Origin of the sequence: Tsukamurella conjunctivitidis, from assembly GCF_007858475.1 — a bacterium.
Taxonomy (GTDB): domain Bacteria; phylum Actinomycetota; class Actinomycetes; order Mycobacteriales; family Mycobacteriaceae; genus Tsukamurella; species Tsukamurella conjunctivitidis.
On sequence record NZ_VIGX01000003.1, the window covers coordinates 1 to 57,302 of the forward strand.

Genomic DNA, 57,302 nt, shown 5'->3' on the forward strand with positions numbered 1-57,302 from the left:
TCCCGGGCAACCCGGACCACATCATCACGGAACTCTTTCGGATAAGGCTTAGGCACAGTAGTCATCCTTCCAGGCCGCCCTCCCGGGGCAAGCCAGATCAGATGTCACCTAACCGTGCACCAGTCCCCACCTGAAAAATAGCCACTGGACTGCACTTATTGCGGCTACTACGGATCCTCTGAGGAGCTAGACGGTGAAGCCCAGGGCGCGCAGCTGCTCGCGACCGTCGTCGGTGATCTTGTCCGGGCCCCACGGCGGCAGCCAGACCCAATTGATCTTGGCGTCGGTCGCCAGGCCCGACGAGACCAGCGCGGCGCGGGTCTGATCCTCGATGACGTCCTGCAGCGGGCAGGCCGCCGAGGTGAGGGTCATGTCGATGAGGACCGAGGCGTCGTCCTCGACCTTGAGGTCGTAGACCAACCCGAGATCGACCACGTTGATGCCCAGCTCGGGGTCGACGACGTCGCGCATGGCCTCTTCGACGTCGAAGAGGGTGGGCAGGTTCAGCGGGTTGTCCGCCGCGCCGGCCGCGGCGCTCCGGTCGGTCTCAGCAGCGTTCTCGCTCATGCCGTCTTCTCCTCCGAGTCGATGATCTGGGACAGGGCGTCCTTGAACGCCATCCAGCCGAGCAGCGCGCACTTCACGCGCGCGGGGTATTTGGAGACGCCGACGAACGCGATGCCGTCGCCGATGAGGTCCTCGTCGCCCTCGACCTGCCCCCGCGACTGCAGCATCTCGGTGTAGGCCTGCAGCATCTTCAGTGCCTCGCCGACGGGCTCGCCGATCACCTGGTCGGTGAGGACCGAGGTCGAGGCCTGCGAGATGGAGCAGCCCTGACCGTCGTACGAGACGTCGACGACGGTCTCGCGATCGTCGGAAAGGCGGACGCGCAGTGTGACCTCGTCGCCGCACGTGGGATTGACATGGTGCACCTCGGCCCCGAAGGGCTCACGCAGGCCGCGGTTGTGCGGGTGCTTGTAGTGATCCAGGATCACGTCCTGGTACATCTGCTCCATGCGCATCAGATCACCCCGAAGAACTTCTGGGCCTTGACGATCGCGTCCGCGAGGACGTCCACCTCGGCGGGCGTGTTGTAGACGCCGAACGACGCGCGCGCCGTCGCCGCGACGCCGAACCGGCGGTGCAGCGGCCACGCGCAGTGGTGGCCGACGCGGATGGCGACGCCCTCATCGTCGAGCACCTGTCCGAGGTCGTGGGCATGGATCCCGTCGACAACGAAGGACACGGCACTCCCCCGATCCCGGTTCTCGGTCGGGCCCACGATGCGCAGGCCGTCGATGGCGTCGAGCCGGTCCAGCGCCGCACCGACGAGCGCGTGCTCGTGCGCCGCGACGTCGGCCATGCCGAGGCCGCCCAGGTACTTCACGGCGGCGCCGAGTCCGACGACCTGGGAGGTCATCGGGACGCCCGCTTCGAAGCGCTGCGGCGGCGCGGCGTAGGTCGAGCCCTCCATGGTGACCGTCTCGATCATCGAGCCGCCGGTGATGAACGGCGGGAGCTGCGCGAGCAGCTCGCGCTTGCCGTAGAGCACACCGACGCCGGACGGGCCGTACATCTTGTGGCCCGAGAAGGCGGCGAAGTCCACATCGAGGTCCGCGAGGTCGACCGGGCTGTGCGGCACGGACTGGCACGCGTCGAGCACGACCAGGGCGCCGACCGCACGGGCGCGCGCGACCAGCTCCGGCACCGGCGCGATCGCACCGGTCACGTTGGAGGCGTGCGTGAAGGCGACGATCTTCACCGAGTCGTCGAGCTCGAGCGAGTCGAGGTCGATGCGGCCCTCGTCGGTGACGCCGTACCACTTGAGCGTTGCGCCGGTGCGCCGGCAGAGCTCCTGCCAGGGCACGAGGTTCGCGTGATGCTCGAGCTCGGTGACGACGACGGTGTCGCCCTCGCGCAGACGGTGCCCTCCGAGGACTCCGGCCGAGCGGTCGTCGCCGAGGGTGTATGCCACGAGGTTCAGCGACTCGGTCGCGTTCTTGGTGAACACCAGCTCGTCGGGCGAGACCCGCACGAACTCGGCGATCGCCGCGCGCGCGTCCTCGTAGGCGTCGGTCGCCTCCTCCGCCAACTGGTGCGCGCCGCGGTGCACGGCGGCGTTGTGCGTGGTGAGGAACTCCCACTCGGCGTCGAGCACCGGGCGCGGGCGCTGCGAGGTCGCGCCGGAGTCCAGGTAGACCAGCGGCTTCTCGTCACGGACCGTGCGGGACAGGATCGGGAAGTCGGCGCGGATCGCGTCGATGTCCAGGGCGGACTTCACCGAGGCGGTCATGCTCCGACGGCCTCGGTGAACTTCACGTAGCCGTTCTCCTCCAGCTCGTCCGCCAGCTCGGAGCCGCCCGACTCCACGATGCGGCCGTTCACGAAGACGTGGACGAACTCGGGGTGGATGTAGCGCAGGATGCGGGTGTAGTGCGTGATGAGCAGGACTCCGCCGTTCTCGCGCTCGGCGTAGCGGTTCACGCCCTCGGAGACGACGCGCAGGGCGTCGACATCGAGGCCGGAGTCGGTCTCGTCGAGGATGGCGAACTTCGGCTTGAGCAGACCCAGCTGGAGGATCTCGTGGCGCTTCTTCTCGCCGCCCGAGAAGCCCTCGTTGACCGAGCGCTCGCCGAACTGCGCGTCGATGGACAGCTCGCCCATCGCCTCCTTGACCTCCTTGACCCAGTGCCGCAGCTTGGGCGCCTCGCCGCGGACCGCGGTGGCGGCCGAGCGGAGGAAGTTCGACATCGAGACGCCGGGCACCTCGACGGGGTACTGCATGGCCAGGAACAGGCCGGCGCGAGCGCGCTCATCGACGGTCATCGCGAGAACGTCCTCGCCGTCGAGGGTGATCGAGCCCTGGGTCACCTCGTACTTGGGGTGGCCGGCGATGGCGTAGCTCAGCGTGGACTTGCCGGAACCGTTGGGGCCCATGATCGCGTGGGTCTCGCCCGACTTGATCGTCAGGTCGACGCCCTTGAGGATCTGGATCGGCTCGGCGTTCTCGTCCGCCTGCACGACGTTGACGTGCAGGTCACGGATTTCCAGAGTGGACAAAATGATTCCCTATCAGTCTTAGACGCCGGCGGTGGCGAGTTCGTTCTCGATGGCTGCGGAGAGCCGCTCACGCAGCTCGGGGACGGAGATCCGGTCGATCAGCTCCTGGAAGAAGCCACGCACGACCAAGCGGCGGGCCTCGTCCTCGGGGATGCCGCGCGAGCGCAGGTAGAACAGCTGCTCGTCGTCGAACCGCCCGGTGGCGCTGGCGTGACCCGCGCCCTCGATCTCGCCGGTCTCGATCTCCAGGTTCGGCACCGAGTCGGCGCGGGCACCGTCGGTCAGGACCAGGTTGCGGTTGAGCTCGAAGGTGTCGGTGCCCTCGGCCTCGGCGCGGATCAGCACGTCGCCGACCCACACGGTGTGCGCGTCGGGGAGCTTCGAGGACGGATCGCCCTGCAGGGCGCCCTTGTAGATCACGTTGGACTTGCAGTTGGGCACGGAGTGGTCGACCAACAGGCGCTGCTCGAGGTGCTGTCCGGCGTCGGCGAAGTACAGGCCGAAGAGCTCGGCGTTGCCTCCGGGCGCGTCGAACTGCACGCGCGGGGTCATGCGGACCAGCTCGCCGCCCAGCTGCACCGCGAAGTGCCGGACGTGCGCGTCGCGCCCGACCCGCACGTGGTGCTGGGTGACCCAGACGGCGTCGTCGGCGAAGTCCTGCGCGTCAATGATCTGCAGCGACGCACCATCGCCCAGGATGACTTCGACGTTCTCGGCGACCGTGCCCGAGCCGGTGTGGTCGAGCACGACGACGGCGCGGGCGTGCCGCTCGAGCCGCACCTGGATGTGCGTGAACGCGGTCTTCCCCTCGCCGGGGCCGGCGATGCGGACGAAGACGGGCTCCGCTACCTCGGCCTCCTTGGCGACGGTGAGCACGAACGCCTCCGTCATGGACGTGAAGGCCTGCGCCGCGACGCGGTCGAACGGCGTGCCGCCCTGACCGAGACGCTCGTCGCCCTTGGCGACGGTCTCGAAGGCCACGCCCTCGGGCGCCGCGTCGACGGTCGCGGTCACGGCACCGTCGGCCTGGGCCGACCCGTCGTGCAGGCCCCGCAGGCGGCGCAGCGGGGTGAACCGCCACGCCTCGTCGCGGTGACTAGGGACCTCGAAGGCCGCGGCGTCGAACGAGGTGAACAGCTCACCCTTGTTCGCGACGGGGTGGGCCTCGACGGCCTCGTTGAGAGTGTTCGTCATCAGCCCACGGACCCTTCCATCTGCAGCTCGATCAGGCGGTTCAGCTCGAGCGCGTACTCCATCGGCAGCTCCTTGGCGATGGGCTCGACGAAGCCGCGCACCACCATCGCCATGGCCTCGTCCTCGGTGAGGCCGCGGCTCATCAGGTAGAAGAGCTGGTCGTCGGAGACCTTCGAGACGGTGGCCTCGTGGCCCATCGTCACGTCGTCCTCGCGGATGTCGACGTACGGGTACGTGTCCGAGCGGGAGATCGTGTCGACCAGCAGCGCGTCGCACTTCACGGTGGAGCGGCTGCCGTGCGCGCCCTTGTTGATCTGGATCAGGCCGCGGTAGCTGGCCCGGCCGCCGCCGCGGGCCACCGACTTGCTGACGATGTTGCTCGACGTGTTCGGCGCGAAGTGCACCATCTTCGAGCCCGTGTCCTGGTGCTGGCCCTCGCCGGCGAACGCCACGGAGAGCACCTCACCCTTGGCGTGCTCGCCCATCATCCACACGGCCGGGTACTTCATGGTGACCTTGGAGCCGATATTGCCGTCGATCCACTCCATGGTGGCGCCGGCCTCGGCCTTAGCGCGCTTGGTGACCAGGTTGTAGACGTTGTTCGACCAGTTCTGGATGGTCGTGTAGCGGCAGCGGCCGCCCTTCTTGACGACGATCTCGACGACAGCGGAATGCAGCGAGTCCGACTTGTAGATCGGCGCGGTGCAGCCCTCGACGTAGTGCACGTAGGCGTCCTCGTCGACGATGATCAGCGTGCGCTCGAACTGGCCCATGTTCTCGGTGTTGATCCGGAAGTAGGCCTGCAGCGGGATGTCCACGTGGACGCCCTTGGGCACGTAGATGAACGAGCCGCCCGACCACACCGCGGTGTTCAGCGCGGAGAACTTATTGTCGCCCGCGGGGATCACCGAGCCGAAGTACTCCTCGAAGAGCTCCGGGTGCTCACGCAGACCGGTGTCGGTGTCCATGAAGATGACACCCTTCTCCTCCAGGTCCTCACGGATCGAGTGGTAGACGACCTCGGACTCGTACTGCGCGGCGACGCCGGCGACGAGGCGCTGCTTCTCCGCCTCGGGGATGCCGAGCTTGTCGTAGGTGTTCTTGATGTCCTCGGGCAGGTCCTCCCAGGACTCGGCCTGCTTCTCCGAGGAGCGCACGAAGTACTTGATGTTGTCGAAGTCGATGCCGTCGAGGTCACTGCCCCACGTGGGCATCGGCTTCTTCTCGAAGATGCTCAGGGCCTTGAGGCGCTGCTGCAGCATCCACTCCGACTCGTTCTTCTTCGCGGAGATGTCGGCGACCACGGCCTCGGAGAGGCCGCGCTGCGCCGAGGCGCCGGCGGCGTCGGAATCGTGCCAGCCGTAGCCGTAGGTTCCCAGGGACGCAATGGTCTCCTCCTGGGACAGCGGGCCGTTCTCGACCGTTGTCATCGAAGCTCCTTAGCGGGTTGCTCGCGGACCACGCGCTCGAGGGGCACGTGGGTGGTGCATGCGCGGTCACCATTGGCGATGGTGGCCAAACGCTGTACATGAGTTCCCAACGCCTGCTCGATCGCCGAAATTTCGGCCTCGCACAGTTCGGGGAACTCGGCTGCGACCTCCGACACCGGGCAGTGGTGCTGGCAGATCTGGACGCCGTTGCCCACTTCTCGGGCATCGGCGGAGAATCCGGCGTCCGAAAGCGACGCCGCGATCCTACGGGCACCGTCCGCCGGGTCCGCGGACTCGGTGGGGCTGATGGTGCCGATGGCCTGCTCGGCCCGGCGGCGCGCGAAGGTGCGCACCGCCTCCTCGCCGCCGACCTCGCGCAGAGCGCGGAGGGCGTCGACCGCCAGGGCGTCGTAGCCCTGGCCGAGGCGCCGCCGCCCGGAGGGCGTGAGCAGGAACTCCTTCGCGGGACGTCCCCGCCCCCGGCCGCCCAGGCCCGACGGTGGCGCCACCGTCACGTCGCCCGCCTCGAGCAGATTGTCGAGGTGACGGCGCACGGCGGTGGTCGTGATCCCCAGGGCCTCGCCGATATCGGCCGCGGTGGCCTGGCCCCGGTTCATGAGCAGCCCGACCACGGCGTCGCGGGTGTCCCCGTCACGCTGCGCCTCGTGCTGCTCGTTTTTCACAACACGATTGTTTCTTAATTCGCCCGGCACTTCCAGCAAGGTCAGGCTAAGCTCAGCGCCGTCCTGCGTCGGAACGCACCGGCCACCGTCTACTCTTGCGGACGTGCGCGCTACCCCCTCCGTCCCCGCTCCCGTGCGCACGTTCGCGGATTACCTGGGCCTGACCAGGCCCGGCGGGGCCCCGTCGAGTATCGCGGCCGAGGGCCCGGGCGGCACCGTGAACCGCCTGCACACCGACGAGCAGCAGTACCCGGACCTGAATCCGCAGGAGAAGCGGACCGTCCGGAGGATCGCGACCTTCGGCGGCGTCGGCGCCGTGCTCATCGCCTTCGGTGCGCTGGGCGTGGGCTCGTTCCCTGTGGTGCAGAACCCCATCGCCGGACGCCGGCTGATCGGCCTGATGTTCCGGATGCAGTCCACGGCGCTCACGGTGACCATGGTCGGCACCGCGATGCTGATGATCGCGTGGGTGCTGCTGCGCCGGTACACCATCGGCTACCTCAACCCGAACGCGCACGCCGAGCCCGCGCCGCCGCGCCGGCTCACCCGCCGCGGCTTCGACCGGATCCTCGCACTGTGGGTGCTGCCCTTCCTGTTCGCGCCGCCGATGTTCAGCAAGGACGTCTACTCGTACCTGGCGCAGTCGGAGATCACCGCCCGCGGCCTGGACCCGTACAGGATCGGGCCCGCCGCGGCGCTCGGCATCGACCACGTCTTCACCCGGTCGGTGCCCAACATCTGGCGCGACACCCCTGCCCCGTACGGGCCGCTGTTCCTCTACCTGGGCCGCGGCATCACCTGGCTGACCGGCGAGAACGTCGTCGCCGGGGTGGTCCTGCACCGGGTCCTCGCCCTCGTCGGCGTGGCGATGATCGTGTGGGCACTCCCCCGCCTCGCCCGCCGCTGCGGCGTCAACGAGGTGGCCGCGCTGTGGCTCGGCGCCGCGAACCCGCTGGTGATCTTCCATCTCATCGCGGGCATCCACAACGAGGCCCTGATGCTCGGCATGATGCTCGTCGGGATGGAGTGGGCGCTCCGCGCGATCGACTCCGGCCTCCCGTTCCTGCACGGCCTCGCCCCGACTCGGGCCGGCGGACTCCTCACCGCGGGCGCCGCGATGATCGCACTGTCGGGACTGATCAAGATCACGTCCGTGCTGGCCCTGGGCTTCATCGGCATGGCCCTCGCGCGGCGGCTGGGCGGCGGCTTCCCCAACATCGGCGGGCGCCTGAAGGACTGGCGGACCGCGCTCTCCGAATGGAGACCGAACGCCGGCCGTACCATGCTCGCGCTCGCGACGTCCGCCGGATTCCTCGTGGTCGTCCTCGTGGTCGTCGTGGTCGCCGTCTGCCAGACGACGGGGCTCGGCTACGGCTGGCTCGACGCCGGCACCCTGGGCACGGCCAACAAGGTCCGCTCGTGGCTGTCCATCCCGACGGTGCTGGGCCTGGGCACGGGCCAGGTGGGCGTGCTGCTCGGACTCGGCGACCACACGACCGCGATCCTCGCGATCACCCGTCCGATCGCCGCCGCACTCGCCGCCGTGATCGTGCTGCGCATGCTCATCGCGACCCTCTCCGGCCGGATCCACCCCGTGGGCTCGCTCGGCATCTCGATGGCGGCCCTGGTTCTGCTCTTCCCGGTCGTCCAGCCCTGGTACCTGCTCTGGGCCATCGTCCCGCTCGCGGCGTGGGCCACCGCCCCCGGATTCCGCCTGGCAGCCGTGATCGTCTCGAGCGTGATCTCCGTGATGCTCATGCCCAACGGCGGCGAGATCGAGCCCTACGTGATCGCCAAGGCGGGGATGTCGACGGTGGTCATCGTCGCGCTGGCCGTCTACCTGGCCTTCGAACTCCCCCGCCACCGCGAACGGCGCCGTCGCAGCGGCCGAGTAGTCTGACTTCCCGTGCCCGCACTGTCCGCGACCTCCGTCACCAAGCGATTCGGCGACGTCGTCGCCGTCGACGGGCTCGATCTCACCGTGGAGCGCGGCAGCGTTCTCGCCCTGCTCGGCCCCAACGGCGCCGGCAAAACGACCACCGTCGAGCTGTGCGAGGGCTTCGACTCCCCCGACTCCGGGACCATCGAGGTGCTGGGACTCGACCCGGTCGCCGACGCGGCGCGGCTCAAGCCGCGTATCGGCGTCATGCTCCAGGGCGGCGGCGCCTACCCGGGCGCGAAGACCGGCGAGATGCTGCGGCTCGTGGCGGCCTACGCCGCGAACCCCCTCGACCCCGACTGGCTGCTCTCCACGCTCGGCCTCACCGACGTCGTGAACGTCGGCTACCGCCGCCTCTCGGGCGGCCAGCAGCAGCGCCTCTCGCTGGCGTGCGCGCTGGTCGGACGCCCGGAACTCGTCTTCCTCGACGAGCCGACCGCGGGCCTCGACGCCCAGGCGCGCCTGCTGGTCTGGGACCTCATCGCCGCGCTGCGCCGCGACGGCGTCACGGTCCTGCTGACCACGCACCTGCTCGACGAGGCCGAGGCGCTCGCCGACCGGGTGGTCATCGTCGACCGCGGCCGCGCGGTGGCGGCGGGCACGCCGGAGGAGCTCACGCGCCACGGCGCCGAGCACGAGCTGCGGCTGACGGCACCGTCGGGACTGGACACCGCGGCGCTCGCCGCGCGACTGGGGACCGGCTTCACGGCGACCGTGGACGCGACGGACGCGCACGGCACGGTCTACGTGATCCGCGGCGGCGCGGTGACGCCGACGGTCATCGCCGACGCGACCACGCACCTCGCCGCGCAGGGCGTACTGCTGACGGACCTGCGAGTGGGCACGCGGACCCTGCAGGACGTCTTCCTGGACCTGACCGGCCGCGACCTGAGGGGATGACGTGACCCGATCCGAGCCCCGATTCGCCCCCGGCACCTTCCTGCCGAACCCCGAGGCGGCCCGCCCCTCGGCGATGCTGGCGGCGCAGACCCGGATGGAGCTCACGCTCCTGCTGCGCAACGGCGAGCAGTTGCTGCTCACCATGTTCATCCCGATCGCCCTGCTCATCGGCTTCGCCGTGCTGCCGATCGGCGGCGACGCGACGCGCATCGAGGCGCTCGTCCCCGCGGTCATGGCGGTGGCGGTGATGTCGACGGCGTTCACCGGCCAGGCGATCGCCGTCGGCTTCGACCGGCGGTACGGCGCGCTCAAGCGGCTCGGCGCGACACCGCTGCCCCGCTGGGGCGTCATCGGCGGCAAGACGCTGGCCGTGGTGATCGTGGTGATCCTGCAGGCCGTGATCCTCGGCGGCATCGGGCTCGCGCTGGGCTGGCGACCGGAACCCGTCGGGCTGCTGCTGTGGGTGCCGATCCTCGCGCTCGGCGTCTTCGCCTTCGCCTCGCTCGGGCTGCTGCTCGGCGGGACGCTCAAGGCCGAGATCGTGCTCGCGCTCGCGAACCTGCTGTGGTTCGTGATGGGCGCGATCGCCTCCCTCGTCGTGGTCCGCGAGCACGTGCCGGACGCGGTGCTGGTGCTCGCGCGACTGTCCCCGTCGGGCTCGCTGACCGAGGCGCTGACCCTCGCGTCGACCACGGGCGGCGTCGACTGGCTCGGCCTGACGGTGCTCGCCGCGTGGGGCGTCATCGGGTCCGCCGCGGCCGTGCGGCTGTTCCGCTTCACCGGTTAGCCACTACAGGTCGTAGTAGCTCCGAGCGGCCCACGTACGATGATCGGCGTGTACCAGCTCTTCCTGCGCCTCGTCGACCGCCTGCCGCTCCCCAGCGTGAAGGCGCAGCAGCGATTCGCGCTGGCCGCGCTGCTCTCCCAGGCGCTGATCGCCGTCACCGGTTCGGTGGTGCGCGTGACCGGATCCGGGCTCGGGTGTCCCACCTGGCCCAAGTGCTTCGACGATTCGCTGCTGCCGATCCCGCAGGACGAGGTCCCGTGGTGGCATCAGGCCATCGAGTTCGGCAACCGGCAGATCGCGGTGTGGATCGTGGTCACCACGTCGATCGCCATCGTGCTGGCCGTGACGCGGGCCCGTCGTCGCCGCGAGATCCTGGTCTACGCCTGGATCCTGCCCTTCTCGACCTTCGCCCAGGGCATCCTCGGCGGCGTCACCGTGCTCACCGGCCTGCGCTGGTGGGTCGTCGGCGCGCACATGCTGGTCTCCTGCGCCATGGTGTGGATCGCCGCCACGCTGTACGCGAAGGTCGGTGAGCCCGACGACGGCGTCGAGATCGAAGCGGCGCCCGCCGGCGCGCGGCGGCTCGTCGCCGCCTCCGCGGTGGTCATGTCCCTCGTGCTCGCCGCCGGCGTCGTCGTGACCGCCGCGGGGCCGCACGCGGGCGACCGCACCAACCCGAAGGCCATCGACCGCCTCGACGTGTCGATCCCCTTCCTCTCGCTCACTCACGGCCTGCTGGTGGCGGTGTACGTCGCGATCCTCGTCGGGGCGGCCGTGCTCATCATGCGGGGGCCGTCGAGCGAGGCCGTGCGCCGCCGCCTCAAGATCCTGTTCGTCGTGGTCGCGGCGCAGTCGCTCATCGGCGTGGTCCAGTACTTCACCGGAGTCCCGGCGTTGCTGGTGGTGCTGCACGTCGCGGGCGCGATGTCGGTGATCGCCGAGACCGCGATCCTCTACCGGCTGATGTCGGCGCGGGTGCTGCGCGGCTCGGACGTCACGCCGGATAAGCTGGCGGCATGACTGATCAGGCACCCGGCAACGTCGTCTCCCGCCTGAAGGGCTTCGCCGCCAAGCACGACGGTGCGACCGCCGTGCTGCAGAACATGGGCGAGGAGGGCGTGCGCATCACCCTCGTCGGCGGCGACGGAGTGATGGGCGATCAGATCGTCGCGAACCCGGCGCAGGCGAAGGACGCGGCCGAGAAGGCCGGACTGGACACCTCCGAGTGGGACCGCGACCTGGTCAGCAAGGCCACCACGGAGCCCGGCCACCACGAGCGGATGGCGGGCTACCGGGCGTCGTCGCGCTAGCGGGCCGGCTCAGGCGCGCTCGTACTGCGCCAGGATCACGCCGATGTCGAACGCGCGGTGCGAGACCAGCTTCCACTGCTGCGGCGCGAAGCCGCCCGCGAACAGCGGCACACCGTCGCCCGCGGTCACCGGGTAGATCTTCAGCGCCAGCTTGTCGACCTCGGGCGCGAGCGTCGCGGCGAGCGCTCCCCCGCCGCACAGCCAGATGTCGCCGCCCTCCTCCTGCTTGAGGGCCCGCACGTGCTCGACGGGATCCTGGGCGACCACCTCGACCTCCGGGAAGTCCGCGGGGTCCAGCGACCGCGAGTAGACGACCGTGCGCAGGTGCGAGTAGGGATCCTTCACCCCCATGTCCGCGCCGATCCGGTAGGTGGCGGTGCCCATGACGACGGTGTCCCACTTGGTGAGCAGCGGTGTGATGCCGAGAGCCTCGTGCAGGCCGGTGGGCAGGCCGTCGCCCCACTCCTCGTTCATCTGCCGCGAGTACTCCTCGTCGACGGGGTAGAAGTCGTACTGGCCCTCGGGGCCGGCGATCCGACCGTCCAGCGAGACGGCGACGTAGTACACGAGAGAACGCACGGAGGGACTCCTCGGTCGTGGGGACTGACGGCCGGATTCTGCAGCCGACGTCGACCCTGCCACACCGCGTGGGGTAGAGATGAGTCATGCGCGCGATCACGGTGATAGAACACGGCGGCCCCGACGTCCTCGTCTACGGCGAGGCGCCGGATCCGGTGCCGGGCCCCGGCCAGGTGCTGGTCCGCACCGGCGCCATCGGCGTGAACTTCATCGACACGTACCTCCGCGAGGGCATGTATCCCACTGCGCTGCCGTACATCCCGGGCAGCGAGGGCTCCGGCACCGTCGTCGCTCTCGGCGAGGGCGTGCCCAACCGAACGGTGGGCGACGTGGTCGCCTGGTGCGACGGCCCGGGCTCGTACGCCGAGCTCGTCGCGGTCCCGGCGGACCGCACCGTCGTCGTGCCCGACGGTGTCGCGCCCGAGGTCGCGGCGTCCGTCCTGCTGCAGGGCATGACCGCCCACTACCTGACCCACGACTCGCACCCTGTGCGCCCGGGCGACACCGTGCTCGTCCACGCCGGCGCCGGCGGCACGGGCCTGCTGATCACGCAGATGGCGACGGCGTTGGGGGCGCGCGTCGTCACGACGGTCTCGACGGACGAAAAGGAGCGGCTCTCCCGGGAGGCGGGCGCCTGGCAGGTCCTGCGCTACGACGAGGACGTCGCCGCCCGCGTGCGGGAGCTGACCGACGGGGGCGGCGTGGCCGCCGTGTACGACGGCGTCGGTAAGGACACCTTCGAGGCCTCGCTGCTCGCGACCCGGCACAAGGGCATCGTCGTGCTCTTCGGCGCAGCGTCGGGCCCGGTGCCGCCCTTCGACCTGCAGCGACTCAACCCGCTCGGCTCGCTGTTCGTTCAGCGTCCCACGCTGGCGCACCACGTCGCGACGCCCGAGGACTTCGCGCGGCGCAGCACCGCGGTGCTCGACGGCCTGCGGGACGGCTCGCTGCGATTCACCGTCGGCGCGACCTACCCGCTGGCCGAGGCCGGGCGCGCCCACACGGACCTGCAGGCTCGCCGCACCGCGGGTTCGGTGGCGCTACTCCCCTGACGCGACGCCGGCCGCCGTGAGTGCGGCCCCGTCGGCCGGGCGGTCCGCGAGCCAGCGGCGGTAGCGGCCCAGGGCGCGGCGCACGACGACCAGGTCGCGCACCAGTGCGAGCGCGGGAAGCACGCCGGGGCGCGGCTCCTTCCCCACGGCCATGCGCCGCAACTGGTAGCGCACCTGCGCCATGGAGGTCATCGACGCGAGGGGCTTGTTCTTCCAGGTCACGGGCCGCAATGCCGCGACGGTGCCGTTCCCCGCCCGCCAGCGGGCCGGCAGGTCGGGGGTGACGGAGAGCGCGGTGCCGATGCCCACGACGGCGACGTTCTCCGCGAGCACCGCCTCGGCGGTCTCGCGCCGGGTGATGCCGCCCGTCAGCATGAGCGGGATCTCGCTGGAAACGGCGAGGTCGGCGGCGAGCTCGAGGAAGTAGGCCTCGCGGGCCACGCTGCGGGCGTCGCCCGGGCGGCCATCGGCCGCGGGCCGCGTGGCGCCCGTGTCGGCCTGACCCGTGGCGCGGCCGGTCATCGCCGGGCTCTCGTAGCTGCCGCCGGAGACCTCCACGAGGTCGACACCGAGCGGGGCCAGCATCGCGATCACGGCCTGGGCGTCGGTGGCGTCGAAGCCACCGCGCTGGAAGTCGGCGGAGTTGAGCTTGACCGCCACTGCGAAATCGGGCGCGACCTCGGCGCGGATCGCGCGGACGATCTCGAGGAGCAGGCGCGCGCGGTTCTCGAGGCTGCCGCCCCACTCGTCGGTGCGGGTGTTGACCAGCGGCGAGAGGAACTGGGAGAGCAGGTAGCCGTGGGCGGCGTGCACCTCGACACCGTCGAATCCGGCTTCCTCGGCGCGGCGGGCGGTGGTCGCGAAGCGGGCGATGGTGGCGCGGATCTGCGGGACGGTCATGGCGACGGGGGTCGCGAACCGGTTCGACAGGGCACTGCCCAGGTCGACGGGCTTGGCGGACGGCGCCCACACGACACCGGGCATGTCCTTCTGGATCTGCCGGCCCGGGTGGCTGATCTGCATCCAGATGCTCGCGCCGTTCTCCTTGGCGGCGTCGGCCCACGCCCGGAAGGGCTGCAGCGGCGAGCGCGCGTCGAAGACGATCGCGCCGGGGCCGGTGAGTGCCTCGGCGTGCACCATCACGTTGCCGGTGATGAGCAGGCCCGTTCCGCCCGCGCCCCAACGCCGGTACAGCTCGACGGTGCGAACGTCCGGTGCCTGCTCGGCGCCGGCGATCCCCTCCTCCATCGCCGCCTTGGCGACGCGGTTGGGCAGTACCGCCCCGGAGCGGAGCGTGAGCGGCGAGAACAGGTCGGGCATGGCGTGGCCTTCCGAAGACGCGATGTGAGCAGCGCTCACATGATGTGAACGGCGCTCACACTAGCAGATATGTAAGCGGTGTCAACACGATGTTGTAGAGTGAACCCATGACCACGACCTACCACCACGGCGACCTGCCCGGCGCCCTGGTCAGCGCGGCCGTCGAGATCCTCGACGAGGAGGGCGGCGCGAACGATCTGTCGCTGCGCGCCGTGGCCCGGCGGGCGGGCGTCTCCACCGCCGCGCCCTACCGGCATTTCCCGGACCGGGGCGCGCTGATCTCCGCCGTCGCCGCCGTCGGGTACCGCGAACTCGCCACCGCACTGACGAAGGCGAGCCCGGCACCGTCGGGCCCCGAGGACCTCGCCGACATCGCGATCGCCTACGTCGACTTCGCACTGCAGCGGACCGGAATGTTCCGGGCCATGTTCGCCGAGCCCTGCGGCACCGAACCGGATCGCGTCGAGGCGGTCGAGGCGATCAAGGCGTATCTCACCGCACTGGTCCGCAGCACCCTGCCCGCGTCCGAATCCGAGGACACCGCCACGGCCGTGTGGGCGCTGGTCCACGGGCTGGCCTTCCTGCACCTCGACGGGAAGTTCGACGCCACCTCGCCCGACGAGGTCCATCGGCGCGTCCGCGCGACCGTGAACGCCGCGCTGCACATCGCCTGACGGCCGGACGGTCAGCGCGCGGCGAACTCCGCGAGGCCGTCGCCGGACAGTTCCGGCAGATACGCATCCCGCCCGGTCAGCGCCATGACCAGCGCCAGCGTGGTCCCCGCCACCTCGGGCCCGGAGCCCGCGGTGAAGTCACCGTCGGTCGCGCGCAGCCGCACCCCGCGAGCGCGCGATGCGGAGGGCACCATGAGGTCGGACCCGGAGTAGAGCTGCGCGAGCCGCGTCAGCGCTTCCATCGGGTACTCCCGCTGCAGGCCCGACGGTCGGCGGATGTCCTCGGCGTGGACGACGGCTTCGCCGAGCATCGCCACGACGGGGATCGGCGCCTTCGTCCTACTGGTCTCGATCGCGCGGAAGCGCCGCAAGGTGTCGGCGGAGTCGCCCCCGAGGCGCTTGGCCAGCCGCTGGGCGACATTGGCATCGAAGTCGAACCGGTTGCGGAGCACGCCCGCGAACCAGACGACGGGGTTGTCGGAGGCGCCCGCGGTCAGGTGTGCGAGCACCTCGCGCACCGTGAGTCCCGCACAGAGCGACGGCGTACGCCACTGCTCCTCGGTGAGATCGGCCAGATCGTCGGCGAGTGCGGCGCGTTCCGCGAAGATCAGACTCCAGAGGCGCGCGTCCATGCCGATCAGACTAATGCCCGAGCAACTGCCAGACCGTGCTGTAGTTGAGGATCGAGTCGACGGAGAGCGCGCAGAACAGCAGCGCGAGGTAGTTGTTCGACTGCAGGAAGACCTTGAGCGGCTTGATCTCCTGACCGGCCTTGGTCTGCGCGTACAGCTTGTGCACCGCGTACAGGAACCAGCCACCGCACAGTGCGGCCGCGATGGCGTACACCAGGCCCGCGGCGGGGATCAACACGAGCGTGGTGATCACGGTGGCCCACGTGTACCAGACCATCTGCCGCGCGACGACGGTCTCCGGCGCCACGACGGGCAGCATCGGCACACCGGCGGCCTTGTAGTCCTCGCGGTAGCGCATGGCGAGCGCCCAGGTGTGCGGTGGCGTCCAGAAGAAGATCACCAGGAACAACACGATCGCCGGCCACTCGATGGTGCCGGTGGCGGCCGCCCAGCCCACCAGGGTGGGCATGCAACCGGCCGCGCCGCCCCACACGACGTTCTGCGAGGTACGCCGCTTGAGCAGCATCGTGTACACGAACAGGTAGAACGCGATCGTGACCAGCACCAGCACCGCGGCCAGCAGGTTCGCCATCACCGAGAGCCACGCGAAGGACGCCGCTGCGAGCACGAGCCCGAAGATCAGGGCGTGCCGGACCGGCACGGCGTGCCGGGCGAGCGGGCGCCGCTCGGTGCGCTTCATCTTCTGGTCGATGTCGGCGTCCGCGACCATGTTCAGCGTGTTCGCCGACGCGGCGCCCAGCCAGCCGCCGAACAGCGTCGACAGGATGAGCGGCAGGTTCACGTGGCCGCGGTCCGCGAGCAGCATCACGGGGATGGTCGCGACGAGCAGCAGCTCGATCACCTTGGGCTTGGTGAGGGCGATGTACGCGAGCACGGTCTGCAGGACGCGGCCGGCGAAGGTGCCGGGCACCGGCGCGGCCGCCGAGCGAGCGTCTGGGGTGTTCGTCCCGTGCCCGCCCTTGAAAACCATCTGTGCCGCACTCTCTTCTTCACGGGTCCGGGCGCAGCCGGACTCATTTCCTCCGCGGCCGGGGCTGACCGACCGCGGGCGCCGGGACTCGCGCCCCGCCGCGGGCCCGCGACCGGCGCCGACCCCATCTACTACGAGCCATGGTAGTCCTCCGTCCCCGCGGCGCCGAATCGGGTTCGTCACTGCGAAGAGTGATGCCGACCGCCTCGGAGACCTACCCGGTAGTTTCCGCAGACCGTGCATCGGCGCCGAGTAGGGTTCACACTTGAGCACGCACGCCCCCACGACCAGGAGAGTCCGCCAGCCGTGACCAGCACCGCCGAGATCCACGCCCTCACCACGCCGCACCATCCCGCAGACTGGACCGATCTCGACACGCGCGCGGTGGACACCGCCCGAGTGCTGGCGGCCGACGCGGTGCAGAAGGTCGGCAACGGCCACCCCGGCACCGCCATGAGCCTCGCTCCCCTGGCCTACACGCTGTTCCAGAAGGTGATGGTCCACGACCCCTCGGACACGCACTGGATCGGCCGCGACCGGTTCGTGCTGTCCTGCGGCCACTCCAGCCTCACCCTCTACCTGCAGCTGTACCTGGGCGGCTTCGGTCTCGAGCTCAGTGACATCGAGGCCCTGCGCACCGAGGGCTCGCTGACCCCGGGCCACCCGGAGTACGGCCATACCCGGGGCGTCGAGATCACCACCGGACCGCTGGGCCAGGGCCTCGCCTCGGCCGTGGGCATGGCGATGGCCTCGCGCTACGAGCGCGGCCTGTTCGATCCCGAGGCCCCGCAGGGCACCAGCCCGTTCGATCACTTCGTCTACGTCATCGCCTCCGACGGCGACATCGAGGAGGGCGTCACCTCCGAGGCGTCCTCGCTGGCCGGCACGCAGCAGCTGGGCAACCTGATCCTGTTCTACGACGACAACAAGATCTCGATCGAGCACAACACCGACATCGCGCTGTCCGAGGACGTGGCGAAGCGCTACGAGGCCTACGGCTGGCACGTGCAGTACGTCGAGGGCGGCGAGAACGTCACCGCCATCGAAGAGGCAGTCGCGGCCGCCAAGGCGGTGACCGACAAGCCGTCGATCATCATCCTGCGCACCGTCATCGGCTTCCCCGCCCCGAACAAGATGAACACGGGCGGCGTGCACGGCTCCGCGCTGGGCGCCGACGAGGTGGCCGCCGTCAAGGAGATCCTCGGCTTCGACCCCGCGAAGAACTTCGACGTGGCCCCCGAGGTGATCGCCCACTCCCGCGAACTGATCAAGCGCGGACAGACCGAGCACGAGGCGTGGAACGTGCGCTTCGACGCGTGGGCCGCCGCCAACCCGGAGCGCAAGGCGCTGCTGGACCGCCTCGAGGCGGGCGCCCTGCCCGAGGGCTGGGACGCCGAGCTGCCCACCTGGAGCGTCGACGACAAGGCGATCGCGACTCGCGCCGCGTCGGGCGCCTTCCTCGCGGCCGCCGGGCAGACCCTGCCCGAGCTGTGGGGCGGCTCCGCCGATCTCGCCGGCTCGAACAACACCACGATCAAGGGCGCGGACTCCTTCGGCCCGACGTCGATCTCGACGGACGACTGGAACGCGCAGCCGTACGGCCGGACGCTGCACTTCGGCATCCGCGAGCACGCGATGGGCTCGATCCTCAACGGCATCGTGCTGCACGGGAAGACCCGCCCCTACGCGGGCACGTTCCTGCAGTTCGCGGACTACATGCGCCCCGCCGTCCGCCTCGCGGCCCTCATGGACATCGACCCGATCTACGTGTGGACGCACGATTCGATCGGCCTCGGCGAGGACGGCCCCACCCACCAGCCCGTGGAGCACCTCGCGGCACTGCGCGCGATCCCCGGCCTCAACGTCGTGCGACCGGCGGACGCCAACGAGACCGTCGCGGCCTGGAAGGCGACCCTCGAGCGCACGGGCGGCAACGGCCCCACCGGCCTGGTCCTCACCCGTCAGGGCGTGCCGATCCTCGCGGGCACCTCCGCGGAGGGCGTCGCGCGCGGCGGCTACGTACTCCAGGAGGCCGACGGCGGCTCACCCGACGTGATCCTCATCGGCACCGGCTCGGAGGTCCAGCTCGCGGTGCAGGCCGCCGAACTCCTCGCCGCCAAGGGCATCAAGGCGCGCGTCGTCTCCATGCCCTCGGTCGAGTGGTTCCACACGCAGGATCAGGCGTACCAGGACAGCGTGCTGCCGCCCTCGGTGAAGGCGCGCGTCGCCGTCGAGGCCGGCATCGCCCAGTCGTGGTGGCGCATCGTCGGCGGCTTCGGCGAGGTCGTCTCGCTCGAGCACTTCGGCGAGTCCGCCTCCGACAAGGTCCTGTTCGCCAAGTACGGATTCACCGGCGAGAACGTGGCCCAGAAGGCCGAACAGTCCCTCGCCAACCTGAAGGGATAACCACACCATGGCTCAGAACCCGAATCTCGCAGCACTGTACGAAGCCGGCGTCTCCGTCTGGCTCGACGACCTCTCGCGCAGCCTGATCGAGTCCGGCGACCTCAAGGCGCTCACCGAGACCGACTCCGTCACCGGCGTCACCACGAACCCGGCGATCTTCCAGTCCGCGCTGTCCAAGGGCACCGATTACGACGCGCAGGTCGCCGAGCTCAAGGCCCGCGGCGCCGACGTGGACGAGACGATCCGCACCGTCACCACCGACGACGTGCGCGCCGCGTGCGACGTGCTCGCCCCCGTCTTCGAGAAGACCGGCGGCCTGGACGGGCGCGTCTCGATCGAGGTCGATCCCCGACTCGCGCACGACACGGACGCCACCGTCGCCCAGGCGATCGAGCTGCACCGCATCGTCGACCGGCCGAACGTGCTCATCAAGATCCCCGCGACACTGGCCGGGCTCCCCGCGATCACCCGCGTCATCGCCGAGGGCATCTCGGTGAACGTGACGCTGATCTTCTCGGTCGAGCGGCACCGGCAGGTCATGGACGCCTACCTCGACGGCATCGAGGCGGCGGCCGCGGCGGGCAGGAACGTCGCCGACATCTACTCGGTGGCCTCGTTCTTCGTCTCCCGCGTGGACACCGAGATCGACAAGCGGCTCGAGGCGATCGGTACCGACGCGGCGCTCGCGCTGCGCGGCAAGGCGGGCCTCGCCAATGCGCGTCTGGCGTACGCGGCGTACGAGGAGATCTTCGGCGCCGCCCGGTTCGCCGCGATCGAGGGCGCCAACGTCCAACGGCCGCTGTGGGCGTCGACGGGCGTGAAGAACCCGGACTACCCGGACACGCTGTACGTGGCCGGACTGATCGCGCCGAACACCGTCAACACCATGCCGGGCGCCACGATGTCCGCCTTCGCCGACCACGGCGAGGTCACCGACGGCACCATCCTCGGCCGCGCCGAGGACTCGGCGCAGGTCTTCGGCGATCTGCAGGGCGCGGGCGTCGACCTCGCCGAGGTCTTCGAGCTCCTGGAGACCGAGGGCGTGGAGAAGTTCGAGCAGGCCTGGCAGAAGCTGCTCGACGCGACTGCCGAGCAACTCGAGGCCAAGGCCTAGCTCCCGGTGATCTGGACGATGCGCACCGCCGGAACCACGGACCGCCACGAGCTGGGCGGGGCCCGGTGATGCCCGGCAATCCCCTCCGGGATCCGAAGGACCGGCGCCTGCCGCGGATCGCGGGGCCCTCGTCCCTGGTGATCTTCGGTGTCACCGGTGACCTCTCGCGGCGCAAACTGATGCCCGCCGTGTACGACCTGGCCAACCGCGGCCTGCTCCCGCCGGGCTTCTCGCTGGTCGGCTTCGGCCGTCGCCCGTGGACCGACGAGGACTTCGCGGCCACGGTGCGGGAGGCCGCGAAGGCGCACTCGCGCACCGAGTTCCGCGAGGACGTCTGGGAGCGTCTCGCGGAGGGCATCCGGTTCGTCCAGGGCGCGTTCGACGACGACGACTCCTTCGATCGGCTCTCCGCCGCCTTGGAGGATCTCGATCGGGTGCGCGGCACCGGCGGCAACACGGCGTTCTACCTGTCGATCCCGCCGGACGCCTTCCCGACCGTGTGCGAGCAGCTCAAACGATCGGGGCTGGCCGACCAGTCGCAGGGCTGGCGGCGCGTGGTCATCGAGAAGCCCTTCGGGCACGACCTGGAGTCGGCGCAGAAGCTCAACGCCGTGGTCAACGACGTCTTCCCCGAGCAGTCGGTTTTCCGGATCGACCACTACCTCGGCAAGGAGACGGTGCAGAACATCCTCGCCCTGCGCTTCGCAAATCAGCTCTTCGAGCCGACGTGGAACAGCCACTACGTGGACAGCGTGCAGATCACCATGGCCGAGGACATCGGCCTCGGCGGCCGCGCCGGCTATTACGATGGCATCGGCGCCGCCCGCGACGTGATCCAGAACCACCTGCTCCAGCTCATGGCGCTCATCGCGATGGAGGAGCCGACGAGCTTCCATCCGGCGGAGCTGCAGGCCGAGAAGATCAAGGTGCTCTCGGCGACCTCCCCCGTCGAGCCGCTCGCCGAGACCTCCGCTCGCGGCCAGTACGGGCCGGGCTGGCAGGGCAGCGAGAAGGTCGTGGGCCTGCTGCAGGAGGAGGGCTTCAGCGAGACCTCCACGACGGAGACCTACGCCGCGATCACCGTCGAGATCGCCTCGCGCCGATGGGCCGGCGTGCCCTTCTACCTGCGCACGGGCAAGCGGCTGGGCCGGCGGGTCACGGAGATCGCTCTGATGTTCAAGCGCGCCCCGCACCTGCCCTTCGACGACACCATGACGGAGGAGCTCGGCCAGAACGCGCTCGTCATCCGCGTCCAGCCCGACGAGGGCGTGACCCTCCGGTTCGGTTCCAAGGTGCCGGGCAGCTCGATGGAGGTCCGCGACGTCAACATGGACTTCAGCTACGGCGAGGCCTTCACGGTGAGCTCGCCCGAGGCCTACGAGCGGCTGATCCTCGACGTCCTGCTCGGCGAGCCCTCGCTGTTCCCCGTGAACGCCGAGGTCGAGCTCTCCTGGAAGATCCTCGACCCGGTGCTCGCGCTGTGGGCCGAGGGCGGTAGGCCCGAGCAGTACGAGTCCGGGTCCTGGGGCCCGACGACGGCGGACGAGATGCTGGCCCGGACCGGAAGGACGTGGCGCCGACCATGATTCTCGATCTGCCGGACACCTCCACGCAGGAGGTCTCGAAGCGGCTCGTGCGCCTACGCGAGTCGGGCGGCGCCGTCACCCTGGGCCGGGTCCTCACGCTCATCATCTCCGCCGAAGAGGGCGAGCCCACCGAGAGCGCGATCGAGGCGACCAACGCCGCGTCGCGCGAGCACCCCTGCCGCGTCATCGTGGTGGCCCGCGGGCCGCGCGCCGAGCGGACCCGCCTCGACGCGCAGATCCGCGTGGGCGGCGACGCGGGCGCGTCCGAGGTCGTCGTGCTGCGCCTGTTCGGCGAGCTCGCGGACCACGGCGCCTCGGTGATCGTGCCTTTCCTGCTCCCGGACACCCCCGTCGTGGCCTGGTGGCCCGGCGCCGCGCCCGCGGTGCCGTCCGTCGACAAGGTGGGCGCGTTGGCGTCCCGCCGGATCACCGACGCGACCGCCTCCGACGACTCGGTGGCGGTGCTGGCGCTCCGCCGCGACGGCTTCGCGCCCGGCGATTCGGACCTCGCCTGGTCGCGGATCACCCCGTGGCGCGCACTTCTGGCGTCCGCGCTCGACCAGCCCCCGTTCGAGGCGATCACCTCGGCGGTGGTGACGGGGCCGTCGAACAGCCCCGGCATCGACCTGCTCGCGGGCTGGCTGCGGGCACAGCTCGACGTGCCGGTGCGGCGGCGCGCGGGCAGTTTCGAGGTGCAGCTCGACCGCGCGAGCGGGCCGCTGCGCCTGGAGTTCGACCAGAACTCGACGGCCGTCCTCGTGCGGCCGGGTCAGCCCGACGGCCGTGTCGCGATCCGACGACGGGACGTGGCCGACTGCCTGGCGGAGGAGCTGCGCCGCCTGGACGACGACGACATCTACTTCACGGCGTTGGGCGGCGTGTCCGACGTGGACCGATCGGAGATGCCCTGATGACCGCACCGGAGCCCACCGTCCGCCGCTTCGACGATGCCGCTGCCCTGGTCGCTGCGGCCGCGGACGACGTGGTCGCGGTCATCGAGCAGGCGCAGGCGGAGCGGGGCTTCGCCTCGGTCGTGCTGACCGGCGGGACCAACGGCAACGCCCTGTCGGCGGCCCTGCGCGAGAAGGTGATCGACTGGTCGAGGGTCGATGTCTTCTTCGGCGACGAGCGTTTCGTGGCGGGCGACGATCCCGACCGCAACGTGCTGCAGGCGGAGGACGCCCTGCTCGCGCACGTGCCGATCCCCGATGCGAACGTCTACCGATTCCCCGCCTCCGACGAGTTCAGCGGCGACGGCGCGTTGGCCGCCCGGGTCTACGCCAAGCGGCTCGCCGACAACGCCGCCTCCCGCGACAACGCGGTGACGGCGGGTACGGGCACGGTGCCGCGGTTCGACGTGCACCTGCTGGGCATGGGGGGCGAGGGCCACATCAATTCGCTGTTCCCGCACACCGATGCGGTCCGCGAAGAGGACGCCACCGTGGTCTCGGTGCGCGACTCCCCCAAGCCGCCGCCGCGGCGTCTGACGCTCACGCTGCCCGCGGTCGGCGCGGCACGCCGCGTCTGGTTCCTGGTCTCGGGTGCGGACAAGGCGGAGGCGGTCGCGGCCGGCGTCGGCGGCGCAGCACCGGAGGACTGGCCCTGCGCCGGCGCGCACGGTTCGGAGGAGACCGTCTGGTACCTCGACGGTGCCGCCGCCTCCCAGCTGTCCTAGCGGATCGAGGCTCACACCGCACTCGTTGAGGGGCGGGTGCGACGAAGACGTGCAGCCCCTCGTCCACGCCGCGATCCGTCCCCCTGGGCGGTGACGAAGGCGTGCGCGCGCCGGTTGTCCTCCGTAGGTCGTCGACCGGCTCCGCTCGGCTCAGTCCGCACGCGCGAGCCGCCGAACGGCGAGGGTCATCGCTGCTCGAGCACGATCGTCGGGACGCCCAGTGCGGGATCCTTGACGGTGGCGACGCGCGTGCCCGGCTTGGCGCCGCGCCGCACGTCGCCCATCGTGATCCCCTGTCCGGACAGGCGGGCGTGCGTCGCCTCCGCGTCGACGGTCCGCCAGGCGAGACCCCACAGCGCATCCGGGCCGCCGAAGTCGACGTCGTCGCCCTCCTGCAGGATCACCTCGACGAGGAGATCGCCACGGCGGAAGAAGAGCTGGTGCACGCCCCAGGACTGCACGCGGTCCAGCCGGAGGTCGAAGTCGAGGCGGCCGCTGAGCGTGGCGATGATCCGGTCGCGGTTCGGCGAGGTCAGCACCACGTGGTCCACGCCGGTGATCTCCGCGCGGGGCTCGGCACCGGATTCCGCCGGTGCGGCGAGACCCAGCGCGAGTCCGGCCGAAGCACCGGCGAATCCGGCTTCGACCGCGGTCAGGGGCAGGCCGCGGCGTTCAACGAGCTTCGCCGCCGCGGCGGCATCGTCCGCGGCCACGAGCAGCCCCGGCCCGTCGGCCCACGACGGTGCGCCGACGGCCACATCGATCCCGCTCGCGGTGTACCGCGCCGCGGGTTCCGTGCCGAGGAGCCGCGCATGCGCGTCCCGCGCCTCGGCGGGAACGTCGAGGATGACCAGATCACGTGCTTCAGCGGTGCCCACGCCGCCATCCTGCCGTATCAGGCCGACGTGGGCGTCGCCGCGGCACCCGCGGCCCAGCCGTCGCCGGCGATCTTCAGCCCACTGCCGATTCCCGTGACCGCCCACTCCCGCGCGGATGTCGTGACCGGCGATCCGCCGGCGATCGATGTAGCCGAGTCGACGACGCGCTGCCAATTCACACCGTTCGTCGCCGCGCGCAGCGACCGTGTCGCGGACGTGAGGTCGGACATCTTGGTCGCGACGGTCTTGAGCTTGGCGCCCAGTTTCTGGAGAAGCCGCGAGAACTTCTGCGCCGTCATCGCCGCGCGGTACAGAACGGTGTTCGTCGCGGTGACGACCGACGCGCCCGCCGTGGGCACCGACGCCGCCGCGCCCGCGGCCACCGTGGCGACGACCCACACGCAGAGCTTGGACAATTCGTCGCGGATCGTGTTGCGCACCTCGAGAACGAAGGATCCCGCCGCGGCGAGCCCGCCCGCGCTCTTCGCCGCAGCCGCGCTCAGGGCGTCGCTGATCGTGGAGAGCGACTCCGTGGCCTTGCGGTAGGCGTCGCCCGCACTCGACTCCCAGCTGTCGGTCGTGACGGAGGCGGCGCTGCGCACATCCTCACCGACGGAGACGAGGGCCTCGCCGACCTTCGACTTCCATTCCTCGCTGACTCGCTCGATCTCCTCCGGATTCCCCGAGACCGCATCCAGGGCGTCCTTCAGGAAGGGGACGTGCTCGATCACCCATCCGACGCCCGACGCGGCGAAGTAGCCGATCGGGTCTTCCACGACCGAGGCGACTTCTGAGGCGCCTCCCACGATCGCGGCGAGGGCGCTGCCCCCGCTCGCTGCACCGTCGAGGGCGTCGGCGGCCGCGGTGACGAGGTCCACCCCCTGCTCCGCGATCGGGACGCCGGCGACCGCACTCGAGATCGTCGAGAGCGGACCGTCGCCGCTCATGCGCCGCCCGCCCGGTTCACGCCGCTCGCGCCCGCGCTGTCTGTGACCTGATACGCGTCGATCGTCTTACGGCACCCGGACACGTTCCTCGCGATGTCCGTGCTGTGGGTCTTGATCGATTCCTCGGTCGCGGCCAGCATGTCGTTGACGATCGACGCGAACCACCCGAACGCGACACCGTAGTCGCCGTCCCCCACACGCAGCGACGCCGCGCTCGCCACGGCGCTCACGCGGCTCGCGATGCCATCGAGCCTCGCGGCGTGCGCCTTCATCGCGACCGGATCCAGGCTCAGATCGTCGGTCATGGTGCGTCTCCCCCGGTGTACTGATCCCAGAAGTCAAGGCCCGGATAGAACTCGGTGGCGATCGAGTGGACCTCCCTGGCCGCAGCCTTCTCGGCCAGGGAGGCCGCCGTCATGATCTCCGCGCTCAGAGCCTCCCCCGAGTACTCCATCGCGCGGCCCGCGATCACCACCCCCGTGAGCCTTCCCCCCATTCCGACGGTGACCCGCACGTCCCCCCGTGCGGCCGTCCCGGTGCCCGAAACTCGGGCCAATCGCTCACGGACCTCGTGTGCCTGATCGGCCACCTTCTCCGCGTCAGCGGCGTCCGACCAGAACTGCGGTGTCGTGTCCAACTCGTTCCCCCGATCTCGTTGGTTTTTCTCCCGCATCAATTAGACGCACCGGCCCGGCGATCGGTTCCGAACTCGTGTTCTCCCAGTTCACAGCCCCCTTAGCTCGAAGCCCGGACCATCACTGCCGCGCGATCCGAGGCGGGGTCAGGCCCGGGGACGCCACCGGCGCAGGCGTGCCACCGCGGCGCCGATCACGATGCACACGGCCCAGATCGCCACGCCCGTCGCGACGGCGCCGACGGCCTGGTGGGCGTGCGCGAAGGGTTGGGCTCCGGGAGTCCGTCGGTGCACCGAACCGACGCCCGGCAGATGGCTGCGCCGCCCTTGCGCGGGTACGAGCACCCACAGCAACACGTACGGCACCGCGACCGAGAAGACCCGCCACGCCGACGCACGGAGGTCACGGCGCTCTCGCCACCACGCGAGCGGGCTCGCGAGCACGACCGGGAACAGCGCGGCCACGATGGAGCACAGCCCGAACCACACGGAGATCTGCAGGACCTCCGAGGCGATCGCCGCCGGGACCGCACCCGCGTGCCCGCTGAGGGGGACGAGCACCGCGGTCACTACGAACACCGGCCCGCCGAGCACCAGGAGCAGCGTGAGATTCCGTGCGACGAGGATCGCGAGCCCCTCCCAGAAGCCCGTCGACGCGGCCCGGTCCCCGGAATCGGCCGACCGCCGCGCGACCTGATCGCTCAGCATGTTGGTCGTGACGGAGTCGGCGAGGACGAAGGTCACGAAGTACACCACGACCACGCCCACCTCGGACCGGTCCGTGTACTCCAGCGGATCGACGGCCAGCCACGCCACCGCCAGCACGAGGTTCAGGACGAGCCCGATCACGATCCGCCGCAGCACCCGCACCTCGTACCGCGCGACACGACGGACGGCGACGCCCGCCCGCGCGATGATCTGCACGTTCCCGATGATAGAGAGGGCACACCGGCGCCGCGCCGGACTCCGTCGCTGACCAGCACGTTAACCGCTAATCCTTCACTCGTGCTTGTTTTCGTCGAGACGGTTCTGATTAAGTGGTGTTCAACAAGCCCGCAGAACCCCCTGCAGAAAGGTGGTCACCCCATGGCCGCACGCCGCCGCTCGAGCTGGATGAACGAGGAGCTCGACGCCCTCCGCGACCTCGCGGACAAGTTCCTCGCGAAGGAGCTCACCCCCAACATCGAGAAGTTCGCCGAACAGCACCACGTCGACCGCGACCTCTGGAACAAGGCCGGCGAGCTGGGCCTGCTGTGCCTGTCCATCCCCGAGGAGTACGGCGGCGGTGGCGGCGACTTCCGCCACGAGTCGGTGCTGATCGCCGCGCAGGCGCAGGCCTTCGACACCAGCTGGGGCGTCTCGCTGCACAACGGCATCGTCGCGCACTACATCCTCGCGTACGGCACCGAGGAGCAGAAGCAGACCTGGCTGCCGAAGATGGCCTCCGGCGAGGCCGTGGGCGCGATCGCGATGACCGAGCCCGGCACCGGCTCGGACCTGCAGAACGTCAAGACTCGTGCGATCAAGACCGGCGGCGAGTACGTCATCAACGGCAGCAAGACCTTCATCACGAACGGCCAGCAGGCCGACATCGTGGTCCTGGTCTGCAAGACCAACCCCGACGAGGGCGCCGCCGGCATCTCCCTGATCCTGGTCGAGGCCGACCGCGAGGGCTTCCGCAAGGGCAACATCCTCAACAAGATCGGCCAGAAGGGCCAGGACACGTCCGAGCTGTTCTTCGACGACGTGCACGTGCCGGTCGAGAACCTCCTCGGTACGCAGGAGGGCCAGGGCTTCTACCAGCTCATGCAGCAGCTGCCGCAGGAGCGTCTCATCATCGGCCAGGCCTGCGTCGCCGGCATGGAGGTCATCTTCGAAGAGACCCTGCGCTACACCAAGGAGCGCGAGGCCTTCGGCCGCCCCATCTTCGGCTTCCAGAACACCAAGTTCAAGCTCGCCGAGGCACTCACCGAGACCACGATCGCGCGGGTCTTCGTGGACGACTGCATCGAGAAGCACGTCAAGGGTGAGCTCGACATCCCCACTGTCGCCATGGCGAAGTGGTGGACCTCGGACCGCGCCCAGGAGGTCGCGTCCGAGTGCCTGCAGCTGTTCGGCGGCTACGGCTACATGGCCGAGTACCCCGCGGCGCGCTTCTGGGTCGACAACCGCGTCCAGATGATCTACGCCGGCACCAACGAGATCATGAAGGAGATCATCGCGCGCACGCTCTGAGCGCGTGAGATCCCCGGCGCCCGGGTGACATCCGTTCGGATGCCACCCGGGCGTCCTCGTCTGTCGGGACTGGCTCATCACGCCCGTTCGCGCCGGTCGATCCCGCTACGATCAGCGCAGCACACCGCGGGAGGGGACGTCCATGGGCGAGGGCACACGCAGCGGATCCACACTGGGACCGTACGAAATCGGGCGCCTGCTCGGCCGCGGCGGAATGGGCGAGGTGTACCTCGCGCACGACGGACAGCGGGACCGGGATGTCGCGTTGAAGCTGCTGCACGCATCGGCCGCGGAGGATCCGCAGTTCCGGGAGCGCTTCTCCCGCGAATCGCAGACGGTCGCGCGGCTCGCGGACCCGCACGTCATCCCCATCCACGACTTCGGCGAGATCGACGGGGTGCTGTTCATCGACATGCGGTTGGTCGAGGGGCGCAACCTCGCGGAGGTCCTGCACGACGGTCCGCTGCCCCCGGAGCGCGCGGTCGCGCTCATCGAGCAGGTCGCCGGCGCACTGGACGCGGCGCACGCGAAGGGCCTCGTGCATCGGGACGTCAAACCAGCCAACATCGAGCTCACCGAGTCCGGCTTTCCGTACCTGCTCGACTTCGGATTGGCCGTGGCGGACACGCAGTCCCGGATGACCTCTGCCGGGCTGTTCGTGGGCTCGCAGGCCTACGCGGCGCCCGAGCGCTTCGACGGTGACTCGGCCACCGTCGCGAGCGACGTGTACTCGCTGGCCTGCGTCCTGTACGAGGCGCTCACCGGGCGCGCTCCCTATCGCGGCGAGAGCCTGGGCGCGATGCTCAAGCAGCACCTCACCGCCGCGATCCCCCGGCCGAGCGCCGCGGCACCTGTCCCGCCGGCGATGGACACCGTCGTGGCGCGCGGCATGGCGAAGGACCCGGTGGACAGGTTCGGCAGCTGTGGTGACCTCGCTCGCGCCGCGCGGGAAGCGCTCAGCGGCCACAGCGTCGACGTGCCGCTGCCCTCGCCCGCGTACGACCGCACCCTGATCCGGCCGCTCGCGGAGCCCTCGGACCCCACCGTGATCTCCCAGCCGCAGCCCCCGGCGGACTCCCACCCCACCGTCGTGTCTCAGCCGTCGCAGCCGCACTCGTACCCGCAGGGCGCATCGTATCCATCGGCACCGTCCTACCCGGCGGCACGGTCCTACCCGGCGGCACCCGCCTACCAGCAGGCACCGCCGCCCGGGAGGAGCCGGGCGGTCCCGATCCTGTCGGTGGTCGCGGCCGTACTCGTCGGGGCGACGGCCGTGCTCGGCTACGTCGCGCTCTCCGGCCGGAAGACCGCACCCGCCGCGCAGACCGGAGCCGCCGCCGCGACCGCCACGGCCACCGTGACCGCGCCCGCGCAGACCACCGCGGACGCGCCGCCCACCACGACGACGACCACCGTCACGCCGAACCCGCTCGCAGCGCTGCAGGCCCGCGCCGCGGCGGACCGGCCCGTCGTCCTCGCGGCGCTCAACAACCGCTGGGTGCCGCAGCTGGCGTCCAAGTTCTCCGGAGCGTTCGACGATGGGAAGACCTGGCTCGAAGCCGATATCCTGGGCGAAATCGCCTACTTCGACCAGCGATTCGGCGACATCCGGGTACTGCAGAGCGGCGAGTGGCCGGTGTTCGAGCGGCGCGACTCCTGGGTTCCCGTGTACGCCGGTCAATCGTGGGAGACCTATGAGCCCGCCCTCGCCTGGTGTCGCGCCCAGGGCCTCGATTCAGGGCACTGCGTCGCGAAGCTGATCTCGACCACCGCCGGCCCCGTCGGCACGACCAAGAGCTGAGCGTCAGCGCTGCAGGGGCGTCATCTTCCGCTGCGCCGCGGGGACGGCGAGCGCCAGCACACCGCGCACGATTCCCTTGAAGACGTCGACGTTGTCGAAGTAGTCCCGCCACAGCACGATCCGGCCGTCCTGCACGTCGAACCGGCCGCACACCCAGAACCGCACGCGGAGCGGGCCGACCCGCAGCTCGTCGATGCGCTCGGTGAGGACGAGGGCACCGTCGGAGGCGATGGAGGTGACCTCGACACCGAACCCGAGGGCGGGCTGCGCGAGCAGCCGGATCACCCGGCCGGCGCGCTTGCGTCCGCGCAGCGTCGCGAGGCCCACGTTCGTGTAGACCACGTCCTCGTCGAAGGCCGCGACGGCCTCCTCGGCTCGGCCGTCGGCCATGTCGGCGAGGAAGGTCAGCACCGTCGCCCGTTCGTCCTGCACCACCACGTCAGTCATGCGGCCGACAGTACCGCCGCGCGGCCCGCCCCGTCCTCCGCCCTGGGGCGGAAACTAGCCGGAGTTGCGCAGGGCGGTGGCGAGGCCGTTCATCGTCAGCAGGATGCCGCGTTGCACCAACGGGTCCTCGTCGCCGGAGCGGTACCGTCGCAGTAGTTCCACCTGCAGGTGATTGAGCGGCTCGAGGTACGGGAACCGGTTGAACACCGACCGCTTGAGGGCGTGGTTGTCGGCCAACAGGTCGTCGGTCTCGGTGATCGCGTAGTACATCTCGATCGTCCGGCGGTGCTCGTCGGCGATCTTGCCGAAGACGCGCTCCCGCAGCGCCGCGTCGGGAACGAGGTCGGCGTACCGAGCGGCCAACCCCAGGTCCGACTTGGCCAGGACCTGCGCCATGTTGGAGAGCACGGAGCGGAAGAAGGGCCAGCGCCGGTACAGCGCGCGCAGCCGTTCCAGCCGGGCCGGGTCTCCCCCGATCCAGGTCTCGAACGCCGACCCCGTTCCGTAGAAGCCGGGCAGCATCACCCGCGACAGCGACCACGCCATGACCCACGGGATCGCGCGCAGGTCGGAGATCTTCGCCGTCTGCTTGCGGGAGCTGGGCCGCGAGCCGATGTTCAGCGAGCCGATCTCCGCGACGGGCGTGGAGGTGGTGAAGTACTCGACGAAGCCGTCGGTGCGATGCACCAGGTCGCCGTATGCGTCGCGGGCGAGCGCGGCCAGCTCGTCGAGCACCGCGTAGGCCTCCTCGGCGTCGTCGCCGAGGCCCTCGACGTCGAGCAGCGAGGACTCCAGCGTCGCCGCCACCAGCGATTCCAGGTTGCGAACCGCCAGCGCGGGTTCGGCGTACTTCGCGGCGATGATCTCGCCCTGTTCGGTGAGCCGGAGCGAACCGCGGACCGCACCCGGGGGCTGCGCCAGAATCGCGTCGTAGCTGGGCCCGCCGCCGCGACCGACGGTGCCGCCGCGGCCGTGGAAGAGCCGCAGCGTGATCCCGGCCTCCCGCGCCATCGCGACGAGGTCGAGTTCGGCCCGGTACAGCGCCCAGTTGGCGGCGAGGTATCCGCCGTCCTTGTTGGAATCGCTGTAACCCAGCATGATCTCCTGCAGGCCGCCCTTGCCGTCCACGAGCGAGCGGTACACCGGCACGGCGAGGGCGGCGCGCATCGTCACGGCCCCCTGCTGCAGGTCCTCGATGGTCTCGAAGAGCGGGACGATGTTCACGGGACACTCGGCGGCGCCATCGGTGCCGGGCCGAAGCAGGCCCGCTTCCTTGAGCAGCACCGCGGCCTCGAGCAGGTCCGAGACCGAGGTGCACATGGAGATGATGTAGTTCGGGATGGCCCGGGCGCCCAGGGCCTCCACCGCGCGGGCGCCCGCGCGCAGGACACCGAGTTCCTTCGCGGTCTGCTCGGTGAACTCCGCGCCCGGCCCCACGAGCGGGCGTCGCAGCCGCAGCTCGTCGGTGAGGAGCCGCACACGCTCGCCCTCGTCGAGAGCGGCGTAGTCGGGGTGCACGCCGGCCCACGCGAAGAGCTCCGCGATCGTCTCCTCGTGCACGTCGGAGTTCTGCCGCATGTCCAGCCCGGAGAGGTGGAACCCGAAGGTGTTCACGGCCTCCCGCAGGTCCCGCAGCCGGTCGTCGGCGATGAGGCCGTCGCCGCCCGCCCGCAGGGAGGCGTCCACGACACCGAGGTCCGCCAGCAGTTCCGACGGTGCGCCGTAGGGCCGCGCCCCGATGTCCGTGCGCGCGTCGAGGTGCTCGTCGAGCAGCGCGTCGGCGGTGGCGGTGAGGCGGCCGCGGATGCCGTGCAGGGCCCGTCGGTAGGGCTCGTCCGCGCGCTTGGGCGAGTCGTCCCACGCGGCGAGGGCGAGCAGATCGTCGGAGATCGTGGTGAGACGGGAGCTGAGGGCGAGCTCCTGCTCGAGCTGCAGGAGCTCGCCGAGGTAATGCCCGATGGCGGTGGCGGCCGCGCGGCGGGTGGCCATGGTGACCACCTCGGCGGTGACGTTCGGATTGCCGTCCCGGTCGCCGCCGATCCACGAGCCCGGACGGACGATCGGTTCGGGCAGCAGTGGAGTGCCGGGGTACAGCGCGCGGAGCCGGGTGCGGGTCTCGCGGTTGATCGCGGGCATCACCCGCAGGAAGGCGGCGTCGAAGTAGCGCAGACCGTTCTCGATCTCGTCCTGGATGCGCAGGCGCTCGAGCCGGACGAGGGCGGTGTCCCACAGGGTGAGGACCTGACGCCGGAGCGCGACCTGGACCTGTTCCTCCTCCTGCGGGTCCAGCTGGGTGCGGTCGCGGTAGCGCATGAGCTCGGTGATCCGGTGCTGGGTGTCGAAGACGGTGCGCCGCCGGGTCTCGGTCGGGTGGGCGGTGATCACCGGCACGACGAGCGCGTGGCGGAGCGCAGCGGCGACGGCGGCACCGTCGAGCCCCGCGTCCTCCAGCAGTCCGTAGGTGTGCGCCAGCGAGGAGGCCTGCGGAGGTTCGCCCGCGCGGACGTGGATGGCGCGACGGCGTTCGCGGTGCAGGTCCTCGGCGAGGTTGGCAAGGAGTGCGAAGTGCGAGAAGGCACGGATGACGGGGATCGCCTCGGCGGTCGGGACGTCGGCGAAGAGCGCCGCGAGCTGCTCGCGGTCGAGCTCGGACCGGCGGACCGCGAAGGCCTCCTGCCGGGCCCGTTCGACGAGGTCGAAGACCTGTGGGCCGGCCTGCTCGCGGACGGTGTCGCCGAGGATCCCGCCGAGCAACCGGATGTCGTCACGGAGCGGTTCGGTGGCGGCGCGGCCTGGCTCACTGGTCATAATATGTAGTATGCCCTGTCATATTGGCGCTTGCTCGGCGTATCGGGACCGTCGCCCATATGGGCGCGACACCCGCCCGGCTCCGCCCCGCCGATGACGAAAGCGCCCCGAACCCTGCCGGGTTCGAGGCGCCTCATTGCGTCTGCGAGCGACGTCTAGGACGTCAGCTTGATACTGAGCGTAACGCCGACGATGCACACCGTCCAGATGATGCCGACGAAGATCGTCACCCGGTCGAGGTTCTTCTCCACCACCGACGAGCCCGAGAGCGACGACTGCACGCCACCGCCGAACAGCGACGACAGGCCGCCGCCCTTACCGCGATGGAGCAGAACGAGCACCACCAGCAGCAGGCTCAGCACGAGGATGGCGATCTTCAGCACCAGCTGCAATGTTTCCACGAGGATCCAGTGTACCTTCCGGTCGGCGTCGGTCGATCAGGGCGTACGGGCGCGTCGAGCCACAGTGGCCCGGCCGGGCCACTGAACGTTCCTACAGCGGCCCGCCGGCCGCGATGGCGCTGAGCGCCGCGAACTCGTCGGGCTTGAGCGAGGCGCCACCCACGAGCCCGCCGTCGACGTCGGGCTGCGCGACGAGCTCGCCCACGTTCTTACTGGACACCGAGCCGCCGTAGAGCACGCGGATCCCGGCGGCGACCTCGGTGCCGCCCAGCTCCGCGATGGTGGCACGCACCGCGGCGCACACCTCCTGCGCATCCTGCGGGGTGGCGACCTTGCCGGTGCCGATGGCCCACACCGGCTCGTACGCGATGACCGTCTTGGCGAGCTCCTCGGCGCTGAGGCCGGCGAGCGAGCCCTTGAGTTGCTCGACGTTGTAGTCGACCTGGGCGCCCTGCTCCCGGATGTCGAGCCCTTCGCCGATGCAGACGATCGGCGTCAGCCCGTAGCGGAGCGCCGCCTTGGTCTTGGCGAGCACGGTCTCGTTCGTCTCACCGTGGATCGTGCGGCGCTCGCTGTGCCCGACCACGACGAACGTGCAGCCGAGCTTGGCGAGGAAGGCGCCCGAGATGTCCCCGGTGTAGGCCCCCGAGTCGTGCGGCGAGAGGTCCTGGGCGCCGTAGGTGATCTTGAGGTCGTCACCGTCGACGGCGGTCTGCACCGAACGCAGATCGGTGAACGGCGGGATCACCGTGACGTCGACGTGCGCGAAGTACTTGTCCGGCAGCGCGAAGGCCAGCTTCTGCACCACCGCGATCGCCTCGAGGTGGTTGAGGTTCATCTTCCAGTTGCCGGCGATGAGCGGCTTACGGCTCATGCGTCACCCCTTTCGAGCACCTTCAGCCCCGGGAGCTCCTTGCCCTCGAGGTACTCCAGCGAGGCGCCGCCACCGGTCGAGATGTGGCTGAATCCGTCCTCGTCGAGCCCCAGGGTGCGCACAGCCGCGGCCGAGTCGCCGCCGCCGACCACGGTGAACGCCCCGTTGGAGGTGGCCTTGATGACAGACTCGGCGACGGCCTTCGTGCCGGCCGCGAAGGCCGGGAACTCGAAGACGCCCATGGGGCCGTTCCAGAAGACCGTCTTGGCCTCGGTGAGCACGGCGCCGAAGCGCTGCGCCGACTCGGGACCGATGTCGAGCCCCATCCAACCGTCCTCGATGGCATCGGCAGCGACGGTCTTCGACGCGGCGTCGGCGGCGAAGGCGTCCGCGATCACGACGTCGACGGGCAGGTGCAGCACGTCGCCGAACTCCTCGAGGAGCTGCTTGCAGGTCTCGATCTGGTCCTCCTGCAGCAGCGAGGTACCCACCGAGTAGCCCTGCGCAGCGAGGAAGGTGAAGGCCATCCCGCCGCCGATGACCAGCGTGTCGACCTTCGGCGCCAGGGCGCGGATGACGCCCAGCTTGTCCGAGACCTTCGAGCCGCCGAGCACCACCGCGTACGGCCGCGACGGATTCTCGGTCAGCTGCGCCAGCACGCGGACCTCCGCGTCGACGAGGCCGCCGGCGTACGCGGGCAGCAGCTTCGCGACGTCGAAGACCGACGCCTGCTTGCGGTGCACGACACCGAAGCCGTCGGAGACGAAGGCGCCCTCACCGGCGTGCGAGGAGACGTCGACGAGTTCGGCGAGGTCGCGGGCGAGCGCCTCGCGCTCGGCGTCGTCCTTGCTCGTCTCGCGGGCGTCGAAGCGCACGTTCTCCAGGAGCAGGACGTCGCCGTCGGTGAGGCCCTCGGCGCGCGCGAGCGCGTCCTGGCCCACGACGTCGCCCGCGAGCTGGACGTTGCGACCGAGGCGCTCCCCCAGTTCCTTCGCGACCGGCGCGAGGGAGAACTTCGGGTCGGGCTCGCCCTTCGGGCGCCCGAGGTGCGCGGCGACGATCACCTTGGCGCCCGCCTCGGCGAGCGCCTTCAGCGTGGGCACCGAGGCGGTGATGCGACCGGCGTCGGTGATGACGCCGGCGTCGTCGAGCGGCACGTTCAGGTCGCTGCGGACCAGGACGGTGCGTCCCTCGACGCCCTCGGACAGCAGGTCGGAAAGAGTGGAAACGGTCATCAGAGCGATTTACCTACCAGATCAGTCACGTCGACGAGGCGGTTGCTGTAGCCCCATTCGTTGTCATACCAGGACACGACCTTAGCCTGATCGTCGATCACCTTGGTCAGTCCGGCGTCGAAGAGCGAGCTGTGCGGGTCGGTCACGATGTCCGAGGAGACGATCGGGGCGTCGTAGTACTTGAGGATGCCCTTGAGGCTCCCCTCCGCGGCGGCCTTCATCGCGGCGTTGATCTCGTCGACGGTGGCCTTCTTCGCCAGCTGCACCGTGAGGTCCGTGACGGAGCCGGTGGGGATCGGCACCCGCAGCGCGTAGCCGTCGAGCTTGCCCTCGAGCTCGGGCAACACCAGGCCGATGGCCTTGGCCGCGCCCGTCGATGTGGGCACCACGTTGATCGCGGCGGCGCGGGCGCGGCGCGGATCCTTGTGCGGGCCGTCCTGCAGGTTCTGATCCTGTGTGTACGCGTGGACCGTGGTCATCAGACCCTTGACGATGCCGAACTCGTCGTTGACCACCTTCGCGAGCGGGCCCAGGCAGTTGGTGGTGCACGAGGCGTTCGAGATGATGTGCTGGCTGCCGTCGTACTTGTCGTCGTTGACGCCCATCACCACGGTGAGGTCGGCGCCGGCGGCGGGCGCCGAGACGATGACCTTCTTGGCGCCGGAGTCCAGGTGCCCCTGCGCCTTGTCGCGCGCCGTGAAGATGCCCGTCGACTCGACGACCACGTCGACGCCGAGGTCGCCCCACGGCAGCGCCGACGGCCCCTCCCGGACCTCGAGCGCCTTGATCACCTGATCGCCCACCCGGATCGTGTCGCCGTCGGCGACCACCTCCTCGTCCAGGCGCCCTAGGATGGAGTCGAACTTGAGCAGATGCGCCAGCATCGCGTTATCGGTCAGATCGTTGACCGCCACGATTTCCACGTCGGTGGTCCCGAGCGCCTTCTGGGCCGCGACCGCCCGGAAGAAGTTGCGGCCGATCCGACCGAATCCGTTGACACCTACACGAACCGTCACTGTAGTGCTCCTTCGGGTCAGGAATACCTGCCCGCCAACGGTAGCCCTGGAACACCCCGCGCGCTTGGTTGTCACCAGTCTGCGAATACTGCCGATCCTGCCCGTTCACCCGGGTTTCGCGGTGCGACGGACGGGGTATCAGCCCTCGTCGAGCATGTCCGCGGTGACGGCGGACTCGGTGTCCGGAACGCCGTCGGCCGCGGCGCGCTTGTCCGCCATCGACAACAGCCGGCGGATCCGGCCGGCGACCGCGTCCTTGGTCATGGGCGGGTCGGCGAGCTGTCCCAGCTCCTCGAGCGAGGCCTGGCGGTGCTGCACGCGCAGAGAGCCCGCCTGCGCGAGGTGATCGGGCACGTCGGAGCCCAGGATCTCGAGCGCCCGCTCGACGCGCGCTGCGGCCGCCACGGCGGCCCGGGCGGAGCGGCGGAGGTTGGCGTCGTCGAAGTTCGCCAGACGGTTCGCGGTGGCCCGGACCTCGCGCCGCATGCGGCGCTCCTCCCACACGAGTCGGGTGTCATTGGCGCCCATGCGGGTCAGCAGCGCACCGATGGCCTCGCCGTCGCGGACGACGACGCGGTCCGCGCCGCGCACCTCGCGCGCCTTCGCGGTCACGCCGAGCCGGCGCGCGCACCCCACGAGTGCGAGCGCGACCTCCGGTCCCGGGCAGGAGACCTCGAGTGCGCTGGATCGACCGGGCTCGGTCAGCGAGCCGTGCGCCAGGAAGGCACCGCGCCACGCGGCCTCCGCGTCGTGGACCGAGCCGCCGACGATCTGCGAGGGCAGGCCGACCACCGGGCGCCCGCGCATGTCGAGCAGTCCCGTCTGCCGGGCGAGCGCCTCCCCGTCCTTCACCACCCGGACGATGTACCGGGCCGCCTTGCGCAGCCCGCCCGCACTGAGCACGTGGACGTCGGAGTTGTAGCCGTACAGGTCGAGGATCTCCTTGCGGAGCCGCCGCGCGGTGATGCCGGTGTCGACCTCGGCCTCGACGATCACCCGGCCGCCCTGGATGTGAAGGCCGCCCGCGAAGCGCAGCAGCGAGGCGACCTCGGCGCGGCGCGCGCTCACCTGGGTGATGGAGAGCCTGCTCAGCTCGTCCTTGACCTGGGATGTCAGCGCCACAGCTGGACCCTCCTAGGGAAACGTCGACTACATCGGATGAGGAAACGGAAAGGTTGACTATTCGCGGTCCGAGAGTTCACTGTAGGCCACTTTCGCGATCGCGGCTGCCAGTGCCTCGGGGTCGTGCTGGTGCGTCCCCGGCACGCCGACGTCCACGAAGTGGGGCGTCGCACCCAGCAGCGCCGTGGCACGGATGAGGTGCTCCCGCTCGGTGCCCGGGGGCACCGTCCGGGCGTCGACGAGGACGTCGTCGAAGCGCAGACCGTCGGCGTGGGCGGCGAGGACGTGCAGGTGCCGCTCGGGCGAGTAGCCCCCGGTCTCCTCGGGCTCGGGAGCCAGGTTGAGGATCAGCACCCTTCGGGCTTTCGTGCGTCGCAGCGCGTCCACCTGCTCGGGTACGAGGACGTGCGGGATGACGGAGCTGAACCACGATCCCGGGCCGAGGGTGACGACGTCGGCGGCCAGGATCGCTTCGACCGCGTCGGCGCACGCCTCCGGGTGCGGAGGCAGCAGCCGGACCCGGCGCACCTGCCCCGGCGTCACGGCCACGGCGACCTGACCGCGGATCACCCGAGACAGGCGCGGGTCGTCCTCGAGCCCGGTCACGTCGGCCTCGATCCGCAGGGGTCCGGGCACCATGGGCAGCACGCGCCCCTGCACGCCGAACCGGTCCGCGATCGCATCGAGTGCGTCGACGGGGTCGCCGAGCACCTCGCAGAGTCCCGCCAGGAGCAGATTCCCGACGGGGTGGCCGGCCATCGCCCCGCCGCCTCCGAAGCGGTGCTGCAGGATCCCGGCCCAGAACTCACCGCGGTCGTCGTCGGGCATGAGAGCGGCGAGCGCCATGCGCAGGTCGCCGGGCGGGATGATGCCGAGTTCGCTGCGCAGCCGGCCCGAGGACCCCCCGTCGTCGGCGACGGTGACGATGGCGGTGATCTCCGCATCGAGCGCGCGTCCCGCACGCAGGGTCGCGAACAGTCCGTGTCCGCCTCCGAGCGAGGCCAGCCTGAGCGGACTCATTCGAGCCCCAGATCCCGATGCGCGGCACGGACTTCGATTCCCGGTCGATCGGCGAGGCGGTGCACCAGCTCCTCGGTCATCGCGACGCTGCGGTGCTTGCCGCCGGTGCACCCGATGCCGACCGTGAGGTAGGTCTTGCCCTCGCGGCGGTACCCCGCGAGCAGCGGATCGAGCAGTTGCGCGTAGGTGTCGAGGAAGTCGGACGCGCCCGGTTGCCCCAGCACGTACCCGGAGACCTCCTCGGTGAGGCCGTTGAGCGGACGCAGCTCGGGCACCCAGAACGGGTTGGGCAGAAAGCGCACGTCGAGCACCATGTCCGCGTCGAGCAGGATGCCGTTCTTGAAGCCGAAGGACTCCACGGTCACGGTGATCGTGCCGGAACGCAGGGTGCGGAAGGAGCTCTCGATCGTCTCGCGCAGCCGCGCCACCGACAGGGTCGAGGTGTCGAGCACCAGGTCCGCGGTCGCGCGGATGGGCTGCAGGATCCGCCGTTCCGCGGCGATGCCCTCGGCGAGCGTGCCGCTTCCCTGCAGCGGATGTTTGCGGCGCACCTGTTCGAACCGGCGGATCAGCGTCTCGTCGGAGGCGTCCAGGAAGAGCACCCGCGGCTCGATGTCCTTCTCCGCCAACTCCCGACGGATGTTCGCGAAGTCGCCAGTGAAAGTGCGGCTGCGCACGTCGGTCACGATGCACAGCCGGTGGATCCGGGACTCGTCGGCGAGGGAGATGTCCACCATGTTGCTGATCAGCGCGGGAGGCAGGTTGTCGGCGACGTACCAGCCGAGATCCTCGAGCACCTTTGCCGCGGTGCCGCGCCCCGCACCGGACAGACCCGTCACGAGGAGCACGTCCATCGGCCCGTCGCTGCGGTGTTCGCCGACGGTCCGCTCCTCGGCTCGGTCGTCCGGATTCCCGGTCGGGCGCACGGACCCTCCTCCTGGCTCGTCGGTACCGCTTCAGCCTAGCCATCGCGCGCGGTTCCCGCGGTGCTCTCGACGGGCCGTTCCCCGTGCCCGGCGCACCGCCTAGAGTCGTCACGGTGTCCGTCCGTCGCAGCACCTCCCTCGCCGCCGTCGCCCTCGCCGCCACGGCGTCCGCACTGGTGACTCCCATCGCGTCGGCGGAGACGGCGCCCGGCGCAGCGGGTCTCGAACCGGCCCTCGCGGAGGCCTACTCGGCGGCGTACCGGGCGGCCGCGACGAACGGAGTGGTGCTCAGCATCACGTCCGGCAAGCGCTCCTGGGCCCAGCAGCAGTCGCTGTGGGAGGACGGCGTCGCGCGGTACGGCTCCCCCGCGGCGGCCCGCCGCTGGGTGCTCCCGCCCGCCGAGTCCACCCACGTCAGCGGCGAGGCCGTGGACGTCGGTCCGTGGCAGGGAGCGGCCTGGCTGCAGGCGAACGGGAACCGCTGGGGGCTGTGCCGCACCTTCGACAACGAGTGGTGGCACTTCGAACTCGTCGCCTCCCCGGGCTCCGCGTGCCCGCCGACGGTGCCCGACGCGTCGTACCGCTGACGTCTCGCCGAAGCCTTCGCGCGCCTCCTGGGCCGGTGTTAGGTTTCGATGACCCGATTCTCGTGGAGGACGTCATGCCCCGTCTCAGGTCGGCGGCCGCCGCCGCATTCGTGATCCCTCTCGCGCTCACCGCGTGCGGTACCTCCGGGACCGACAGCGGTCCGTCCGGCGGACCGTCGTCGGTGACGATCGCGGCCGGAGGCTGCGACGCGACCACCCCGACCGGGACGATGTACCGGCCGTCGGCCACGGCGTCGCCCAGCGGTCCGCGGGACATCAGCACCAACCCGGAGGGCGCCTCCGGGTACAGGTCCGGCCTCCCCGTCACGCACACCAAGGACTACGGCGTCGCCACGGCGAACCCGATCGCCACGAAGGCGGCGTGCGAGGTGCTCGAACAGGGCGGCACCGCGGCCGACGCGCTCGTGGCGGCGCAGACGGTGCTCGGCCTCGTCGAGCCGCAGTCGTCGGGCATCGCCGGCGGCGCCTTCCTGCTGTACTACGACGCGAAGTCGAAGAAGGTGCAGGCCTACGACGGGCGCGAGACGGCGCCCGCGAGCGCCGACGAGAACTACCTCCGTTGGATCTCCCCGACCGACCGGACGGCACCCAAGCCCGACGCGCGCTCCTCGGGCCGGGCGGTCGGCGTGCCCGGGGCGCTGCGCCTGCTCGAGGCGGTGCACGGCGAGCACGGCGCCAAGACCTGGCGCGAACTCTTCGACCCCGCCGTGAAGATCGCCGACGACGGCTTCGAGATCAGCCCACGCCTGGCCGGCGCCATCGCGGACGAGGCCAAGAACTTCGCCAACGACGCCGATCTGAAGGGCTATTTCCTCGAGCCCGACGGTGCGCCGAAGAAGGCGGGGGTGAGACTCACCAATCCCGCCTACGCGAAGACGCTGGGCGCCATCGCCTCCGAGGGCGCGAAGGCCTTCTACACCGGCCCGATCGCCGACGCGATCGTCGCCTCCGTGCGCGACGAGACCGGCGGGCGCACGGCGGGCACGATGACGGTCGAGGACCTCGCGAAGTACACCGTCAAGACCCGTGAGGCCGTGTGCACGCCGTACCGCGACCGGGAGCTGTGCGGCATGCCCGCGCCCTCGTCCGGCGGTATCACCGTGGCGCAGGCGCTGGGCATCCTGAACTCCTTCGACCTGTCGAAGCTCGGCCCGGATGCGGTGCACGGCGGCGACGCCGGGCCCGACGGCGGCATCCCGACCGCGGAGGCCATCCACCTGATCTCCGAGGCCGAGCGGCTCGCCTACGCCGACCGGGACAAGTACATCGCCGACCCCGACTTCATCCCCCTTCCCGGCGGTTCGCCGGCCGCGCTGGTCGACCCGGCCTACCTGGAGGGCCGCGCGAAGCTGATCGACCGGACGAAGTCCATGGGCACCGCGAAGCCGGGCGAGTTCGCCACGGCGACACCGGGCGTCACGACCACCCCGGAGCACGGCACCAGCCACATCACGGTCCTGGACAAGGCGGGCAACGTGGCGTCGATGACCACCACGATCGAGTCGGCCTTCGGCTCGTACCACATGGTCGACGGCTTCCTGCTGAACAACCAGCTCACCGACTTCTCCGCGGAGCCCGCCGATTCCGCGGGGCTTCCGGTGGCGAACCGGGTGCAGCCGAACAAGCGGCCGCGCAGCTCGATGTCGCCCACGATCCTGTTCGGCAGAGGCGCGGACGGTGCCCGTGGCGACGCGATCGGCGCGCTGGGCTCCCCCGGCGGCGCCGTGATCATCCAGTTCGTCATCAAGACGATCATCGGTCTGACCGACTGGAAGCTGAACCCGCAGCAGGCCGTCGGCATGACGAACTTCGGTGCGGCGAACTCGGCGAAGACGAACGTGGACAGCGCGCACCCCGTTCTGAGCACCGAGGAGGGGAAGAAGGTCGTCGAGCAGCTGCGCGCGCTCGGGCACACGCTCAACCTCGCACCCCAGGTCTCGGGGCTCTCCGCCATCGTCAAACAGGGCGATGTCTACGCCGGCGGCGCCGATCCGCGCCGCGAGGGCGTCGTGCTCGGCGGCGGCTGACTCCGGAACACGGTGCCGCTGGCATCCGCCTAGCCGCTCGCAAGGTCGCGCCGATACCTTCGCCGCATGGGAATGAAGTGCAATTTCATCGTGGCCTGCCCTCCGGCGAGCGACCCGGCAGCGCTGCTGCGGGACCTGCCGCCGCTGGACGTGGCCGCGTCCGACGCGCTGGCTACGGAGATCCTCGGCAAGCGGTCTTGGGGTAGGCGGCGTCGCCCGCAGCGCACCGGCGACCTCGCCCAGGACGTCTACTCGCGGGACGGGGAGGTCGCGGTCGGCGTGTACGGAGACCTGATCATCGCGGCTTTCGACGACGCGATCGGCTGGATCAGCGAGGCGATCGACGACTGGGGATGGAGCCTCATCGGCACCCACGACGTCGACGCCTTCCTCCTCCACTCGGTCGTCGGTCTGGGCGGATTCGCCCGGTGGCGCGATGGCTCGCTCGTCCGGACCTTCAGCGGCTCCGCCGACGACGGTCTGATCGACGAGGACGGCGATCGACTCCCGTTCGAGCGCGACCACGACGGCGAGGACGATGACTTCGAGTCGATCACCGAGCTCGCGATCCGCGATCGCCTCGGATTCTGTTACGAGGGCATCTACTACCCGAACGACCTCGATCCGGCGACGGTGCCGCTCCTCGTCTATCGCTGAGCCGCGGGCGATTCGAGGACGACCGCCTCCCCCACCACCTGCAGCCGCACCTCATCGCCGGGCGACGGCAGCTCGGTGCTCGGGTGCCGGATCTCGATGCCCGTACCGTCGGTGAGCGCCAAGCCCACGGTGGCGTCCGGCCCGAAGAATTCGACCCGGACGACGGTGGCGGGCACGCCCTCCCCCGCGATCCGGATCTGCTCGGGGTGCAGCAACAGCGGCACCGGGCCGGACGCGGCGGCACCGTCGGTCCCGGCGACGGGGATCCGCCCCAGCACCGTCTCGGCGGCGGCGCCGTCGAGCTCACCGTCGAGGACGACGACGTCGCCGAGGAATCGCGCGACGGATTCGGACGCCGGTCGTGAGTACACGCCGGCCGGCGGGCCGACCTGCTCCAGCGCACCGTCCCGCAGCACCGCGACCTGGTCGGCGAACGACAGTGCCTCGCCCTGGTCGTGGGTGACGAGCACCGTCGTGATCCCGGCCGCGCCGAGAACGTCGGCGACGGCGGCGCGGGTCGCCACCCGCAGGCCCGCGTCGAGGGCGGAGAAGGACTCGTCGAGCAGCATGATCCTGGGGCTCCCCGCCAGCGCCCGCGCCAGGGCGACGCGCTGCTGTTGGCCGCCGGACAGCTCGTGCGGATAGCGCCGCGCCAGAGCAGGATCCAGCGAGACCGTCTCCAGCAGCTCGGCGACCCGCGCGGCGGCCGACCGGCGCCGCACCGGCAGCGAGGCGCCCAGGCCGAAGGCGATGTTCCGCGCCACCGAGAGATGCGGGAACAGCGCGCCGTCCTGCGCGACGTAACCGACGCCGCGTCGGTGCGCGGCGACCCACGCGGTCTCGGAGGCGAGTTCACGGTCGCCGAGCCGGACGGTCCCGGCGTCGGGCCGCACGAACCCCGCGACGAGGCGGAGCAGCGTCGTCTTCCCGGACCCCGACGGTCCGACCACGGCGGTGATCGAGCCGGCGGGCACCGTCAGGTCGACGTCCCGCAGGACGGTGTCGGCGCCGTAGCGCTTGGTGAGTCCGCGTAGCGCGAGTTCGGTGCTCATGCGGCTCCTCTCGTACGGGTGGAACGTCCGACGGTCCGTCGGGACTGGCGGAACAGCAGGTACGTGGTGGGCAGGGAGAGCAGCACCATCGCGAGGGCGTAGGGGGCCGCGCCCGCGTAGTCGATCTCGCTGCTCTTCGCCCAGAACTCCGTCGCCAGCGTGCGGGTTCCGTTGGGAGCGAGCAGGAGCGTCGCCGTGAGTTCGTTGGTGACCGCGAGGAAGACGAGGGCCGCGCCCGCCGCGGAGGCGGGGGCGGTGAGGCGGAGGGTGATCCGGGCGAAGGCGACCGGGGGCGGCGCCCCCAGCGCGCGGGCGGCCTCCTCCAGCGAGGCCGGCGCCTGCGCCAGCCCCGCCCGCAGCCCCACGGCGGCGCGGGGCAGGAACAACAGCACGTAGGCGACCACCAGGACGGTCGCGCTCTGGTACAGATCCGGGATCGCGCGGATCGAGACGGTCACCAGCGCGAGGCCGATGACGATCCCGGGCATCGCGCTGCTCACGTAGGTGGACGCCTCGAGTGTCCGGGTGAGGCGGCTCGGCCTGCGGACGGCGACGTACGCGAGGGGGAACGCCGCGGCGACGGTGAGGACGGCGGTCGCCGCGCCGTAGCCGAGCGATGTACCGAGCGCGTCGGCGAGGTCCGCCGGTGCCGTCTGCGCGGCGCCGCGCAGCGTCCACCGGAGCACGAACCACAGCGGGAGCCCGAGCGCGGCCCCCACCAGGGCGAGCAGAGCGAGTTGCGCGCCGGCGTGATAGCCGCGCAACGGGATCCGTTGCGGCGCGGCGACGGCGCCGGAGCCCACGCGGGCGTAGCGGGCCCGGCCGCGGGCGGCCACTTCGCCCACCAGGAGCAGCAGACACAGCAGCGCCAGAACGCTGGCGAGCATCGACCCGGCGGTGCCGTTGAAAGTCGACTGGTACTGCACCATGATCGCGGTGGTGAAGGTGTCGAACCGGATCATCGCGAAGGCCCCGTACTCGGCCAGGAGGTGCAGCGCGACCAGCACGGCACCGCCGAGGGTGGCGAGCCGGAGCTGCGGCAGCACCACCCGCATGAAGACCCGCCAGCGGCCGAGGCCGAGCGCCGCGGCGGACTCCTCGAGGGCGGGATCGAGCCGGCTCAGCGCGGCCGCGACCGGGATGTAGACGAGCGGGTAGTAGAAGAGCACCGCGATGAGCACACCCGACCACAGCCCACCGAGCGACGGGATCGCCGAGACCCAGCCGTAACTGCCGACGAAGGCGGGGATCGCCAGCGGCGCAGCCAGCAGCAGTGACCACGCACGACGGCCCCACAGCGTGGTGCGCTCCACGAGCCAGGCTCCGCCGACGCCGATGACGACGCTGAGGGGCACCGCGATCACCGTGAGCAACACGGTGTTGGCGAGGAGCTCGGCGACGCGGGGACGCAGGACGAGCCGGACGGATTCCGCCCAGCCGGTGTCGATCGCCGTGTAGACGACGAAGCCCAGCGGCACCGCCGCGACCGCCGCGATGGCGGCGGCCGCGAGGGTGAGCAGTCTCAGAGCAGACCCGCCTCGGTCATCAGGGAGACGACCTGCGGACCGTTCAGCTTCGCCGGATCGACGGTCGGCGCCTGCAGGTCCGCCATCGGCACGAGCTTCGGATTCGCCGGCACGTCGGAGGCCACCGGGTACTCGAAGGACGTGCCCTTCTCGAGCACCTCCTGGCCGGTCTTGGAGGTGATGAACTTCAGCAGCTGCTGAGCCTGCGCCTGCTTCTTCGAGGACTTCAGCACGCCGCCGCCCGAGATCGAGACGAAGGCGCCCGGGTCCTGGTTCTTGAAGTAGTGCGTGCCCACGTTGCCGGAGTTCTCGGCGGTCTTGGCCTGGTCGCCGTAGAAGTAGTAGTGGTAGATGAGGGCGGTGTCGACCTCACCTGCGTTGACGGCCTTCATCGCGGCGCCGTTGCCCTTGTACTCCTTGGCACCCGCCTTCATCGCCTTCAGCCAGTCCTTCGTGGCCTGCTCGCCCTTGAGCTGCAGGTACGCGGAGACGATCGCCTGGAAGTCCGCCCCGGACGGCGACGCGCTCCAGCGGCCCTTCCACTCCGGCGCGGCGAGATCCGCCATCGATTTCGGGAGCTGCTCGGGCGTGACCTTGCGCTTGTCGTAGACCAGCACCGTCGAGCGGGCCGCGATGCCCGTCCACTTCCCGGTCGACGGCTTGAGGCCGTTCCCGACCTGGGCGAGGGTCGCGGGATCGACGTCGGCGAACAGGCCCCTGTTCTCGACCTGCGTCATGGCGGGCGAGTTCTCCGTGAGGAAGACGTCGGCGGGCGAACGATCCCCCTCGGCGATGATCTGTTGGGCCAGTTCGGAATCCTTGCCCTGGCGGATCGTGACCTTGATCCCGGTCTCCGCGGTGAACTTCTCCACCCACTCCTTGGCGAGGGTGTCGTGCTGGGCGTTGTAGAGGGTCAGCTCGCCGCCCGCGGCGCCGGAGCTCGACGGTGCCGCGCCGTCTCCGCTCGAGCCGCAGGCCGTGATCGTGAGGGAGGCCACCGCCAGGAGGGCGGCCGCGAGGGTGGAACGCGTGCGCAACGACATCGGCGAATCCTTTTCTTGTGCAACGAAATCACTCACGACGGACGAGAGTAAGGCGACGCTACACTAAGCATCGGCGGAGCGGAACGGTCCGGAGTTACCGGACGCGTCAGAGAACGAGAACGGCCAGAATGGTCGCCGGAACCGCCAGGACCAGGCCGTGGACGGCGAACCGTCGGGCATCGATCCGCACCCCCGCGCGCAGGCACCGCTCCCGCCAGAGGAGCGTCGCGAGGGACGCCCACAGCGTCACGATCGGGGCGACGCCGACCCCGATGAGGAGTGCCATGAGCCGGACCGGGTCGCCGGCGGCGACCGGTTCGAGCGCGAGATACGCGGGGAGGTTGTTCACCCCGTTCGCCGTGAGAGCCCCGACGCCCGCCACGCGCAACAGGTCCGACGGGGCGGTGCCCGTCCCCGCAACACCCCGCAGGACACCCTCGAGGCCCGCCGCGAGCGCCACCTGCACTGCGGCGAAGACGGCCGCGAGGAGCAGGACCATTCGCCACGGCACGACGATCTCGCGGAGCCGCTGCGGCGCGCGGGCGGCAACCACTGCGACCAGCACGACCGCGGAGACGGTCGCGGCTGCGGCGGGCGGGACGCCGAGCGCGAAGGCCGGGCCCAGAGCGAGGCAGGCGGCCGCCGCGACGCCGAACAGGACCCGGTCCGGCGGGGGCTCGAACTCCGGCACGTCGTACCGCCCGCGCAGGTCCCGGCGGTGCAGCAGCCACAGCACGACGACGGTGACGGCGATCGCGACCAGGGCGGGGCGCCAGGACAGCGCGAGGTAGGCGCGCACTCCCCCGTCGAGGTGGTAGACGGCGAGCAGGTTCGTCAGGTTCGAGACCGGCAGCAGCAGCGACGCGGTGTTAGCGAGCCACACCGTGGTCATCGCGAAGGGCAGGGGCGCCACTCCGAGGCGTGCGGCGGCCGCGAGCACCACCGGGGTGAGGAGCACCGCGGTGGTGTCGAGACTGAGGACGATCGTCGCCACGCAGGCGAGCAGCACGACGCCCAGCCACATCAGGAGGACGCTGCCGCGGCCCAGGCGGGCCGCGAGGACCCCCATCGCGTCGAACACCCCGGACAGCTGGGCGATCTCGGCGACGACGGTGATCGCGAGCAGGAAGAGGAGAACGGGGGCGACCTGCGCCACCACGTCGGCCGCGGTCACGCGCCGTCGGTGCGCAGGCCGTCGAGCACGGTGCGGGCGGTGGTCAGGCCGATTCCCGGGACCTCCACGATCTCCTCCAGACTCGCCTCGCGGAGCTTGGTGACCGAGCCGAAGTGCTGCAGGAGCGCGGTCTTCCGGGTGTCCCCCAGCCCGGGGATCGCGTCGAGCGCGCTCGCCGTCATCCGCTTGGAGCGCTTGTTGCGATGGAAGGAGATCGCGAACCGGTGCGCCTCGTCGCGCACGCGTTGCAGCAGGAACAACGCGTCCGAGCTGCGCGGCAGGATCACGGGGTCCTCCTCGCCGGGAACCCACACCTCCTCGAGTCGCTTCGCGAGGCCGACCACGGCCACATCGGTCACGCCGAGTTCGTCCAGGACCTCCTGGGCTGCGGCGGCCTGCGGCGCGCCACCGTCGACCACGAAGAGGTTGGGCGGGTACGCGAACCGGCGCGGGCGGCCGGTCTGCGGGTCGATGGCGGCCTCCGGGGCGAGGTCGCCCCCGTTGTTGTCGGCGGCGAGGTCGCCCCCGTTGTCGCCGGCGACGACCGTTGATCCGGCCTCGGGTGAGCCCGCGCCGTCGGCCGCTCGTGCGTCCGCGCGGTGCCGGAGGAAGCGGCGACGGGTGACCTCGGCGATCGAGGCGACGTCGTCACTGTGTCCGTCGCCCGCGGCCTCCTTGATCCCGTAGTGCCGGTAGTCGGACTTCTTCGCCAGGCCGTCCTCGAAGACCACGAGCGAGGCCACCACGTCGGAGCCCTGGATGTGGCTGATGTCGACGCACTCGATCCGCAGGGGCGCCTCGTCGAGGTCGAGGGCGTCCTGCAGGCCCTGCAGCGCCGCCGAACGTGCCGTGAGATCGCCGGAGCGTTTGAGCTTGTGCTGGTGCAGCGCCTCGATGGCGTTGCGCTCCACGGTCTCCATGAGCGTGCGCTTGTCGCCGCGCTGCGGGACCCGCAGGGAGACCTTGGCGCCACGCAACTCCTCGAGCCATTCCTGCACCTCGTCGGCGTCGTCCGGCAGTACCGGGACGAGCACCTCGCGTGGGACCGGGTTCACGGCGGCCGCGCCCGACTGCTTCGCCCGCTCGGCCTCCTCGCCGTAGAACTGCGTGAGGAACTGCTCGATGAAGTCGGCGTTCTCGCTGCCCTCCGCATCGCCCGGCTTCTCCACCACCCAGCCCCGTTGACCGCGGACCCGGCCGCCGCGGACGTGGAAGATCTGCACCGCCGCCTCGAGATCGTCGGCGGAGAAGGCGATGACGTCGGCGTCGGTACCGTCGCCGAGCACGACGGCCTGCTTCTCCACGGCCTTGCGCAGGGCCGCGACGTCGTCCCGCAGCCGCGCGGCGCGCTCGAAGTCCAGCTCCTCGCTGGCGCCGAGCATGTCGCTCTCGAGCTGCTTGATGAGGTTGTCGGTCTTACCCGCGAGGAAGTCGCAGAAGTCGAGCACGATGTCGCGGTGCTGGTCGGCCGTGACCCGCCCGACGCACGGCGCCGAGCATTTGTCGATGTAGCCCAGCAGGCACGGGCGGCCCATCTGGTTGTGCCGCTTGAAGACCCCCGCCGAACAGGTCCGGGCGGGGAAGACGCGCAGCAGCAGGTCGAGCGTCTCGCGGATGGCCCAGGCGTGGCTGTAGGGGCCGAAATATCGCACGCCCTTGCGCCGGGGGCCGCGGTAGACGTACAGCCGCGGGTACTCCTCGTTCAGGGTGACCGCGAGCATCGGGTAGGTCTTGTCGTCCCGGTAGCGGACGTTGAACTGGGGGTCGAACTCCTTGATCCAGTTGTACTCGAGCTGCAGCGCCTCCACCTCGGTGCCGACGACCGTCCATTCGACGGACGCGGCGGTGGTGACCATCTGGTAGGTGCGCGGGTGCAGGCCGTAGACGTCGGCGAAGTAGGAGTTGAGGCGGCTGCGCAGCGACTTCGCCTTGCCCACGTAGATGACGCGGCCGTGCTTGTCCCGGAACTTGTACACGCCGGGCTGCAGGGGAATGGTGCCCGGTGCGGGACGGTAACTCTGCGGATCGGCCACCCGTCCAGATTAGGACGGCGGGCCGACATGTTCGGGTGCGGGCGGTGCTCGCCCCGGCCGCCGACGGCGATGCGAGCCGGTCAAGCGGTCACGCGGGCGCCGCGGTCACCGCCGTCCCGGCCTCCACGGCGCGCCGGTCCTGCGCGGCGCGTCGGGGCGCCCGCGGACGGGGCGGGACCATGCTGCGGGAGGCCAGCGGGTCGTCGCCGGCAAGGTCGAACCGTCCGCGGTAGCCCGGTGCGTCGATCCGGTGCGCCACCAGATGGGGCGTGAGCAACGCCACCCACAGGCCGCAGAGGTGGCACTGCACCCGGTCGCCGTCGTCCTCCAGGTGTCCGCGGTGCGAGCGCAGCAGCTCACCCAACGACTCGGCGTAGTCGTCGTGGGCGGCCATGCGGTCCAGCAGCTCGGCCACCCGTTGGTCCGTCGCGTCGATCCGGGTGCGGAACTGGGCCGGGCTCAGGTGTTCGAGCACGCAGCGCCGCAGCTCGAGATAGTGATCGAGCAGGCCCTCGCGCTCCATCGCGTGCTCGAAGGCGGTGCGTGGGGCGGCGTGACCGTCGTGCTCGGGGCGCGCGGCCCAGCGCGCCGGCGTGCGGGCCGAGCCCCGTCGCCGTCCACTGATCCGCCCGTGCGCCGCGACGTGGTTGTCGACGCTGGCGAACCACAGGCCGCACGCCGGGCACTGCTTGAGCGCGCCGCCGGGGGCGTTGACGGCCGAGGGCACGGTGAACGCCGCCGGGTCGTGACTCCACGCGTCGATGATCGCCACGGTCACGGACGCCGCGTCGGTGCCCACCCGGTCCGCGAGCCGGCTCGGCCCGAGGCCGTTCGCCGCGGCCCAGTTGGCGGCTTCCGCCCAGCTGCTCCAGGGCGCATCGGGCGGCAGTTCGGTCAGTGGCACACCCCGGCCGGGCGGCGGGGGCTCGAGAGAGCCTTCCAGGGCCGTCGGCGACGCCCGTGGACGCACGGGCCGACCGGTCGACCGCGCGGGCTCGGCCACCCGCTGCTTGCTCGCCCGCCGGGCCCGCGCCGTCGTGGGGCGTTGACGCCCCCGCCGGTGCACCACCCGGTGCGCCTCGACGTCGGAGAACCAGATCCCGCACTCGGGGCACTGGTCCACGCCGACCGGCGGTACCGCCGCCGGCGGCCGGGTGAACAGATCCGGCGATCGCGCCCATGCGTCCGCGATCGCCAGCAGCGCGTCGATCCGGGTGACCCCCTCGCGCTGGGCGATCGCGCCCACGCCGAACCCGCCGGCCGCCGCCCAATTAGCAGCGGCGACCCAGCGCGGATCGTGAGACTGCTCGGGCATGCCTTTCAGAATGCATCATCGTGTCAACCCCAGGTGTTCTGACACGCCCGTCCGAGTCTCTATTCGTGGACGACGGACAGGTCGCCGGTGGCGTGCTGGGCGCGGAGAACCTTCTTGTCGAACTTGCCGACCGACGTCTTGGGCACCTCGGCGATGAACGCCCAATTGTCGGGGATCTGCCACTTCGCGAACGTGCCCGCGAGGTGTTCCCGCAGCTCAGCAACGGTGACCGTGGCGCCAGGCTGGAGGACCACCGCTACCAGCGGACGCTCGTCCCACTTCGGATCCGGCACGCCGATCGCCACCGCCTCGAGCACCGCGGGGTGCGCCATGACCTCGTTCTCCAGCTCGACCGAGCTGATCCACTCGCCGCCGGACTTGATGACGTCCTTCGAGCGGTCCACGAGGGTCACGTAGCCGTCGGCGGTCAGCTTGCCGATGTCGCCGGTGCGCAGCCATCCGCCCTCGAACTTGTCGGCGCCCACCGGTTCGGCCCCCTCCGGGCTGTAGTAGCTGCCGGTCACCCACGGGCCCCGGACCTGCACCTCGCCCTGCGCTTCCCCGCCCGCCGGCACGACCTCGCCGAGGTCGTCGACCAGCCTGCCCTGCACGCCCGGGAAGAACCGGCCCTGTGTGTTCCGGTAGGCCCACGCGTCCTCGCCCGTGACGCCGCGGGGCGGCCACGCGATGCTGGCGAGCGGCGAGGTCTCCGTCATCCCCCAGGCCTGCACGATCTGCACGCCGTGCCGGTCCAGGGCCTTCGCCAGGCTCAGCGGGACCGCGGAGCCGCCGCAGGCGATGTGCCGCAGGTGGGTGATGTCCTGCGGGTGCGCGTCCAGGTGGTTGACGATGCCGATCCACACCGCCGGGACCGCGGCGGAGATGGTCGGCTTCTCCTCGGCGAGGAGTCGGACCATCGGCTCGGGCTGCAGGTAGCGGTCCGGGAGGATCAGCGAGGCGCCGGACATCAGGGCGCCGAAGGGCGTGCCCCAGCTCATCGCGTGGAACATCGGCACGATCGGCAGCACGGTGTCGTTCGGGCCCATCCCGAGGCCGTAGCTCGCGCACACCGCGGTGGAGTGCAGCCAGATGCTGCGGTGGCTGTACATGACGCCCTTGGGATCGCCCGTGGTGCCGGAGGTGTAGCAGGCCGCGGCGGCCGCGCGCTCGTCGATCTCCGGCCAGTCGTATTCGTCGCTCTGCGCGTCCAACAGGTCGCGGTAGTCGTGCAGCTGCACGCCCGACGGTGCCTCGACCAGGGTCTTGTCGCCGTCCACCACGATCACGTGCTCGATCGTCGTCATCCCGCCGATCGCGGCGTTGAGCTGCGGGATCAGGCTGCCGTCGGCGATGATCACGCGGTCGGCGGCGTGGTTCGCGATGTAGGTGATCTGGTCCGGGAAGAGCCGGATGTTGATCGTGTGCAGCACGCTGCCCATCGCCGGGATCGCGACGTACGCGGTCATGTGCTCGTTGTTGTTCCACTGGAAGGTGCCCACGCGATCGCCCGGGACCACGCCGAGGGCCTTGAGGGCGTTGGCGAGGCGGGCGGCCTCGCGCCCCATCTCGCCGAAGCTCATCCGGGTGGTCTTCTCGGGTGTCCACGTCGCCACCTCGGCCGCGTCCGCGTACCAGGTGGTGGCGTGGCGGAGCAGCGTCGCCAGCGACAGGTGCTCGTCTTGCATGGTGGAGGTCAGGGGCAGGATCCGCTCAGGCATGGACCATGCGTACCGCATGTCCGACGGTGCGCGGCCCTGTTTCGACCAGCCCACCGGGATCGCTCAGGCGACCGACCGGACGAGTCGCAGGTCGACGGCGGCCCCCAGACCATTCGCCGGACGGCGCTCCCCCGGCCACCAGTCGTCGAGGATCACCCGGACCGCCCACCCGGTGAACTGTCCGGCGTCGGAGTCGAACCCCGCGGGCTGCGACACCTCCAGATGGATCGCCTCACCGTCGGTGCGGTATAGGAGCACCCACGCGCCGGACAGCGCACCGTCGGCCTGCTGGACGGGGCCGAAGTCGGACAGTGGGAACAGCACCTCGTCGGGGCGGAAGGAATCGGCGGTGGCGCGCCCTTTGCGCCGGGCGGTGTGCGGGCCGAACGCCGACAGCGGACTACCCGTGGCCCAGTCACCGCTCATGACGGCGAGGGTGCGGCCGCTCTCGAGGTGTCGGCTGATCGGCTGGCCGCGACGATCGTCCGGGAACCAGCGCTCCGTGGCTGCGAGTCGGCGGCGCAGCGCGGCGACCACACCGATCCAGCGCACGAGCCCCGGCGCCGTGGGCGGGGCGAAGTGATCGAGCTCCTCCGCGCAGCGCACCCCCTCGGCGACCGCGGCGTAGAGGTCATCGACCTCGACGTCCATCGCGCGCAGGTAGTCCGCCGCCCGCTCGGGCGGGACGATCTGCGCGGTGAGCAGTGGCTGCAGGTCCGACATCGCTCCCCCTTCGACGATGCCCGCACGCTATCGCCGAGGTCTGACATCTTCGGGCTCCCAGCGGGTTCACAGCGACATCGGAGACGCCGGGACGAAACGGTCGTTAGCGTTCATTTCGACGCGGGGATCGGCCCCGCCCGAAAGGAACGTCATGCGCCGCACGTACCAGGGACGCGCCCTACCCCGACCGGACGAGGAGGTCGTCGATCAGGGACTCGGCTTCGACCTCGGAACCCTGACCAGCCGCCGGCGGATGCTCTCGATGCTCGGGATCGGCACTCTCGGGCTCGGGTTGGCCGCGTGCGGGACGAACGCGAACACGACGTCCGGGGCCTCGTCCTCGTCGGCGTCCGCGACATCGTCGGCGGCCGGCACCGCGACGGCCCTGGCGGAGATCCCCGACGAGACCGCCGGCCCGTACCCCGGCGACGGGTCGAACGGACCCGACGTTCTGGATCTCGAGGGCGTGGTTCGGAGCGACATCCGGTCCAGCTTCGGCGAGATGCGCGGGACCGCCGAGGGCGTCCCGATCGACCTGGAGCTGACGGTGCGCGACCTCGCGAACGGCGGCGTGCCCTTCGCCGGCGTGGCGGTGTACGTCTGGCACTGCGACCGCGAGGGCCGCTACTCGCTGTACACCGAGGGCGCGACCGATCAGAACTACCTGCGCGGCGTGCAGATCGCCGACGGCGCCGGTGTCGTTCGGTTCACGAGCATCTTCCCCGCCTGTTACGAGGGCCGTTGGCCGCACATCCATTTCGAGGTCTACCGCGACCGCGCGGACATCACCGATGCCACGAGGGCGATCGCCACCTCGCAGCTGGCGTTCCCGAAGGACGTGTGCGACGCCGTCTACGCCACCGCCGGATACGAATCGTCCACCAGGACTCTGAGCCGAGTGTCGCTGACCTCCGACGGCATCTTCGGCGAGGACGGTGCCGCGCACCAACTGGCCACCGTCACCGGTGATGTGAAGGCCGGGTACCGGGTGTCGCTCCCCGTCGGCGTGGACACCCGGACGGAACCGACGGCCCCGAGCATGCCCGGGCCGCCGCCGGGCGGCGGGCGACCGCGGTAGCGGCGGGCGGGTGCCACCGCAGCTGCGGGCGAGCCACTTCCATGCACGGGGATCCCAAGGGTTCCGCGCGGCATCGGCGGCCCGAAGACTGCAGGCAACCGCCCGATGAAAGGAACGCCATGACCCGCCAGCTCCACCTCGGTGGTTTCCAGATCGCCTCGCACGTCACACATTCGCACGCCGCGTGGCGCCATCCGGCATCCGATCCGGCGTTCCTCACGCCGGAGTACTACCACCGGATCGGGCGGATCCTGGAGCGTGGCAGGTTCGACTTCTTGTTCTTCGCGGACCTGCTCTCCGTGCCTACGAGGTTCGGGAACGACATCGACGAATCCTTGCGCCGAGGGACCCAGGCCTCCGCGACGCTCGATCCGTCGATCGTGGCGGCGTCGATCGGCGCCGTCACCTCGCGGCTCGGGATCGCGATCACCAAGTCCACCACCTATTTCCATCCGTTCGAGCTCGCGCGGATCTTCTCCAGCCTCGACCACGTCACTCGCGGGCGGATCGCGTGGAACATCGTGACGTCGCTCAGCCAGTCGGAGGCCCTCAACTTCGGTCATGACGAGCACCTCGAACACGACCTGCGGTACGTGCGAGCGCAGCAGTTCGTGGAGACGGCCGTCGACCTGTGGGCGTCATGGGAGCCGGATGCGCTGGTACAGGACAAGGAATCCGGCGTCTTCGCCGATCCGACGCGGATCCGCGCCGTCGATCGGCGGTCCGAGCACTTCCGCACGCGCGGGCCGCTGCCGACGCCGCGTTCCCCGCAGGGAAGGCCGGTGCTGATCCAGGCCGGATCATCGGGCCGGGGCAAGGACTTCGCGGCGAAGTGGGCCGAGGCGATCTTCGAGATCGATCCGACGCCCGAGGGCAGGCGCGCGTACTACGACGACGTGAAGTCGCGAGCGACGAACTTCGGCCGGAACCCCGACCACGTGAAGATCTTCCCGTCCTTCATCCCGTTCGTGGGTGAGACGGAGTCGATCGCGCGCGAGAAGCAGGCCTTCCACAACGATCTGGCCGATCCGATCTCCGGACTGATCACCCTGTCCGTCCACACCGATCACGACTTCTCGCAGTACGACCTCGACAAGCCGGTGGAGGACGTCACGGTCAGCGGAACGCAGGGCCTGTTCGACGTGGCCCGGCGCCTGTCCGAGCGCGACAACCTGACGCTGCGCGACATCGGCAAGCTGTACGCGCAGGGGGTACTGCTCCCGCAGTTCGTCGGGACCGCCTCGGACATCGCGGACCAGATCGAGGAGGGGTTCACCGGCGGAGAGGCCGACGGGTACATCCTCTCCGCCGCCAGTTCGCCCGGCACGTTCAACGACTTCGTCGACTTCGTGGTCCCCGAGCTGCAGCGACGCGGCCTGTTCCGCCGGGAGTACACGGGCACCACGCTGCGCGAGCACCTCGACCTCCCCGCCGATCCGTTCGCGCCGCTGGAGACGGCGAAAGCGAGCTGATCACCGCGCTGCGCGCGACCTACCTGTCAGCGACCGGTGCCACCATGGGCACCAGGAGGTAGGACATGACAATCGATGCGATCGCCGATTCCGTCGCGGAAACCGCGCATGCAGGTCAGACGGACAAGGCCGGGAACGACTACATCACCCACCCGCGCAGGGTGGCGAGCCTGGTCGCGCCGCAGACTCCGGAGAACCGCGCAGCGGCACTGCTGCACGACGTGCTGGAGGACACGTCGGTGACTGCGCGAGACCTCGTCGACGCCGGGATCCCGGCGTCCGTCGTGCACGCCGTCGCACTGCTCACCCGTCGGGACGAGGTGCCGAGCGACGAGTACTACGCCGCGATCCGCACGGATCCGATCGCGCTGGCGGTCAAGCGGGCCGACATCGCCGACAACACCGATCCGGCGCGGCTTGCGCTGCTCGATCCCGCGACCCAGGCTCGATTGCGGGCCAAGTACACCGCAGCACTGACGGCTCTGGGCGTCACCACGGTCGACTGAGTACCTCCTCCGCCCGAGCCGACACCGCAGCAATGGGGTCGAGCACGGGGGACCAAGGCCGAGCGGCTGAACCACCACGACGTCCGGGACGCGGGCGCTGGCGGGGGGTGCGCGGGTTCCAGTACCACGTAGACCTCCACTCGCCATGTTCGGAAGCGCGGCGTCCAATACCGCCCACGGCCGAGACGGCGCCACGGAATGCTTCGAACTCGACCGTGGCGACACGATCCGGGGCCCACACTCTCGCTGACGGTCGGCGCGCACGCGCGACCGCCGTCGGATCAACGGCGACAACGCGGTCGACGGGCTCCTGACGTGCGGTCGCCGGCTGCCGAAGAACTTGTCAGTGGTCGGTGCGATGCTTCCTCCATCAGGTCCTGGGGAGGATGAAATGACCGCATGCACAAGCATTCTGACGTGAACTAACAGTCACCACTTCTGACGGGTGCAGTCCGCGCACCGTCGACCTGATCCACCGGAGCCGAGGGCTCCACTCACGACGTAAGGCACTTCCCGCCTCCCGTCGACTTCACCGATCCCAAGAATCGAGGATTCGTCATGTCTCAGCAGCCCTTCCCGCTGCAGCCCGGCCGGCCCGAGCAGCCCGGTCAGCCCTACGCCGGACAGCAGTACCCCGGCCAGCCCGCGCAGTACGGCACCCCGCCGCCTCCCCCGGCCAAGAAGAAGCGCAAGT

General features: G+C 70.6%; 54 protein-coding genes (1 of these 54 running past the window's edge). 21 read left to right on the forward strand and 33 right to left on the reverse strand.

Annotated features, from left to right (window positions below; all coding sequences use genetic code 11):
- Positions 1-186: 186 nt before the first annotated feature.
- Genes FK530_RS07055 through FK530_RS07085 form a run of 7 tightly spaced genes read right to left on the reverse strand, consistent with a single transcriptional unit; the run spans position 187 to position 6,367 of the window.
- Positions 187-567, reverse strand: coding sequence for a metal-sulfur cluster assembly factor (locus tag FK530_RS07055; RefSeq protein ID WP_146486333.1), 381 nt, complete (start codon positions 565-567; stop codon positions 187-189).
- Positions 564-1,022, reverse strand: coding sequence for a Fe-S cluster assembly sulfur transfer protein SufU (sufU, locus tag FK530_RS07060; protein WP_146486334.1), 459 nt, complete (start codon positions 1,020-1,022; stop codon positions 564-566). The genes FK530_RS07055 and sufU overlap by 4 nt, the downstream gene beginning before the upstream one ends.
- Positions 1,022-2,293: a cysteine desulfurase gene (locus FK530_RS07065; protein WP_146486335.1), complete on the reverse strand. Its 1,272-nt coding sequence runs from the start codon at positions 2,291-2,293 to the stop codon at positions 1,022-1,024. The genes sufU and FK530_RS07065 overlap by 1 nt, the downstream gene beginning before the upstream one ends.
- Positions 2,290-3,060: a Fe-S cluster assembly ATPase SufC gene (gene sufC, locus FK530_RS07070; RefSeq protein ID WP_146486336.1), complete on the reverse strand. Its 771-nt coding sequence runs from the start codon at positions 3,058-3,060 to the stop codon at positions 2,290-2,292. The genes FK530_RS07065 and sufC overlap by 4 nt, the downstream gene beginning before the upstream one ends.
- Positions 3,061-3,078: 18 nt before the next feature.
- Positions 3,079-4,254: a Fe-S cluster assembly protein SufD gene (gene sufD / locus FK530_RS07075; RefSeq protein ID WP_146486337.1), complete on the reverse strand. Its 1,176-nt coding sequence runs from the start codon at positions 4,252-4,254 to the stop codon at positions 3,079-3,081.
- The gene (sufB, locus tag FK530_RS07080; RefSeq protein ID WP_146486338.1) at positions 4,254-5,684 is read right to left on the reverse strand and encodes a Fe-S cluster assembly protein SufB; all 1,431 of its coding nucleotides are present in this window, start codon (positions 5,682-5,684) and stop codon (positions 4,254-4,256) included. Before sufB ends, sufD begins: the two co-directional genes overlap by 1 nt.
- The gene (locus FK530_RS07085) at positions 5,681-6,367 is read right to left on the reverse strand and encodes a helix-turn-helix transcriptional regulator (protein ID WP_146486339.1); all 687 of its coding nucleotides are present in this window, start codon (positions 6,365-6,367) and stop codon (positions 5,681-5,683) included. The genes sufB and FK530_RS07085 overlap by 4 nt, the downstream gene beginning before the upstream one ends.
- Positions 6,368-6,470: 103 nt before the next feature.
- Here FK530_RS07085 and mptB point away from each other — a divergent pair, with 103 nt between their 5' ends.
- Genes mptB through FK530_RS07110 form a run of 5 tightly spaced genes read left to right on the forward strand, consistent with a single transcriptional unit; the run spans position 6,471 to position 11,303 of the window.
- A complete protein-coding gene (gene mptB, locus FK530_RS07090) occupies positions 6,471-8,267 on the forward strand; it encodes a polyprenol phosphomannose-dependent alpha 1,6 mannosyltransferase MptB (RefSeq protein ID WP_146486340.1) in 1,797 nt (598 codons plus the stop codon).
- Positions 8,268-8,273: 6 nt separating this feature from the next.
- A complete protein-coding gene (locus tag FK530_RS07095) occupies positions 8,274-9,206 on the forward strand; it encodes an ABC transporter ATP-binding protein (protein WP_146486341.1) in 933 nt (310 codons plus the stop codon).
- Position 9,207: 1 nt separating this feature from the next.
- The gene (locus FK530_RS07100) at positions 9,208-9,993 is read left to right on the forward strand and encodes an ABC transporter permease (protein WP_231706532.1); all 786 of its coding nucleotides are present in this window, start codon (positions 9,208-9,210) and stop codon (positions 9,991-9,993) included.
- 39 nt (positions 9,994-10,032) lie between these two features.
- Entirely contained in the window at positions 10,033-11,013 is a 981-nt protein-coding gene (locus FK530_RS07105) for a COX15/CtaA family protein (protein ID WP_146486342.1), read from the forward strand.
- Entirely contained in the window at positions 11,010-11,303 is a 294-nt protein-coding gene (locus FK530_RS07110) for a hypothetical protein (RefSeq protein WP_146486343.1), read from the forward strand. The genes FK530_RS07105 and FK530_RS07110 overlap by 4 nt, the downstream gene beginning before the upstream one ends.
- Positions 11,304-11,312: 9 nt before the next feature.
- On the opposite strand, the gene FK530_RS07115 is transcribed toward FK530_RS07110, so the two are convergent.
- A complete protein-coding gene (locus FK530_RS07115; RefSeq protein WP_146486344.1) occupies positions 11,313-11,882 on the reverse strand; it encodes a dihydrofolate reductase family protein in 570 nt (189 codons plus the stop codon).
- An 86-nt stretch (positions 11,883-11,968) separates the two neighbouring features.
- Between FK530_RS07115 and FK530_RS07120 the strand changes: the two genes are divergently transcribed.
- Positions 11,969-12,934, forward strand: coding sequence for a quinone oxidoreductase family protein (locus FK530_RS07120; protein ID WP_146486345.1), 966 nt, complete (start codon positions 11,969-11,971; stop codon positions 12,932-12,934).
- Here FK530_RS07120 and FK530_RS07125 read toward each other — a convergent pair.
- Positions 12,923-14,254, reverse strand: coding sequence for an NADH:flavin oxidoreductase/NADH oxidase family protein (locus FK530_RS07125; protein WP_146486346.1), 1,332 nt, complete (start codon positions 14,252-14,254; stop codon positions 12,923-12,925). The genes FK530_RS07120 and FK530_RS07125 overlap by 12 nt on opposite strands.
- Positions 14,255-14,361: 107 nt before the next feature.
- Between FK530_RS07125 and FK530_RS07130 the strand changes: the two genes are divergently transcribed.
- The gene (locus FK530_RS07130; RefSeq protein ID WP_146486347.1) at positions 14,362-14,928 is read left to right on the forward strand and encodes a TetR/AcrR family transcriptional regulator; all 567 of its coding nucleotides are present in this window, start codon (positions 14,362-14,364) and stop codon (positions 14,926-14,928) included.
- 11 nt (positions 14,929-14,939) lie between these two features.
- Here the strand turns inward: FK530_RS07130 and FK530_RS07135 are convergent, their stop codons facing one another.
- Positions 14,940-15,560 carry a maleylpyruvate isomerase family mycothiol-dependent enzyme gene (locus tag FK530_RS07135; RefSeq protein ID WP_146486348.1) on the reverse strand — a complete coding sequence of 207 codons (621 nt, stop codon included), beginning with the start codon at positions 15,558-15,560 and terminating at the stop codon, positions 14,940-14,942.
- Between the two features lie 10 nt (positions 15,561-15,570).
- Positions 15,571-16,551 (reverse strand): heme o synthase, encoded by a 981-nt coding sequence (locus tag FK530_RS07140; protein ID WP_146486349.1) that lies wholly within the window; start codon positions 16,549-16,551, stop codon positions 15,571-15,573.
- Between the two features lie 306 nt (positions 16,552-16,857).
- Here FK530_RS07140 and tkt point away from each other — a divergent pair, with 306 nt between their 5' ends.
- The 5 genes from tkt to pgl all read left to right on the forward strand — a co-directional run bounded on the left by tkt (position 16,858) and on the right by pgl (position 23,332).
- Complete coding sequence (tkt, locus tag FK530_RS07145; protein ID WP_146486350.1) at positions 16,858-18,957, forward strand: transketolase; 2,100 nt, start codon at positions 16,858-16,860, stop codon at positions 18,955-18,957.
- Positions 18,958-18,964: 7 nt separating this feature from the next.
- Positions 18,965-20,071, forward strand: coding sequence for a transaldolase (gene tal / locus FK530_RS07150; protein WP_146486351.1), 1,107 nt, complete (start codon positions 18,965-18,967; stop codon positions 20,069-20,071).
- Positions 20,072-20,139: 68 nt separating this feature from the next.
- Positions 20,140-21,657, forward strand: a complete 1,518-nt coding sequence (gene zwf / locus FK530_RS07155) for a glucose-6-phosphate dehydrogenase (RefSeq protein ID WP_146486352.1) — start codon at positions 20,140-20,142, stop codon at positions 21,655-21,657.
- Positions 21,654-22,568, forward strand: coding sequence for a glucose-6-phosphate dehydrogenase assembly protein OpcA (locus FK530_RS07160; RefSeq protein WP_146486353.1), 915 nt, complete (start codon positions 21,654-21,656; stop codon positions 22,566-22,568). The genes zwf and FK530_RS07160 overlap by 4 nt, the downstream gene beginning before the upstream one ends.
- Positions 22,568-23,332, forward strand: a complete 765-nt coding sequence (gene pgl, locus FK530_RS07165; RefSeq protein ID WP_146486354.1) for a 6-phosphogluconolactonase — start codon at positions 22,568-22,570, stop codon at positions 23,330-23,332. Before FK530_RS07160 ends, pgl begins: the two co-directional genes overlap by 1 nt.
- A gap of 185 nt (positions 23,333-23,517) precedes the next feature.
- Here pgl and FK530_RS07170 read toward each other — a convergent pair whose 3' ends face one another.
- The 5 genes from FK530_RS07170 to FK530_RS07190 form a co-directional block, all read right to left on the reverse strand.
- Positions 23,518-24,210, reverse strand: a complete 693-nt coding sequence (locus FK530_RS07170; RefSeq protein WP_146486355.1) for a VOC family protein — start codon at positions 24,208-24,210, stop codon at positions 23,518-23,520.
- Between the two features lie 17 nt (positions 24,211-24,227).
- Entirely contained in the window at positions 24,228-25,157 is a 930-nt protein-coding gene (locus FK530_RS07175; RefSeq protein ID WP_146486356.1) for a WXG100-like domain-containing protein, read from the reverse strand.
- Positions 25,154-25,462, reverse strand: coding sequence for a type VII secretion target (locus FK530_RS07180; RefSeq protein WP_146486357.1), 309 nt, complete (start codon positions 25,460-25,462; stop codon positions 25,154-25,156). Before FK530_RS07180 ends, FK530_RS07175 begins: the two co-directional genes overlap by 4 nt.
- Positions 25,459-25,794: a YbaB/EbfC family nucleoid-associated protein gene (locus FK530_RS07185; RefSeq protein ID WP_158645044.1), complete on the reverse strand. Its 336-nt coding sequence runs from the start codon at positions 25,792-25,794 to the stop codon at positions 25,459-25,461. The genes FK530_RS07180 and FK530_RS07185 overlap by 4 nt, the downstream gene beginning before the upstream one ends.
- Positions 25,795-25,938: 144 nt before the next feature.
- A complete protein-coding gene (locus FK530_RS07190) occupies positions 25,939-26,715 on the reverse strand; it encodes a hypothetical protein (protein WP_146486359.1) in 777 nt (258 codons plus the stop codon).
- A gap of 162 nt (positions 26,716-26,877) precedes the next feature.
- On the opposite strand from FK530_RS07190, the gene FK530_RS07195 reads away from it, so the two are divergent.
- Positions 26,878-28,026 carry an acyl-CoA dehydrogenase family protein gene (locus FK530_RS07195; RefSeq protein WP_146486360.1) on the forward strand — a complete coding sequence of 383 codons (1,149 nt, stop codon included), beginning with the start codon at positions 26,878-26,880 and terminating at the stop codon, positions 28,024-28,026.
- 142 nt (positions 28,027-28,168) lie between these two features.
- Positions 28,169-29,827 carry a serine/threonine-protein kinase gene (locus tag FK530_RS07200; RefSeq protein WP_146486361.1) on the forward strand — a complete coding sequence of 553 codons (1,659 nt, stop codon included), beginning with the start codon at positions 28,169-28,171 and terminating at the stop codon, positions 29,825-29,827.
- A 3-nt stretch (positions 29,828-29,830) separates the two neighbouring features.
- Here FK530_RS07200 and FK530_RS07205 read toward each other — a convergent pair whose 3' ends face one another.
- The 9 genes from FK530_RS07205 to rapZ all read right to left on the reverse strand — a co-directional run bounded on the left by FK530_RS07205 (position 29,831) and on the right by rapZ (position 39,604).
- A complete protein-coding gene (locus tag FK530_RS07205; protein WP_146486362.1) occupies positions 29,831-30,274 on the reverse strand; it encodes a limonene-1,2-epoxide hydrolase family protein in 444 nt (147 codons plus the stop codon).
- 54 nt (positions 30,275-30,328) lie between these two features.
- The gene (gene ppc, locus FK530_RS07210; RefSeq protein ID WP_146486363.1) at positions 30,329-33,082 is read right to left on the reverse strand and encodes a phosphoenolpyruvate carboxylase; all 2,754 of its coding nucleotides are present in this window, start codon (positions 33,080-33,082) and stop codon (positions 30,329-30,331) included.
- A gap of 155 nt (positions 33,083-33,237) precedes the next feature.
- Positions 33,238-33,474: a preprotein translocase subunit SecG gene (secG, locus tag FK530_RS07215; RefSeq protein WP_068520767.1), complete on the reverse strand. Its 237-nt coding sequence runs from the start codon at positions 33,472-33,474 to the stop codon at positions 33,238-33,240.
- Positions 33,475-33,574: 100 nt separating this feature from the next.
- On the reverse strand, positions 33,575-34,357 hold the full coding sequence (gene tpiA / locus FK530_RS07220) for a triose-phosphate isomerase (RefSeq protein ID WP_146486364.1): 783 nt from the start codon (positions 34,355-34,357) through the stop codon (positions 33,575-33,577).
- The gene (locus tag FK530_RS07225) at positions 34,354-35,592 is read right to left on the reverse strand and encodes a phosphoglycerate kinase (RefSeq protein WP_146486365.1); all 1,239 of its coding nucleotides are present in this window, start codon (positions 35,590-35,592) and stop codon (positions 34,354-34,356) included. Before FK530_RS07225 ends, tpiA begins: the two co-directional genes overlap by 4 nt.
- Positions 35,592-36,608 carry a type I glyceraldehyde-3-phosphate dehydrogenase gene (gene gap / locus FK530_RS07230; protein ID WP_146486366.1) on the reverse strand — a complete coding sequence of 339 codons (1,017 nt, stop codon included), beginning with the start codon at positions 36,606-36,608 and terminating at the stop codon, positions 35,592-35,594. The genes FK530_RS07225 and gap overlap by 1 nt, the downstream gene beginning before the upstream one ends.
- 138 nt (positions 36,609-36,746) lie before the next feature.
- Positions 36,747-37,724, reverse strand: a complete 978-nt coding sequence (gene whiA / locus FK530_RS07235) for a DNA-binding protein WhiA (protein ID WP_173677386.1) — start codon at positions 37,722-37,724, stop codon at positions 36,747-36,749.
- A gap of 63 nt (positions 37,725-37,787) precedes the next feature.
- A complete protein-coding gene (locus FK530_RS07240; RefSeq protein WP_146486367.1) occupies positions 37,788-38,750 on the reverse strand; it encodes a gluconeogenesis factor YvcK family protein in 963 nt (320 codons plus the stop codon).
- On the reverse strand, positions 38,747-39,604 hold the full coding sequence (gene rapZ, locus FK530_RS07245) for an RNase adapter RapZ (protein WP_146486672.1): 858 nt from the start codon (positions 39,602-39,604) through the stop codon (positions 38,747-38,749). Before rapZ ends, FK530_RS07240 begins: the two co-directional genes overlap by 4 nt.
- Before the next feature lie 185 nt (positions 39,605-39,789).
- Between rapZ and FK530_RS07250 the strand changes: the two genes are divergently transcribed.
- From FK530_RS07250 to FK530_RS07260, 3 genes are all read left to right on the forward strand, one after another.
- Positions 39,790-40,263: a M15 family metallopeptidase gene (locus tag FK530_RS07250; protein WP_146486368.1), complete on the forward strand. Its 474-nt coding sequence runs from the start codon at positions 39,790-39,792 to the stop codon at positions 40,261-40,263.
- Positions 40,264-40,337: 74 nt separating this feature from the next.
- The gene (ggt, locus tag FK530_RS07255; protein WP_146486369.1) at positions 40,338-42,311 is read left to right on the forward strand and encodes a gamma-glutamyltransferase; all 1,974 of its coding nucleotides are present in this window, start codon (positions 40,338-40,340) and stop codon (positions 42,309-42,311) included.
- Positions 42,312-42,377: 66 nt separating this feature from the next.
- On the forward strand, positions 42,378-42,968 hold the full coding sequence (locus tag FK530_RS07260) for a DUF6928 family protein (protein WP_146486370.1): 591 nt from the start codon (positions 42,378-42,380) through the stop codon (positions 42,966-42,968).
- Here the strand turns inward: FK530_RS07260 and FK530_RS07265 are convergent.
- The 8 genes from FK530_RS07265 to FK530_RS07300 all read right to left on the reverse strand — a co-directional run bounded on the left by FK530_RS07265 (position 42,959) and on the right by FK530_RS07300 (position 53,552).
- Positions 42,959-44,020: an ABC transporter ATP-binding protein gene (locus FK530_RS07265; protein ID WP_146486371.1), complete on the reverse strand. Its 1,062-nt coding sequence runs from the start codon at positions 44,018-44,020 to the stop codon at positions 42,959-42,961. The two genes, FK530_RS07260 and FK530_RS07265, sit on opposite strands and share 10 nt — an antisense overlap.
- Complete coding sequence (locus FK530_RS07270; RefSeq protein ID WP_191834184.1) at positions 44,017-45,546, reverse strand: ABC transporter permease; 1,530 nt, start codon at positions 45,544-45,546, stop codon at positions 44,017-44,019. The genes FK530_RS07265 and FK530_RS07270 overlap by 4 nt, the downstream gene beginning before the upstream one ends.
- On the reverse strand, positions 45,543-46,589 hold the full coding sequence (locus FK530_RS07275) for an iron ABC transporter substrate-binding protein (protein WP_146486373.1): 1,047 nt from the start codon (positions 46,587-46,589) through the stop codon (positions 45,543-45,545). The genes FK530_RS07270 and FK530_RS07275 overlap by 4 nt, the downstream gene beginning before the upstream one ends.
- Before the next feature lie 106 nt (positions 46,590-46,695).
- Positions 46,696-47,763 (reverse strand): SLC13 family permease, encoded by a 1,068-nt coding sequence (locus FK530_RS07280; RefSeq protein WP_146486374.1) that lies wholly within the window; start codon positions 47,761-47,763, stop codon positions 46,696-46,698.
- Positions 47,760-49,796, reverse strand: a complete 2,037-nt coding sequence (gene uvrC / locus FK530_RS07285; RefSeq protein WP_146486375.1) for an excinuclease ABC subunit UvrC — start codon at positions 49,794-49,796, stop codon at positions 47,760-47,762. The genes FK530_RS07280 and uvrC overlap by 4 nt, the downstream gene beginning before the upstream one ends.
- Before the next feature lie 88 nt (positions 49,797-49,884).
- Entirely contained in the window at positions 49,885-51,111 is a 1,227-nt protein-coding gene (locus FK530_RS07290; protein ID WP_146486376.1) for a hypothetical protein, read from the reverse strand.
- A 59-nt stretch (positions 51,112-51,170) separates the two neighbouring features.
- The gene (locus tag FK530_RS07295) at positions 51,171-52,829 is read right to left on the reverse strand and encodes a long-chain fatty acid--CoA ligase (RefSeq protein WP_231706533.1); all 1,659 of its coding nucleotides are present in this window, start codon (positions 52,827-52,829) and stop codon (positions 51,171-51,173) included.
- A 63-nt stretch (positions 52,830-52,892) separates the two neighbouring features.
- On the reverse strand, positions 52,893-53,552 hold the full coding sequence (locus tag FK530_RS07300) for a hypothetical protein (RefSeq protein ID WP_146486378.1): 660 nt from the start codon (positions 53,550-53,552) through the stop codon (positions 52,893-52,895).
- Between the two features lie 151 nt (positions 53,553-53,703).
- Between FK530_RS07300 and FK530_RS07305 the strand changes: the two genes are divergently transcribed.
- The 4 genes from FK530_RS07305 to FK530_RS07320 all read left to right on the forward strand — a co-directional run.
- Positions 53,704-54,630 carry an intradiol ring-cleavage dioxygenase gene (locus FK530_RS07305; RefSeq protein ID WP_146486379.1) on the forward strand — a complete coding sequence of 309 codons (927 nt, stop codon included), beginning with the start codon at positions 53,704-53,706 and terminating at the stop codon, positions 54,628-54,630.
- Positions 54,631-54,749: 119 nt separating this feature from the next.
- On the forward strand, positions 54,750-56,102 hold the full coding sequence (locus FK530_RS07310) for an LLM class flavin-dependent oxidoreductase (RefSeq protein WP_146486380.1): 1,353 nt from the start codon (positions 54,750-54,752) through the stop codon (positions 56,100-56,102).
- Between the two features lie 65 nt (positions 56,103-56,167).
- Positions 56,168-56,608, forward strand: a complete 441-nt coding sequence (locus FK530_RS07315) for an HD domain-containing protein (RefSeq protein ID WP_146486381.1) — start codon at positions 56,168-56,170, stop codon at positions 56,606-56,608.
- Positions 56,609-57,166: 558 nt separating this feature from the next.
- Positions 57,167-57,302, forward strand: partial view of a DUF4352 domain-containing protein gene (locus FK530_RS07320; protein WP_146486382.1) — the 5' end (the start) only. Its footprint extends 533 nt past the window's final position; 136 of the gene's 669 nt are visible here — the first part of the coding sequence; it begins with the start codon at positions 57,167-57,169; its stop codon lies off the right edge, out of view.

Coding starts and splice junctions, on each gene's coding strand:
- FK530_RS07055 (WP_146486333.1), bottom strand. CDS start 567: ATGAGCGAGAACGCTGCTGAGACCGACCGGAGCGCCGCGGCCGGCGCG.
- sufU (WP_146486334.1), bottom strand. CDS start 1,022: ATGCGCATGGAGCAGATGTACCAGGACGTGATCCTGGATCACTACAAG.
- FK530_RS07065 (WP_146486335.1), bottom strand. CDS start 2,293: ATGACCGCCTCGGTGAAGTCCGCCCTGGACATCGACGCGATCCGCGCC.
- sufD (WP_146486337.1), bottom strand. CDS start 4,254: ATGACGAACACTCTCAACGAGGCCGTCGAGGCCCACCCCGTCGCGAAC.
- sufB (WP_146486338.1), bottom strand. CDS start 5,684: ATGACAACGGTCGAGAACGGCCCGCTGTCCCAGGAGGAGACCATTGCG.
- FK530_RS07105 (WP_146486342.1), top strand. CDS start 10,033: ATGATCGGCGTGTACCAGCTCTTCCTGCGCCTCGTCGACCGCCTGCCG.
- FK530_RS07110 (WP_146486343.1), top strand. CDS start 11,010: ATGACTGATCAGGCACCCGGCAACGTCGTCTCCCGCCTGAAGGGCTTC.
- FK530_RS07120 (WP_146486345.1), top strand. CDS start 11,969: ATGCGCGCGATCACGGTGATAGAACACGGCGGCCCCGACGTCCTCGTC.
- FK530_RS07125 (WP_146486346.1), bottom strand. CDS start 14,254: ATGCCCGACCTGTTCTCGCCGCTCACGCTCCGCTCCGGGGCGGTACTG.
- FK530_RS07130 (WP_146486347.1), top strand. CDS start 14,362: ATGACCACGACCTACCACCACGGCGACCTGCCCGGCGCCCTGGTCAGC.
- FK530_RS07135 (WP_146486348.1), bottom strand. CDS start 15,560: ATGGACGCGCGCCTCTGGAGTCTGATCTTCGCGGAACGCGCCGCACTC.
- FK530_RS07140 (WP_146486349.1), bottom strand. CDS start 16,551: ATGGTTTTCAAGGGCGGGCACGGGACGAACACCCCAGACGCTCGCTCG.
- tal (WP_146486351.1), top strand. CDS start 18,965: ATGGCTCAGAACCCGAATCTCGCAGCACTGTACGAAGCCGGCGTCTCC.
- zwf (WP_146486352.1), top strand. CDS start 20,140: ATGCCCGGCAATCCCCTCCGGGATCCGAAGGACCGGCGCCTGCCGCGG.
- FK530_RS07160 (WP_146486353.1), top strand. CDS start 21,654: ATGATTCTCGATCTGCCGGACACCTCCACGCAGGAGGTCTCGAAGCGG.
- pgl (WP_146486354.1), top strand. CDS start 22,568: ATGACCGCACCGGAGCCCACCGTCCGCCGCTTCGACGATGCCGCTGCC.
- FK530_RS07175 (WP_146486356.1), bottom strand. CDS start 25,157: ATGAGCGGCGACGGTCCGCTCTCGACGATCTCGAGTGCGGTCGCCGGC.
- FK530_RS07180 (WP_146486357.1), bottom strand. CDS start 25,462: ATGACCGACGATCTGAGCCTGGATCCGGTCGCGATGAAGGCGCACGCC.
- FK530_RS07195 (WP_146486360.1), top strand. CDS start 26,878: ATGGCCGCACGCCGCCGCTCGAGCTGGATGAACGAGGAGCTCGACGCC.
- FK530_RS07200 (WP_146486361.1), top strand. CDS start 28,169: ATGGGCGAGGGCACACGCAGCGGATCCACACTGGGACCGTACGAAATC.
- FK530_RS07205 (WP_146486362.1), bottom strand. CDS start 30,274: ATGACTGACGTGGTGGTGCAGGACGAACGGGCGACGGTGCTGACCTTC.
- ppc (WP_146486363.1), bottom strand. CDS start 33,082: ATGACCAGTGAGCCAGGCCGCGCCGCCACCGAACCGCTCCGTGACGAC.
- tpiA (WP_146486364.1), bottom strand. CDS start 34,357: ATGAGCCGTAAGCCGCTCATCGCCGGCAACTGGAAGATGAACCTCAAC.
- FK530_RS07225 (WP_146486365.1), bottom strand. CDS start 35,592: ATGACCGTTTCCACTCTTTCCGACCTGCTGTCCGAGGGCGTCGAGGGA.
- FK530_RS07240 (WP_146486367.1), bottom strand. CDS start 38,750: ATGAGTCCGCTCAGGCTGGCCTCGCTCGGAGGCGGACACGGACTGTTC.
- rapZ (WP_146486672.1), bottom strand. CDS start 39,604: ATGGACGTGCTCCTCGTGACGGGTCTGTCCGGTGCGGGGCGCGGCACC.
- ggt (WP_146486369.1), top strand. CDS start 40,338: ATGCCCCGTCTCAGGTCGGCGGCCGCCGCCGCATTCGTGATCCCTCTC.
- FK530_RS07260 (WP_146486370.1), top strand. CDS start 42,378: ATGGGAATGAAGTGCAATTTCATCGTGGCCTGCCCTCCGGCGAGCGAC.
- FK530_RS07265 (WP_146486371.1), bottom strand. CDS start 44,020: ATGAGCACCGAACTCGCGCTACGCGGACTCACCAAGCGCTACGGCGCC.
- FK530_RS07275 (WP_146486373.1), bottom strand. CDS start 46,589: ATGTCGTTGCGCACGCGTTCCACCCTCGCGGCCGCCCTCCTGGCGGTG.
- FK530_RS07290 (WP_146486376.1), bottom strand. CDS start 51,111: ATGCCCGAGCAGTCTCACGATCCGCGCTGGGTCGCCGCTGCTAATTGG.
- FK530_RS07295 (WP_231706533.1), bottom strand. CDS start 52,829: ATGCCTGAGCGGATCCTGCCCCTGACCTCCACCATGCAAGACGAGCAC.
- FK530_RS07300 (WP_146486378.1), bottom strand. CDS start 53,552: ATGTCGGACCTGCAGCCACTGCTCACCGCGCAGATCGTCCCGCCCGAG.
- FK530_RS07305 (WP_146486379.1), top strand. CDS start 53,704: ATGCGCCGCACGTACCAGGGACGCGCCCTACCCCGACCGGACGAGGAG.
- FK530_RS07310 (WP_146486380.1), top strand. CDS start 54,750: ATGACCCGCCAGCTCCACCTCGGTGGTTTCCAGATCGCCTCGCACGTC.
- FK530_RS07315 (WP_146486381.1), top strand. CDS start 56,168: ATGACAATCGATGCGATCGCCGATTCCGTCGCGGAAACCGCGCATGCA.